Origin of the sequence: Rummeliibacillus sp. G93, from assembly GCF_023515935.1 — a bacterium.
Taxonomy (GTDB): domain Bacteria; phylum Bacillota; class Bacilli; order Bacillales_A; family Planococcaceae; genus Rummeliibacillus; species Rummeliibacillus stabekisii.
In genome coordinates this window covers 3,112,506-3,170,176 of the sequence record NZ_CP097314.1, presented here as the reverse complement: position 1 = coordinate 3,170,176, position 57,671 = coordinate 3,112,506, and the positions used below count along the sequence as shown (strand labels likewise).

Genomic DNA, 57,671 nt, shown 5'->3' with positions numbered 1-57,671 from the left:
GATAGATTTATTTTTGAAACAACGGAAAGGTGAAAGTGAATAGAAAGGATGGTAATGAAGAAGGAAATCTGTACGTTTATAAAACATTTACAGGGCATATATAGATTATCTTTATCTAATCATCTATATTACACGCAGCTTCCCACTTCGGCGGAGGAAGTGGGGGTCACTTCAAGAGATAGCGAATAATAGAAGAGTTGAATAAATACCCGCAATCCTATAAGGGAATAATATCAATCTTATCTGAATTCCAATGAACATCTCTCATGTGTTTTTCTAATACGTCGATATCTCCAGCTCTGAATAATTCGATCATCTTTTTGTGTTCATTATTTGTCTGTCTAAGCTTTTCCTTTGTGAATTCAACATTCTCTAGATTGTACATGTTTTTTAAGAATTTCTTTTCTAATTGGTGAAGCAGGCCGACAATACTTTTGTTTGGACAAATGGAAAGGTATACGTTGTGAAATTCTTCTTGCATTTTATGATACATGTTGAAGTTTTCCGTATTAATTGCCAGATCAATGCTTTGCACATAAAACTCCATTTCTTTTAGATGTTTCTCATTAAGTAATGGTGCTGTAAGAGATGCGGCTAGTCCATCGAGCGTTCCGATAATCAAGAAGGTTTCTTTTGCTTCTTCCTTTGTTAGTCCCTTTATCACAAAACCTTTTCTTGGAACATATTCTAACAATCCATCTGAGGATAGTTGAATTAAAGCCTCTCTAACAGGTGTTCTGCTCACATTTAAACTTTCGCTAATTGCACTCTCATTGACTTTGCTGCCGCTAAGAAGTTCGTTATTGTTAATTTGTTCTACAATATAATTATAAACATGGTCTTTCAATAACAAGTATTGACTCATTTAAAATACCTCCGTTATTTATTTGGTTAACATTAATTTAAAATATATACAAAGTATCTGACTGTCGTTCTATTCATTATAAAACGAACTCTATCTAACTGGAAGAGCTGGTATTTTCTAAAATGTTCTTTGTAGTCAGTAGTCGTCACAATTTAAAAGGTGTACCTCTTTCCATGAGGTACACCTTACTAAACTAAAGAGATATAGTTATACTATTTTTCTATTCTTTCCTTTTTTCTTTCCTCTAATTGTTCTATATACTCTTGGTATTCCTTTTCTACTTCTGAAGTAGATGGAAGAAATGCTTCATTATTAAAGTCAACCCGTTTCCCATAGCGGAGCATTTCATAGATAATCATTCCATTATTGGGCTTAGAGTTAGTGGTGATCATTGGAATGATATCGAACATTACATAATAAATAGCGTAAAAAACAAATCGATCTAAAAAAGTCTTATACTCCTCTCCCCATCCATGTGCTACAGAAAAATTAATCAAAAAAGCTACAGTTAGATTGGCTATAATAGGGCCTGCATAGATGCAGACATATGCAAAGTTGCTCTTCCGTTTGATCCCATCATAGGAAAACCAGCTATACAAATGATAATATTTACGAATATCAATCATGCCAATTTTAAAGATCCGGGGACCAGTACCAATGGTTACTCTTGGATTTATAACCCCAAATAACCAGCTGACAATAAGATATCCGGATTCTCTAATTAACAAGACTACAGGCAAGATAATAAAGGCTGAGATGACAAGAGACAAAAGATCTTTTAGTCCAAACATAAGTAACCATTGCCAAAGGAACGTTTTTATAAACGTCCATATTATGGTTATTTAATAGTCTTAAAACTAAACATAAGCATCCTTTTAGCCAGAATCTTTAGGACATAGTATACTTAAAAAATATTGTAACAAGGAGCTGGTATGATGACACAATCATTAAAAGGCAAAATAGCATTTATTACGGGTGGTGCTCGCGGCATCGGCAAAGCAACAGCTATCGCTTTAGCTAAGGAAGGCGTAAATGTAGGTTTGCTTGCCAGAACAGAAGAGACTTTAAAAGAAGCAGTAAAAGAAATTGAAAGCACAGGTGTAAAAGCAGCTTATGCAGTTGCTGATGTAGCCAATAAACAGCAGGTTGAAGAGGCTGTTGAAGCTTTGACAAATCAATTAGGACAAGCAGACATTTTGATTAACAGTGCAGGTGTTGCAACATTCGCGAGTGTTCTAGAAATGGATCCAGAAGAATGGAAACGCATCATTGATACTAATTTAATGGGCACATATTATGTAACTCGTGCTGTATTGCCACAATTAATTGAGAAAAATGGCGGAGACATTATCAATATTTCTTCTACAAGCGGCTTGGGCGGCGCAGCAACATCAAGTGCATATAGTGCATCCAAATTTGCTGTGATTGGTTTCACAGAATCGCTTGCACAAGAAGTACGCCGTAATAATATTCGTGTATCTGCATTAACCCCAAGTACAGTAGCGACAGATTTGGCGCTTGATCTAAGCTTGATTAAAGACAATGACGAATCTAAATTTATTCAGGCTGAAGATCTTGCTGAATTCATTGTAAGTCAATTGAAATTAAATTCACGCATGTACATTAAAACAGCTAGCTTTATTGCAACAAATCCATTTTAATGAAAAAGGAGTTGGTGATTTTTTTTATCATCAACTCCTTTATTATTTATATTAACCTACTGAATAGGTAGACGAACAATAAACTTGCTTCCTTTATCTAGTTCACTTTTCACTTGAATTGTGCCGTCATGAGACTCCACAATCCACTTGGAAATGGAGAGGCCGAGGCCATAACCACCAAGTTCACGAGAGCGAGCCCGGTCTGCGCGATAGAAGCGCTCAAAAATCCGGTTATAATTAGCTGGATCAATCCCTATGCCTGTATCTTTCACTGTCATACACAGCTCTTTATCACTTATGGAGAGGGAAAGACTTGTCTCTCCACCACTTCGATTATACTTAATCGCATTATCCAATAAAATATAAAGAAGTTGGGTTAATCTTTGGGAATCTCCTGTAAGGATTAATTGATTAGGCGTGTCATAATGAAGGTTGACTTCCTTAGCTTCTGCAAGTGGACAAACAGAGTTTATGACTTCTTCGACAATAGGTTGAAGATCAAATGTTTCTTTTTTAAGTTCAATAGCATCACTGCCCGAACGTGCCAGTGTTAGTAAATCACTCACCAATCCAGTCATTCTTTTTACTTCTTTCTTCATTCCTAAAATAATCTTTTTTTCGTAGGACTCTTCTTCTAAATCTATAACTAATTCTAAAGCGTTGACAGATGATAGCATCACACTTAAGGGCGTACGCAACTCATGCGAAGCATCTGCAGTGAACTCTTGTTGTCTTGAAAAGGCATACGTTATTGGAATCATAGCTTTTTTCGACATATAGTGGCTAATAATAAGGGCAATCACTGAAAAGAGTAGAACTAATCCTAATAATATGATTAAGAGCCATTTGAATATCTGGTGTACAACTGAGATATCTTTGCCAATATATAAGGTGCCGATCGTTTCACCATGGTAGTTAATAGAGTGTTTAGCAATGAGTAAGCGGATGTTGTTTGTTGTTTTGATTGGTTGAAAGGCATCTTTATTATCGGTAAACTGACCCCTTTTTGGAAACTCTGCCTGAACTGTTTCTTGGTACATATTTTCTTGATTCTCTTGTTTTTTAGTAAGAGTTTTAAGTAAGTTATCACGCATACTAGGTATGACTTCATTACCTAGTACTAACTCTCCTGAATTATCCATAATGTAATAAAAAAATTGATCTGCATCATTCATAAGAGAATCTTGATATTTAAAGCGCAACTGCCCTTTATTGTTGTGTGATTGAAGATAGGATTCGATATTTCTAGCTTCATGATTCAAGTTTCCTTGAAGATTACGTTCTTGATTCTTAAAAATGGTTGTATACAACAAAAAGTAAACAACAGCTGTAAAGAGAAGGAGGAAGAGCATAAGCAAACCACTGTATAATGCAGTTAAACGAAATTGAGTCTGTTCAAATATATTTCTTTTACGGAATAAGCGGGAGAATGGTAGTTTAGCAATTTTCAAGTGTATAGCCAACTCCTCTTATGCTCTTAAGCAAATCATATTGATCAACCATTTCTAATTTTTTGCGTAGCAATTTTACAGTTGCGTCTATCGTTTTCAACGAAACCTCTGCATCAAAACCCCATACACGTTCTAATATGATATCTCGTGTTAGCACCTGCCCTTTATTTTGAACTAGTAAATCAAGTAGTTGAAATTCTCTCGGGCTTAGCTGTATATTTTTTTTACCTTTAACGATCGTCTGGTTTGTTCGATTCAACAGAAGGTCCTGTATCCATATTTTATCTTCTATAAGTGGGGCAAAGTTGCGCCGAGAAAGTGCCCTTAAACGTGCTAAAAGTTCATCAATTTCAAACGGCTTTATAAGGTAATCATCAGCCCCGGCATCCAAACCATTAATTCGATCTTTGACTGTATCCTTAGCTGTAAGCATTAAAATTGCACCGGTATATCCATCACTTCTTAGCTTTTGGCAAATTGAAATTCCATCCCCATTGGGCATCATCCAATCTAAAATAATGAGATCATAATAGGAGGTGGTGGCATATACGTAAGCATCTTCGCCTTCCTTGACCCAATCTACTTTATAGCCACCTTTCTTTTTCAACATAAAGCTAGTTAATTCGCCAAGCTGCAAATCATCTTCAGCTAAAAGAATATTCAAATCTGGCACACCCCATTTCTATAGTGTAATGTCTTTTTCTTATAGTACTTCTTTCTTTTACGCTAGAAAAGAATTCTTTAAAAAAACTCGTACCACCACAACTAAGTTGTAGTGGTACGAGCACTGAACTATCTTCTGAATGTGATAATTAGCGTTTTGAATCAAGCTTTTGTATTTCTTCCTGGGCTTGATCAATTAGTTTTTGTGCTTTTTGTTTCGTCTTTTCATCTAACTTATCCAAGCTCTTTTCTAATTCTTTATTTTCTCTTTTTTTCGGGTGATCAGGAAAATTGACACCTAAAGCTTTAAGCTGCTTTTGAGCCTCTTCGTGAGAAAGGGAGCCATCTTTTTCTTTATCTAGAATAGCAAGAGCTTTCTTTTTAGTAGCAGCATCTAAATTATCCAGAGGAGCTTCAAACTTACCTTTACCAGGATGTTCAGGGAAGTTTACGCCTAAAGCTTTAAGCTGTTTTTGAGCCTCTTCATGAGAAAGGGAGCCATCTTTTTCTTTATCTAGAATAGCTTGAGCTTTCTTCTTAGTAGCAGCATCTAAATTATCCAAAAGAGATTCGAACTTACCTTTACCAGGATGTTCAGGGAAGTTTACGCCTAAAGCTTTAAGCTGCTTTTGAGCCTCTTCGTGAGAAAGGGAGCCATCTTTTTCTTTATCTAGAATAGCAAGAGCTTTCTTTTTAGTAGCGGCATCTAAATTATCCAAAAGAGATTCAAACTTAACTTTACCAGGATGTTCAGGGAAGTTTATGCCTAAAGCTTTAAGCTGTTTTTGAGCTTCTTCGTGAGAAAGAGAACCGTTTTTTTCTTTATCTAGAATAGCTTGAGCCTTCTTTTTAGTGGCGTCATCTAAATTAGCTAACATAGAGTTTTTAAAAGTAGGTTCTGGTAATGACACGCCGAGTTTCGCCAATTTGCTTTTTAGTTCTGCTTTAATCTTTTGTATTTGTTCTTGAGTCGTATTACTACTATCAGAGGAATTTGACATCGTCTTTGCATATACGTTAGAGCCAATTCCACTTAATACTCCAACTGACAGGGCACCTGACATTACATATCCAACTAGTTTCTTTTTGTTCATAAGTGTTCCTCCAAATATCATTTATTTTTTGTTGCCTCTATACCTTATCCTTCAATAGTGAAAAGACGGTGAAAAATGGGACCATTTTAAAATATTTTTTGTTTTTTTATTTGGTTTGTTTTTCTTCTTTTGATCAACTGTTTTTAACACCTAAGCAAAATGTTGATAGCAAAAACCAAAAAAAGGGTATAGCATAAAAAAATACTGAGGTGATCAAATGCTATCTTCATCGTTGCTGGAAAAAGTGAAAAGAAATCCAATCAAGACAGCAGGTATTCTTCTGGGGACTTTTGTAATCGCTCGAACCGCTGAAAAAATTATCTTAAAAAAAATAGAAAAAGCTCCGCAGAAAGATGACGGATTTGCTTTCGGCACTATTCGACATTCCAAGGATTCAATTACTTTTTTACTTAAGGAAGCACAAGGGCTTTATACAATCTATAGAGATGGAAAGTTGCTTTATAAAGGTGATAAAAGTGAATTCACTGACAAAGGTTTGGTTCCAGGTACGTTATATCAGTATTATGTGGAATTTACTGAGGAAGAAAAGGGGATTTCTAAAAAGTACGGTGTTCAAACGGCTACAGCTGTTGATCAAAAATCAGAGAATAATATTTTGAAGGATTTAGTTATCACAACTGTTATTTCAGAAGAAGAAATTCAGTTTAAATGGGAAGCTATTGATGGAATTGAGGAATACTTTATATATCGAGATCAACAATTGATTGGTAAAACAAAAACATGCAATTTTAAAGAAAAAATACCAAGCACAAGTAAAGAATTTAATTACCAAATCAAGGCGGAAAGGCCGCTTCTCTTGTCAGAACAAGGAAGCAGCAAGACCAATTCTGCAATAGCTGGTGTATTAGGAATAGCAAAAAATGATACCTCGAAAGAACAAACAGCACAAGAAGAATTTACGCTGAGAAAAAAGATAGGACCAGCAGAACATCTTCTTATAAGACCCGAAGCAAACAGGCAAGAGAAAAAGGATAAAAATTGGTTGGTGCGCTACACCACATTTTTAAAGGAAGAGTGGATCGGAAACCCAAATATAGCCTCCTCTGAACGTTTTTTTAAAGGAGACAATCGTCATTACGATCCGGAAGCAAATAGCTATCGTACTCGGACAGAAATTACCTATGATGCAGAAGCTGAAGAAGCAACAGTGCTGAAGAAAACAGCCGGCATTACCAAGGCATATGATGAGGATAAGCATTTTTTAAAGGAAGAGCGGGCCTCTGATGAAGGAATAGAAATGCAAGAAGTCATCAAGAACGAGGATTTCGTACGGTTTGAGCTGTATCATGAAGTAGGTAATCCGCTTGTAGCTTCTCCTGCCATTAATTATAGATTGTTTGGGACATTTTATAGCAATGGGACAGTAGATTTTATAGGTAGCCATGACCAAGCACCATGCCATGAAGTGTATATGAAAGAACATGATGAAAAAGAATGGCACACAGTACATCAAACGGATAATAAGGGCCTTGAAATGATGGCTCCGCAAACGGCAAATCATTTATGGCGTTATACCACTTTTACAGAAGTTTGAGGTATAAGATCTACCAGTATAAAAAGAAAAAAAGAGCGAAAAGGCTTTCTTTTCGCTCTTTTTTTTATATGAATCTTTTTCGGATATTTGGCGATGGAAGCATACAGCTTTCCTTTTTGCCAAACCATTTATAGCGGTTTTTCGCAATGATGTCATATACAGCATTTCGCAATGGTAGTGGTACGGCAACAAAGAAATAAAATATCTTCCAAAAGCCTGAGAGGCCCTTGCATATTCTGAGTGCTGCTGTTGATTTATAGTAAACTTTGTCATCCTCTATGAGTACGATGCTGTCAATGGAAGAAGGTATCTGATATTTCTCCCGCATTTTCTCTCCCGTGTCCCCCTGTAATGAAGAAAAATAAAAACGTCCTTTAGGGTCATGTTTGATAATGAACTGTACACTTGAATCGCAAAAATTACATTCGCCATCAAAAAGTACAACTGGATGCATAATGGATCCCTCCTGTTTTTAATACTTTAACCGTTTATAGGAAAAGAAAAACCTTTATTATATGTAAATTATACGTTGTGTGAGAATATATTCGCACATTAAATTAATCGCTCTATATAACATTATTGTAATTAATTGGACCGATAATTACTTAAAAAAACAATATTTTATCACAAAATTTAAAAGAAAGGTATTGCGCTTTTACAGTAAGTCTGCTATTGTTTACTGGTGATTTATTTAGAATTCTAAGTAATTTTTTTGAAAAGCCAAGCATGAAAAAAGAATAATTGAGTGTCCATAAACCGCTATTTACTTTTCTATTAGGTGAAGTAGCGGTAAATATTTAGTCTCCTAATATTTAGATAACTAAAATTTAGAACATACAAATTTTAGTTATTTCAATAAAATTATCGGTTTCTACATACACTTATCAATTGTTACTTTGAATTGCTTATTGTTGGTAATAAATACGAAAGCAGAAAGGAAGTAACGAATTATGGAAAAGAAAAAAATACATTACGCGTGGTGGACCTTGCTAGCGCTTTGTATCATTGTTGGTATCGGTAAAGGAAGTTTGAGTAACTCTGCAAGCTTATTTTTAACGCCGATTACTAAAGATCTTGGTGTAGGCTTAGGTAGCTTAAGCTTGTATTTCAGTGTCTCTGCTATTGTGACGTTGATCTTCCTACCAATAGGCGGAAAAATTTTGGCGAAATATGATATTCGCTCAGTTTTAATTGTAGGTATTATTTTACAAGCGGGATCTTATGTTCTATTTAGTTTTATGAGTTCTGTATGGGGATGGTATATTATGGCCATTCCATTAGCTGTTGGGGGCGTTTTTATCACAGTTATTGCGGGACCAGTGCTGATCAATCAATGGTTTAAAAAGAACAGTGGCTTGGCTCTTGGTATTTTAGGTGCTGCTGGTGGTTTATTAGGTGCTATTTCTCAACCAATCGTTGGTAAATTGATTTCTAGCCATGGATGGAGATCATCTTATGTTATTGTTGGTATTGCAGCAATGGTGATTATTATACCAGTTGTTTTGCTTTTGATTAAAAAATCTCCACAAGCGAAGGGTCTTCTTCCATATGGGATGGATGAAGCAGCTGCAACTGATAATGGGTCAGCAATCAATACTGAAGAGAAAGGTGTTACATTTGCAATAGCAAAAAAATCTTCTGCTTTTTATGCATTGCTTATTTTCTTCTTCCTTGTAACATCTATTGCAAGTTTTTCTATGCATATTCCAACATACTTGATGAATAAAGGATTCAGTGTTTCGTTTGCAGGTAACATTATGGGGACCTTAATGATCGGTGTATTAATTGGATCATTAATCATAGGCTTCTTGACTGACCGTATAGGTTCAAAAAATACAGCACTTCTTGCAATGGCTGTTGGTTTAATATCTATTTGCTTGCTTGTATTTACAGAGTCAAATGCTGGGATCATTACTTTAGCTGTAGGGTTATTTGGCGTGATTTCATCATCAATCGGTACATTAGGGCCTGCGCTGACAGCAAGTCTATTTGGTAATAAAGAGTATAGCCAAATTTATTCAACAGCCTCTTTAGGACTAGCAATCTCTTCTATTGTCGCTCTTCCTGTATATGGCTATGTGTATGATTTTACAGGAAGCTACACAGTTGTTTTATACGCTTTACTAGCGATGTTAGTTATCAATATCATTGCAATCTTGTTTGCATTTAAAGGTAAAAAGAAATTAGAGCAAGATGGCTTTTGGAAATAAGTCAATAGAGCACAGACCAGCGTAAATGGTCTGTGCTTTTTGTTGATTAAAATTGGACTTTATCTCCCTGTACCCACACCTCTTGGATATGTTCTGGGCGTGTATGATACATAATTTTTTGGAAAATATCATATAGTTGCTCATCTGGTGAAAAGATGGGCATTCTTGCAGATGACATAGTAGTATCAATAATTTGAATATCCCACGAGTAATTTTTTTCGATTTTCCCAATAGGTAAACTTAAGCTTTCGCCTCCGCCGGCTGTTGCCAGATAAAAGGCTTCATCGATGGTTAAGCGAGAATGAGGTACGCCCCGCTCACTGGCTGGTATAGAAGGGTTTACACCATCTTCTAGCATCCGTGATGAAATAATTGATTGAATGGTATTGGCATATATGCTTGGCGTAGCGCCAGCAGAGATATCTGTTCCTAAGCCAATATCCACTCCTTTTTCTTGCAGATGTGCTACAGGCAATACGCTATTGGCAAAATAGGCATTGGATAAGGGACAGTGGCTAATGGCCGTTCCTGTTTTTGCGAATAGTGAGGCGTCTTCATCGTCTAAGAAATTACAATGTGCCATCACTGATTTATCTTTTAGTAATCCAAAATCATTGAGTGCAAAGGCATCATGTTTTGAAAAACGTTCTTGTACATAATTGTGTGCCCAATCACTTTCACTGCAATGCGATTGGATATAGGTATCATATTTTTCGGCTAATTTTCCCAATCCTGTCAGTACTTCATCTGTACAGCTTGGGATAAATCGAGGGGTCACCACAGGGTACACGCCTTGCTTGGTTTCCTTTGAAAGATGATTGACTTCAAGAATAAATTCTTCTGTATCAGCTAATGCCGTTTTGGCATCTTGATCTCGGTAAAAATCGGGATTTTGTGTTGGATCGTCCATCACCACTTTACCTACTAATCCGCGTTGTCCCTTTTTTGCACATATTGTCGCGAGTAATAAGCTTGCTTCTTTATGGATAGTAGCGAAGTAAAGAGCTGTTGTTGTTCCGTTCTTAAGCAATGTTGTAACTAAATCATCATAAACAAGCTCTGCAAATTCTAGATCAGCAAACTTTGCTTCGAGTGGGAAAGTATACGTATGGAGCCAATCATATAGAGGTAAATCAAGGGCTGTTCCTGATTGTGCCCATTGCGGTGCGTGAACATGCAGGTCGACAAAACCAGGTAAGATATATTGCCCTGCCGCTAATGTGTGGAAATTGTCATTATCTTGATAGGCATCTACCAACCTAGAATACTCATCGTGTGTAGAATTGAAAATATCCTCAATCAAGCCGTTTTCATTAATGCAGAAGAGATGGTCTTTTAAGATGGCTACTTTTTTATTTGTTTCACTTGTAAAAGCAGTTCCTTTGAAAATATACGTATATTTATCCATATATACCTCCATAAAGTTCGTCTTTTTGTTTATATTTTGATTATAAATGATTAGTTGGCTAAATACTATTACAAAAAAGCGAAAGTTTGTTTTGATAGGTTAAATCCTTATATGGTGTAGGTTTGAGTTATTTTAAGACATTGCTGACTAAAAACTTATTAAAAAATATACTTGCAATTCATAGGGTGAGTGCTATACTTAGCCCATAAAATTATATAAGTTGTTTTTCATATAATCGTGAGAATATGGCTCACAAGTTTCTACCTGTTTACCGTAAATAAACTGGCTATGGAAAGCTTTGAAAAGATAAATCGTCTATAGGAACGTTTATCTTCTCTTTCGAATTCTCATTTTTTTGAACTCGGATTACATGGCTTTCTACGAAGGTAGAGGTATGTAATCCGAGTTTTTTATTTTGATGAATTATATGGGTTGATTTATTACAGGAGGATTGATGATGGGAAGTATAACGAGAGAATTAGAAACAGGGAGAACAAAAAGAGTTATTGTGGACCGGAAAAGGGGAGGCGCTGCTGCTCAAATGCTTCTTCTCGGCTTGCAACAAGTAATGGCAATGGACCTTTTTATTCCGCCGATGATCCTAGCAGGCATGCTTTCTTTTTCAGTAAATGATAGTGCGCTATTAATTCAAATGACATTTATTGCATGTGGACTGGCGACATTAATTCAAGCAGGGCTTGCAATGAAGCTTCCTGTCATGCAAGGGCCCTCATTCGTTCCGATCAGCGCGCTTGCTGCCATTGGGACAACCTCGGGAATCGGTACAATGATTGGAAGTTTAATACCTGGTGCTTTGCTGATAGGCTTGCTAGGTTATCCGCTGCAGCTGTTCAGTAAGGCAGTAAGAAGGTTTATTCCTCCTTTAGTAGCTGGCACGGTTATTGTTATTGTCGGTATTTCGTTAATGCCTAGTGCCATTCATTCGATTTATACTGCGCAGGGCAGTTTAAGCTCAAATATGATTGTAGCGATTGTAACAGCTGCTGTTCTAATTTTCTGTATGTATATTGGCGAAAAGTCAAAAACAAAACTTCGCTTTATCAAAGTAATTTCCGTTATTTTAGCGCTTGCCAGCGGCTCTCTTGTTGCATCCTTTTATGGGTTGATTGACTTTTCTTCTGTAGAGAAAGCGTCGTGGTTTCAGTTGCCAACTCTCTTTGCATTCGGAATGCCCACGTTTAATATCAACGCCATCCTTATTATGTTGGCCATCTATTTGATCGTCATGATTGAAACAACCGGTACTTGGTTTACAGTTAGCAATATTACGGGTGACAAGCTAGATGACAAGCGATTAAACGGTGGGGCATTGGGCGAAGGATTGGGATGTTTTTTGGGCTCCTTCCTCGGAGGTACTCCTGTCACTGGTTATTCTTCGAATGCCGGCATTATTGCGATTACAGGCATTAAAAGCCGAAAACCGATCCTAGTAGGTGGTGCCATCTTAATCGTTCTTGGGATGATGCCAAAATTAATGAACTGTATTGCATGCATTCCATCTGTTGTAGTCAATAGTATTTTTGCCATTCTTTGTGTAGTAATTATGATGAATGGATTTAAAGTGATAAAAGAAGTGCCGTTTACAGAAAGAAATATGTTAGTAATAGGTGTTTCTATTATGGCTGCTTTGTTTGCAGTATTAATGCCAGCAGATATATTGGCTCAGCTACCAGACCTAGCGACATATTTTGTTGCATCAGGCACTGCTGTTGGTGCAGTTACTGCATTGTTATTAAATTTAATCTTGCCGGAAAGTATAGAAGATCATAAGGAATCAAACGAGGTACAGACAAATTTAAATTAGTGGGGGAATTGAAGATGCGTCAAGATTATCTATGGAATGAATGGCATCCTGTATGTATTGCAAATGAAGTGGAAGATGCGCCAAAGCAGGTTTTTGTACTAGGTGAACGCGTCGTTGTCTTCCGTAACGAAGAAGGAGTGCATGCATTTAAAGATTTATGCATTCACCGCGGGGCAGCGCTGTCTCTTGGAAAAGTAAAAGATGGGAATATTGTTTGTCCTTATCACGCATGGGAATATAACAGCCATGGCGATTGTACAAAAATTCCTGCGTTACCATGCGGGAAGGCAATTCCTAGCAAGGCTAAGGCTACAGTGTACCATTGCCAAGAACAGTATGGTTTGATATGGGTATGCTTAGGTGAAGAGCCTGCTCCGATGATTCCTTACCTTGATTATAGTCGTGAGGAATATAAGACAGTCATCTGCGGGCCATATGATGTAAATGCAAACGCGCCTCGAATTATTGAAAACTTCTTAGATGTGTCTCACCTTATGTTCGTTCATGGCGGCATGCTTGGAGACGAAGACCATGCTGAAGTTGATAATTATACCGTTTCTTTTGAAGACAATCGATTTATTACGAGTAAAATACCAGTATATCAACCTAATCCTGATGGACGTTCAAAGGGCGGTTATACTGACTATGTTTATGAGATTTTAAATCCAACTACTGCACGGTTTACAAAAACATCAAAAGAATCAGAGGATGAATTAACGATTCTCGTTTGTGTAAATCAAGAAGATCATGAAAAAACTAAAGCCTTTATGCTTTTAACAAGAAACTATGATTTAGATCAACCAGATGCATCTTTTGTAGAATTTCAAGATTTAATCTTTGCTCAGGATTTGGATATCGTAGAAAGCCAAAAGCCTGAACTCCTACCATTAGATTTACAAGCGGAAATGCATCTTAAATCAGATGCCTTAACTATTGCTTATCGCAGATGGCTACAAGAGCTTGGTGTAGAGAACGGGACGATTGCCCTCATCGATGAAAAACGAAACAATAGAAAAAAGGTTTTACATTAAGGGAAGAAGTCAGTTATACGCCGTGGAGGCGATAGCTGACTTCTTTTATCTACATATATAAAGCTGCTAAGCAAATACCCATTGCCCTTTTATAAATATAGCTGAATTGTTCAATAGGTAGCGGGTTTGTACCATAGCCAAGTTCCACAGTAAAACCAGGCCTTCGCCATTCTTGTATATACCAATCTTTATAGCCCGCATCGCTATTTACATTTCTGACAGCCTTGTACCCGCTGACTTTACAGAGTTCTTTCACGATGGTTTTTGATTCTTTGGGTTCACAATGATGATAACCCCAATAGATTTCCTCACCTTGTGTGTGGAATGCCAATACACGATCAAAGTCTCGCTGTTTAGTCAACACAGCGATAGCAATAGATTCGGGTTCTGTTAGCGGAAGTTCACCACCATAGTCTCGGGGACCTGGCAGTTGAGGGGCTCTGGATTTTTCAATTTCCCAATTGGCGGGGAATTGATCGTTTAAATCAACACCGTTTATATTAGCTTTCCATCCAGTAAAATCAGTTGATTCATTATTTAAAGCAAGCAGATATTTTCCCCATTCTTGATCATCCGGAGGGCCGTTTAATACCAGATTGACTCCGTCAGGATTGACCATCGGCACAATGGAAAGAGTTGTTTGCATATAAAGAGTGAGGGGGTTTGTCTCTCTCAAATCTGTTTTATTCATTAAGGCTAAAAGATAATCGTCTAAAAAAGACAAAAGAAATACAGTGGTAATCCACTCATTGCCATGGAAAGATGCATTGAAGTGAACCTTTTTAGGGCCTTTCCCAATTTGAATTTCTTTTAATGGATCATTTAATACAGAATAGCCAATTGTTTGTTGCTTTAGAAAAGGATAAATTTGAAACAGTGCTTGAAGATCCTTCCTCATTTTGGCTGAATCGTAGTGGTCTTTATCGCGTATAGTTCGCCAAGTCACTTTTTGGGGGAGTGCAATTTTTTGGCCCACAGTTAATGAGGTATTTTCATGTAAGTCTAGATTTACACAAAGAATAGCTTCACAGGGAATTGTGAATTTCCTAGCAACTTGTTTTAAGGTTTCCTCCTGCTTGGCTATATAGTGATTTAAAGTGAATCCAGGTATTTGTAATCTTTCATTATCGCCTAAATCATTTGTTTCAAGGCGAGGGTTGGAATCAATTATAAGAGCAAGAGGTACATCAAATAGTTGGCTATAATACCAAAGTGAATGGCCAAATCGTGGATATATATACATATGGGTCCTCCCTTTTTGCATGGTCTTAGAGTATATGCAGAGAGGGAGGGAAGTACAATCAGTTACTGCTTTTTCATCACAAATGTTAGATGGCGACCTGCTTTTTTATCCTCACGATATGAAAAGCCTTCATTATTAATATACGTACATGTTTCATCTATGGTAATGTGAGCGCTTGGTACACCCGCAAGCTCGCATTGCCTTTTAACGGTTTGCTGGTTAGAGATATGATACTTATTTGTTTTCTCATTAAAATACATATACTCATCTGCATAGCTCAGATTTTTGAATTGATCATATACATCTTGATCCACTTCAAATTTATCTTGGCTAATAGCTGTGCCAATATGAATATACAGATTTTTAGGGTCACACGTTTCATTCTTTTTCAAATAGTCAATCATTTTCAGAGTAATTTCTTTAATCGTCCCTTGCCAGCCAGAGTGGATAACGCCAACCAGGCCTGTAGAATGATCATAAAGTATCACGGGGACACAATCAGCAGTAAAGGTGCACAGCACTATATTTGATTCAAATGTATATAGTGCATCAGTGTTCTCAATAGCTGTTTCTTTTGCTTTTGCTCCACGACCCACATCGTCTCGAGTGACTTTATAAAAGTTTGGGCTATGTGTTTGGTTGGCACAAACAAATTGATTAAGATCGCAACCGATAGATGCGGCCAACAAGCTTCGATTTTGTAAAATCAAAGAAGGATCAGTGCAACTATGGAGTGCCATATTGCCGTCTTCGGGCATACTTTCATCTTTTAATGAAATGCCTGCAATTAAGTTTTCGTTGTTCATGTATATTTTTGTATTCATTTTATCACCCGCTTCTACTATATTTTAAATACAGCGGAATGTATAGGCAGAGAAGAAAAGAAAAAGCAAAGTGGTGTTTGCCACTCTGCCTCATAGTCTACTATTTTTGCTGTTGGTGAGCGGGAAGAAGTGTAGGCTCGATACCTGTTTTTCTAGTACCTTTTTTCATTGTCTCTCTTTTTTGCCTACACATTTGTTTTTGCCTTTTTCTTAAGACGATTTTCAAAGAGGAATGTTTTGGCAAGATATTTTGCAAAATTTCTCTCCTGTCCTAATAGTTTATTGGCGCTTTCCTTCTCGACCTTCTATAGAGACATTTTGTCTTACAACTACAAACTGTTCACCATCCCACTCTAATGTACTTTGAACATAGCCTAAACGGTCAGCGTGATACCTGCCTGCAATGCTTTGGAATGCCAAGAGACTATAGACACCATCACGGTCAAAATCGATTGGGTATAGGCCGCTTATTGGATCCACCCAACCTTCAATCGGTTCTTTTAATTGGCCATTTGGCTTGTATATTTCTGAAAGATAAGATTTTCCTTTATAAGTAAGATCGATTTTATACTGTTTGGGCGGTGCTGAGCTTGTAACGCGCACTTTAAAGCCGTCTTCATATGTTACTTTATAACTTGATTTGTTATTAAAGCGTTCGTCGTCGAATATTTCTTTAAATACTCCATTTTGATAAGAAAAGATTTTCGTGAAAATAATACCACCGCTCCCACCAGAATCCACGGTTACAAGGATATCCTGAGCTTTGTCCCCAGTAAAGTCACCGAGAAAGATGGTTGGGCTATAACCTTTCATATCATTAAGTGATATGTTAACAGGAATGCCTTGCGAGTGATTCATAATCTGTAGCTCTAGGTTCTGCCAAAGCGGGCTATCAGGTTGCTTTTCACCTGTGAGGTAGACGGTATCTATTAATCCATCTCCCGTAACATCTCCATAAGCTTTCGTAATGATGAGTTGTTGAGAAGGGGTTGTCTGCCGCTGGAATCCATTAGACGTCCACGTTAGTGTATCTAAGTAAGGAGGAAGGTTGTTTATTTTCCATTCAATGACTAAATCCTTTTTAGTGCTTTCCTTCTTTTTTACTGCATATAATCCTGCAATATGGTGCTGTTCTATTTTGAGGTGGACGAGCGGCTGCCACTGGAAATTTATTTGCTTTAGCATAAGAAGAAACGTGTTGCCCCTATAGCTATAGGCGCTAATCAGCTCTTCAATTGAGTCACCGTCTACATCGGCATGCAAAATAACAGGACCTGTTTCTAATTCTAAAATAGCAGCTGTCGGCGGCAAAAAGTAACGTATAAAATGCAAGTCATTATTCATATCAATCCCACCTTTTTAATTCACTTTATGCAGCATGGCCCATTCATATGAAGAGGAAGTGATAGAATAAAAACCTCCTCTATAGATTGTTCTATAAAGGAGGTATCTCTTAATTTGTTTTAAATTCACCAATCATGTTTTGTAACTCTTCACACATATTGAGAAGTTGATTTGCGTTTTCCTCCATTACTTCCATTGAAGTAAGCGTCTCTTCTGTTGAAGCTGCTACCTCTTCAGATGCTGCTGCATTGTCTTTTGCATGATCATTTAATGTAATAGCAGTAGCCGATACTTCTTGAATAGAGGCAGAAATTTGCTCTGTAGTAGCCGAGACATTTTCAATTTTTGGTGTAATTTCTTGCATGCTTGAAATAATAGCTTCAAATTGCATTGCTGTCTGTTTGGAAATGCTTAATCCTTCTTGAACGTTTTCTAGAGTCGAAGCCATATTTTTTACAGCTTCTGATGAATCTTGCTGTACCGCGTGGATAAGATTTGCGATCTGTGATGCAGACTGTTGTGAGCTTTCTGCAAGCTTGCGTACCTCTTCTGCCACTACAGCAAAGCCCTTGCCATGTTCACCTGCGCGTGCGGCTTCAATCGATGCGTTTAATGCAAGCAAGTTAGTTTGACCAGCAATATCGCCTATGATATCTAAGATTGCACCAATCTCCTTAGTACGATCATATAGTGACTTTATTTTTATATCCGTAGCAGATACAGAATGATGGATTGAATCCATTTGATTCACTGTATGCTGGATGGATTCTTCGCCTGTTTCTGCTTGTTCTGTCGCTTGTGAAGATAAAACAGCGACTTCATTAATGCTTTCTGTAATATGGCTGATGCCATGAGAGATTTCTTCAACAGCAGTAGCGTTTTGCTCAATGCCAGTTGTCTGATTTTCTGTATTGATAGTTACTTGCTGCATGGCAGAGGCAATCTGTTCTGAAGCAGCGATATTTTGGCTAGCACTTGCCGATAATTCTTCTGATGATGTGCGGACAAGCGTTGTGCTCGATCCTACTTTTTGAATAAGAGTGGCAAGATTATTCTTCATATCATTGAATGAGCTAGAAAGCTGTCCAATCTCATCCGTAGAAGTGATGATAATCTCCTCTGATAAATCGCCTTTCCCCATTTTAGAGGCACTTTCTTTTAAACGATTGATTGGCTTTATAATAGACCGAACAATATACCAAATGGCAAATGCACCTAATAATAAGAATATAATTTCTACTATAATATCTAAGTAAAGTGTAGATGCTGCCGCTTTATCTGCTTCTGATTTGAATGTGGTGCTGACAACTTTCCAACCTGTTTCATTATTTGTGAGGTATATGATATTGTGTTCTTCTGTCTCTGTCTGACCTTTTGCTTTATTTAATACTTCCTTCATATAAGTTTCTTTAGGAGCTGATCCACTATCTGCCTTCGGATCTGCAATATACTTTCCACCATCACTTAATAAAGAAATAAAACCTAGCTTTCCAATTTTCACTTGATTTGAAATGTCTCTTAAAGCATCAATTTTAATATCAATGCCTATGACGCCCGATCCGTCTGCTAATGTTTTTGTAATAGTTACCACGTACTCGCCAGTTGAAGTTGAAGTGTAGGGCTCCGTAATTGCCACATCTCCTGACTTATCCTTTGCTTCTTGGTACCAAGGACGCTCTCGTGGGTCATAGTCTTTCGGATATGTAGCATAAGGCATACGGATCATTTCGCCTTTTTCTGTACCTACATAAGCCATCGCTGTCTCAGGATGTTCGTTAATATATTGATTTAATATCTTTCGAAGCTCTGAATCCTTTGAAGAATCGATTAAACCTTTAGAAATGTGTTTAGATAAATAAGTTGCATCATGGATTTTAGGTTGAATAGTATTCGTTATATTTGTATTCAACAATTTAATAGTAGAATTAGCGCTATTCAGTTGTTCCTGCTTAATTTGTGATTTTGTGCTACTGTAAGAAATCGTAGCCATCAGCAACGAAGGAATAATCAAGAAAATTGAAAAAGCTCCAATTAACTTAGAACGCAGACTCCAGTTAAATAATTTTTTCACTCGCGTTTACCTCTCTTATACTAAAACTTTGATATGCTGCAAGAAAGTTTAGTGACTACTTTACTCGTTGGAAGTCCGCTGAGCATTCATTAACCAAATTACTTTAAGGGTGCTGATTCCTATCAAGACTTTTGGGTTCACTCATGTTTTTAGAAAAGGTTAAAAGCCTATGCCATGTGGATTTTAGATCCTTTATTTACCTTATTCTGTTATGTACATAGTGCATATGAGTGTCTTTTACCTTAATTGCGAGCTAATTTTATCACATAAAGAATCGTATAGTGATAGTTTTCCAAAATATTTATCGGATAATAGTAAATATTTTTAATAATGGGTAGAAAAAAACCTCTACGATCAGCATATGGCATGACGTAGAGGGCTTTTTTATTTGTCTGATAAAGAAAATTAATATGTTTTATCTCCGTTGAAAATTGAATTTTTTACAATTACATAATCAACATTGCGAATTGCGTCTAGTTTTGTACCGCCTGCATATGAAATAGATGACTGTAAATCTTGTTCCATTTCAATTAGGGTGTCTTTTAAATGCCCTTTATGTTCAACATGCAATTTTTTGCCTTCTACATTTTTACGTTCCCCTTTTTGAAATTCAGATGCAGAGCCAAAGTATTCTTTATATAGTTTGCCGTTTATTTCGATTGTTTCGCCAGGTGATTCTTCATGACCAGCGAATAGAGAGCCAATCATCACCATAGAAGCGCCAAAACGTACAGATTTAGCAATATCACCGTGTGTGCGAATGCCTCCATCAGCAATAATTGGTTTAGTAGCAGCTTTAGAACACCAGCGAAGTGCAGCTAATTGCCAACCGCCTGTGCCAAAGCCAGTTTTAATCTTAGTAATACATACCTTACCTGGTCCAATGCCTACTTTTGTTGCATCTGCACCAGCATTTTCTAATTCTCTAACTGCTTCTGGTGTTCCAACATTACCTGCAATGACAAATGATTGAGGGAGATGTTTTTTAATATGCTGGATCATGTTAATGACTGCATTGGAATGTCCATGAGCAATATCAATAGTAATGAATTCAGGTGTTAGCCCGTCTTTTTCTAATGTCTCAATAAAGTCATATTCTTCCGATTTAACACCAACGCTGATAGATGCGATTAAACCGCGTGCGTGCATATCTTTGATAAAGTCTGCGCGTTGTTCCGGATTAAAACGATGCATGATATAGAAATAGCCATTTTCAGCTAACTGGATTGCTACCTTTTCATCAATAATCGTTTGCATATTTGCAGGGACCACTGGAAGTTTAAAAGTATGTCCGCCAAGTGTCACACTTGTATCACATTCTGATCGACTATTCACAATACATTTTGCAGGAATCAACTGAATATCTTCGTAATCAAATACATTATCCATAAAGGAACACCCCTAAAGTCGAATATTATTTTTTATTTATTTATAAAACGTTCGCCATTTGATAATTTACATTATTTTTAGTTATTTGTAAAGGTCTTTTAGATTTTAGTTATCTTTTTGAAATATAGTTTCTTGTTAGAGAGTAAGGGGTAATTAATAGCATCCTTGTAAGGGATTTTTGAAAGCTATACAGCTATATTGCCTAAAGAAGATTCAATCAACTGACTGAAACACAATAGATACTAAAAAAACAGCCATATTATGGTTATAGAAAAGGAGAAGATTATATGGATCAGCTAGTCGTGAAACCAACCTTTACATTGAAGCAAATTTACGGAGAGGACGCCGTTTATAGCCCAAGACCATCATATAAAGAAAACCCATGGATGTCCCAAGATATGGAACAATTAGACTTTTTAACAGCTAGAGAATTAGTTATCTCAAATTTGCCAACGCTGGTTCATAAAGCCACGCAAACAGACAAAATCAAAGAACTGTTCGAAATAGTAGGGGTAGAAATTCCTGAACAACCCTATCAATATGGAAACCAAGAAGAATATGAAGCTATTTTGCACAAGTGGAGTCAAGAGAAAAAGAAAATAGTTTTCCATTATTTATATGATGAAGATGAAATCAATCGAGAGTGTTATTGGATGGATGCAGAAATGTTTAATTATTTGAACTGTAAGGCCAATATTGATGCTATCATTCCAAAAAAGTATGTCCCTAAACGAGACGTTGTTTGTATAAATCAATTAGAGGAAGAGCTTAAATCATGGAAGCTACCGCTTATTTTAAAACAAGGTGAAGACTTGCCTTCATCAGGGGGCTATGGCGTGATGATTTGTCACACTGACGATCAGCTAGCCGAGGCCATCCACAAGTTTAAAAGTGAAGATGCGAAAATGGTTATTGTTGAAGAGTGTCTTGATATTGAAGAAAATTATTGCTGCCAATACCTTTATTCTAAGGAACTAGGGATAAAATTTATTGGTGCATCAAAGCAAATTACAGATGACAACGGAAAGTACAGTGGTAATGTGCTAGTAGAAAATGTACCGGAAGAAATCATTCAGGCAGGTCGAGAAATTATGGACTGTGGCGTAGAAAAAGGGTTTATCGGTGTAGCGGGGTTTGACCTTGTAATAACAAAGAATGGGCAAGTAAAAGCTATCGACTTGAACTTTAGACAGAATGGTTCTACATCCATGTTATTGCTGCACGAACAACTTGGAAAGCCGGTAAACAAGTTTTTAGCTTACCGATCAAATGATCAACGTGATGCATTCTATACAGCGATAAAAGAGTATGTAGAAAAAGGCGTACTATTCCCATTAGCCTACTATGATGGAGATTATTTCGAGCAAAAAATACCATCAAGATTTACCGGAGTCTGGTATGCAGATTCAATCGAAGAAATTGAACGGTATGAAAAAGAACTTATGGAAAAAAATGTTTTATAAAACGGACCAGAGGATTAAATCCTCTGGCTTTTTTTTGATTTGATTAAGCCCAAACGTATTATTTATGGTAGAATTTTTTAGTAGTAGCACTGTAAAATTAACAAAGAAGATCCTACTTTTAGTAGAAAGAGAACTTTTATTATAGATGAACAATAATAACCAATTGATAATTAGATATAGAAAATTAAATGAATATGGGGAGAAAACCAATGAAGAGCTGGGAATTTATATTACGCGATTATATGATTGGACGTCCAGTCATTGCTATTCAGTACGATGAGGACGATCCAACAGTTGGAGAAATTGTTGACTTAAATAGAGAGCTTCCTTATGGGCAAATTGAAGTAACAGAAGACGGAAAATTAGCATCACTTTTAATTGAAATGGAAGACATCCTGGAACACAATGATGTGTCACTTGATGAGTATGAAGAATTAACCCAAGAGGATTTAATGGGAATTGCGGAAGATTTTATAGATGAATTCTATCAAAAGGATCTTACTTTCCGCAGTATTTCTGAATGGAATGGTGAATCATACTTGTTAACGTTTGAAGCAAAAGATGTTGCACTAAATCTATTCTTGCCTAATTCAGGTGTGACGTTAGAAATAAATAAACAAGGTTTTATCCTGTCGGCTACTTTTAATCAGTCATATTATCAGTTAGCCTATCCAGATATTCAGATTTCTGCTGAAGATGCTAAGGAAATTCTTTTTGAACAACCGCTTGTCGAACTTGCGATTACAGACTTGAATGGGGAATTACAGCTTCTCTACAAACCAAAAAGCGGGACTTTTAGAGTACATGTAGACGGTAGTCTCCAATACGAAGAAGATTTTATGGAATATGGGGAGCAAAATGCGAATTCCTTTGAGCCCGTTACAGTAACCGAGAGCGTAAAGACATTGCTTGGTGTAACTGATGATATGCAATTGATTGAGGACGGGGCGAATCGTTTTTGGTATACAGGCAATTCGAAAAACATCGATGAAGAAGAACCTGTTATTAAAATTGAAAACATAGATTCTATGTTTATGGAATACGAATCGCTGGTAGAGTGGGAAGAGCAGAAAGAAGAACTGCCAGAAGCTACATTAGCTAATAAAGCAAAAATGTTCCTAGAGGCGATTGTGGGGGATGTCCATGAAAAGTACCTGTTAGAAGTACAGCAAGGGGAAATGGAGTATTCGTCATATGGCATAATAACAGAAGAAGACTTGTCAGAAGAGGAACGACAATTCTTTGAAGAGTTGGAGTTAGAAGAAGAGGATGAGTTTGACGCAGACTTTGACTTTGAGCCATATACAACATTTTCATTTATAAGACAGCATAAGGGTGTCCTATTAAGTGATTACACCATTCATATCAATGTAGGGAAATATACGGGGATTATTCGTGAATGTTCGCTGCTGTTGCCAAACGAAGGGAAGTTAAATACCCTGGACATTGTACCAGTCCTGCCTTTAGAGGAAGCCGACGCTAAATTTAAAGAACAGCTGGAAATGCATCTTGCACGAACTGAGGTCAATGATGAAGAAGATGAAGACCTAATAATATACGATTTGACTTATGAAGCAGAATTTCCAGTTGGAAAAGAAATCATGGCTATTAATGCTATGAGCGGGGAAGTCTATTATGCAGAAGAAGAATATGAGGAAGATTGATGGATAGAATCTTTTAAATTGTTGAAATATTATTGACATACATTCCATCCCTATTGTAGACTGTTTAAAACATAACTAAATATAGCCTCACTTATACGGTGAGGTAGAGGCGCAGTATTTATTAGTTCTTAGTGGAGTTAGAGAAAGCGATGAGTCTAAGAAGAAGGAAATATTGCCGAAGTGTGTAACAAGTTTCTCATTGTTGCATGCTGGGTCTGCAGTGAATAACTGCAGGACTGTCTCAATAAATTTCTATGGTTTATTGAGTTGTGCTATCTCAAATTGGGATATAAGTAGAGGATTTAGGACTAGAATTACGTAGCCCTGAGTTCAACTCGGGTCTATAATTCTAGTCTTTTTTATTTAGAAAAAAGGGAGAGATCAATATGAAAAAAATAGGAACACTGTTATCAAGTATTTTACTAATTGCTGTGTTAATTTTAACAGGGTGTAGTTCTAAAGAATCAGGTGATGCAAAGTCTTCAGGCAGCAAAGGAAGCGACACATTTACAGTCGGCATGGAAGCAGGTTATCCGCCATTTAACTGGACGCAAGGTGACGATTCTAATGGTGCGGTTGCCATTCAAGGGAACGCTGAGTATGCAGGTGGGTATGATGTTCAAATTGCCAAAAAAATTGCAGATGGCTTAGGGAAAAAACTTGTTATTTCTAAAATGGAATGGGACGGTTTAGTGCCAGCTTTAGCTTCAGGTAAGATAGATGCAATTATTGCAGGAATGTCTCCTACTGAAGAACGCAAAAAGACAATCGACTTCTCTGACAATTACTACACATCTCATCTAGTGATGGTCGTTAAAAAAGGAAGTAAATATGAAAACGCCACTTCAATTGAAGATTTTAAAGGGGCAAGAGTAACAGCTCAATTAAATACATTCCACTACACAGTTATTGATCAAATTCCAGGCGTAAAAAAACAAACAGCAACGGATAATTTCTCCGCTATGCGTGTGGCTTTACAAGCAGGCAAGATGGATGCATATGTTTCAGAGAAACCAGAAGCAGTATCGGCAACTTCTGCCAATGATCAATTTAAAATGGTTGAATTTAGCGAAGGTAAAGGATTTAAAACAGCGGCAGAAGATACACAAACAGCAGTGGGTATTCCGAAAGATAGCAAATTAACAAAGAAAATCAATGAAATACTAAAAGGCATCTCAGAAGAAGAGCGTACAAAAATGATGGATGATGCCATTAAACAACAACCAGCAGCCAAATAATGCAAAAGTTAACTTAGTGAAAGTCCTCTTCAGCTTTCACTAGCTTTGCATCAATTGCGCTTTAACATGTAACATTCACGCCGAAAGGATATGGCATTGATTAAAGCTTGTTATCCGAGAGACATAAGCATCTGTTAAGGCGCTGTTTGGAGGAGGAAAATAGATGAGTTTAGAATGGTTTATAGAAATTATCGTCAATAACTGGCCAATGTTTTTAAGAGGCGCATGGATGACGTTGCTCATTGCGACAGTTGGTACAATTTTTGGCGCCTTAATTGGCTTAATTATCGGTATTATTCATACAATCCCGAAAAGCAAAAGTAGAGTAAAGAGAATATTTTTAAAATGCATAAGCTTCATTTTAACGGTATATGTGGAATTCTTCCGGGGCACCCCGATGATTGTGCAGGCAATGGTCGTATACTTTGGCTCTGACCTGTTATTTCACATTGATATGGACCGTACATTTGCGGCAATGTTCATTGTTTCTGTCAATACAGGGGCTTACATGGCAGAAATCGTACGAGGCGGCATTATTAGCATCGACAATGGACAATTTGAAGCAGCACGCGCGATTGGTATGAATCATTGGAAAACGATGGTGCATGTCGTTTTGCCACAGGTAATGCGCAATATTTTGCCAGCTACAAGCAATCAATACATTATGAATATTAAAGATACATCAGTGTTAAATGTCATCGGTGTTACGGAATTATTCTTCCAAACGAAGACAATAGCAGGCAATAACTTCCGCTACTTTGAGTCATTCTTTGTTGCCTGTATTATTTATCTGATTATGACGATTATAGTGACACAAATATTGAGATATTTCGAAAGAAAACTTGCCGGCAATGCAACATACCAACTGATAGATAATCAAGAAATGCTGACAGGACAGAAGGCATCTTAATAACAAAGGAGAGGGATTCTATGGAAAACATTATCGATATCATGCATCTCAATAAATCCTTTGGATCACATGAGGTATTAAGAGATATTAACTTTTCTGTTAAGGAGGGTGAAGTAGTTTGTGTGATTGGCTCTTCGGGCTCAGGGAAATCAACACTGCTGCGCTGTATTAACTTGCTTGAATCACCCACTGGCGGAAAGATTTTATATAAAGGACAGGATATACTGGACCAAGGGCATAATTTAAATACATACCGTACTCACCTCGGCATGGTATTCCAGCAATTTAATCTGTTTAATAACTGTGATGTATTAAGCAATTGTGTGGTAGGACCAATAAAAGTGTTAAAGCGGCCAAAGGAAGAAGCGAAGGAAGTGGCAATGAAATATTTAAAGGTTGTCGGGATGGATCGTTACAAAAATGCTCGTCCCCATCAGCTTTCAGGCGGCCAAAAACAACGTGTAGCCATTGCCAGAGCCCTCTCTATGCAGCCTGATGCGCTACTGTTTGACGAACCGACATCTGCCTTAGACCCTGAGATGGTAGGGGAAGTCTTGAAAGTGATGAAAGAGCTGGCGAATCTAGGTTTAACAATGATTATAGTGACACATGAAATGGAATTTGCAAGGGAAGTTTCCGATCGTATTGTCTTCATGGATCAAGGTGTTATCGTAGAAGATGGCAAGCCAGAAGAGGTATTTAATCAACCTAAGAATGAGCGTACAAGGGCATTTTTGCAAAGAGCATAACAAAATACAGGGAACTATTAAATGGTTTCTAGAAATCCAAAATGATTTTCGAAACACCTATTTATTTTCATAAAAGCTCATTGATCAAATGAGCTAACAGTTAGACGATATCCACGCCCTTAGTAGCGTGGATATCGTCTTTTGTTGTTTATATGACTTATAAGTTTCTCCGTATTTTTTCATTCTAGTGCAATCATGGTAATATAAAGAGAATATATTATCTGATTGGAGGGGAATCTCCATAGGCATTAGTCAAAAAAATTGGTTGAAGTCGGAAACGATATGGATGCTATTGATCGCTATTTTAACAGCTGTCAGTAGCGAAATTAAACTCTCTCCCTTTCAAGGCGAACCGTTTCGCTTTGGGGTAGGCAGTATAACTTTTTTAGTGCTTCTGTTAGCTCGGAAACCAAAGTCCGTTTTAAAAACAGGTATTATAACGGGGATAACCGTAGTTCTTTTTCGTCTCATTATTTCAGTTATATTTTACAGTGGCACGTGGGACAATAGTTTTCAAGAACATCTTCCTGCGTTTTTTTATTACTTCTTGTATGTTCTCCTATTTCAATTCATAAAGCTGGAGAAATTTATTGATTCACCATTTAAATTAGGTTTAATCGCTACAGGGATTGAAATTGTGGCGAACACTGCGGAGCATATGCTGAGATACCTTATGTCAGTTACCAATATAGGTATTTCTGATCTGCTCTTAATTGTGATGGTTGCTTTTTTAAGAAGCTTTTTTGTTGTGGGTATTTTTAGTTCAATCATTGCGATGGAAGAGAAAAAACGAGTAGGTGAACAACTATCACTCGACTCTGGCTTATACGTAGAAACGCTCTATTTGCAAAAAATGATGAATCATATCGAACAAATTATGGCTGATAGTTATGACTTTTATCGAACATTGAAAGCTGATAATCAATCAAAGCTTAGTGTACGTGCGCTCCATATTTCCCAGGAAATCCATGAGGTGAAAAAGGATGCACAAAGAATCTTTTCAGGTCTTTCAGACATATCTCTAGTGAAAACAAATGAGGAGTACTATTTATCGAATATTGTAGAATTTGTAGAAAAGGCAAATTTTAAATATGGCGGCATGTTAAATAAAAGAGTGGAACTCAAAACTACTCAGACGGTCGATTTTATCCTATCCCAGCAAAATCCTATTCTAGCCATTCTTAATAACTTAGTTGCAAATGCTGTGGAAGCAATCGAGGACTCTGGCATGATAAGCGTGTCTATATGGGCAGAAGGGAATATGATTCATTTTAAAGTGCAAGATAATGGGACTGGCATTAAAGAAGAAGATATGGATATTATCTTTGAACCGGGTTTTACAACAAAATACAATCAACAAGGCGTTGCGGCTACTGGTATTGGCCTTTCACATGTAAAAGAAATAATCAACATGCTTGAAGGAGAAATTAGGCTCGAAGATCAAGCAGACGGCACAGCCTTTCATATAAGGATTCCAAAGAAAAACATAGAAAAGAGGGTTGAGCAAAGATGAGATACTTTATAGTCGATGACGATGCGGCGAGCCGCCGTATGCTAAAGCAAATTATTTTGGAAGGAGATATGGGGGTCATTGTCGGTGAGGCAGATAGTGGTATTAGTGCTATAGAGTCGATTTTATCCAGTGATCCAGATTTTGTGCTGATTGATTTACTGATGCCTAATTTAGATGGTATTGAAACAATTGAACAATTGCGCAAACAAGGTTTTAAAGGATACTTTATTATGATATCTCAGGTAGAGAATAAAGAAATGGTGGGCCATGCATACGAAAAGGACATTGAATTTTTTATTCATAAACCAATCAACAAAATTGAAGTGCAAAGTATCCTTAAAAAAACGTCAGAGCGTTTTTTATTAAAGAAATCCCTATTGACCATCCGTAAATCACTCTTAAATTTCGAAGCAGAAACACGAGAAGAGTCACATCGAACGATTAAGGATGTGGTTTTCTCCATATTAAATGATATGGGAATCGTTGGTGAAGCAGGTAGCGATGATATTGTAACCATCATTGAATTCTTAGTATCGAGAGAAGATAAACCAAGGCAAATTCCTCCATTAAAAGACTTATATGAAGAATTGGCATGCCGAAAAAAATTAAGCAGCTCTGAAATTATTAAGGAAAGTAAAGCAATTGAGCAAAGAATTCGGCGTACGCTAGTGATTGCTATGAATAATTTAGCAACTTTAGGGGTAGTAGACTATACGAATCCGGAATTTGAGTATTATGCACCTCGTTATTTCGAATTTGCCGAAATACGAGGTTTAATGAACGGCATACAACAGAAGGCTCTAACGCCAAAGAAGATGAAAGTAAATGTGAAAAAATTTCTTCAAGTGCTGTATGTAGATGCAGAAGAAAAATTCAAACACCCGCCACGTTATGATGCATGATGTTATAATTCTCTTTAAAAATTTTAAGTTGAATAAATATTTTTGAATTTTTATTTCATAAAAAATGTCGGATGGTGTCGGATTTTATATGTCTTAGGTACAATAAAAATAATTCACAAAAAAGTTGTAATTTTTAAAAGGGGTGACTTGAATGAAACGAATAAAAATCGGATTGGCTTGGCAAATTTTAATCGGGCTAATTCTTGGTATTATAGTAGGTGCTGTTTTTTACGGAAATGAAAACGTACCCAAATATCTTCAACCAGTCGGCACTATCTTTATGAACATGATTAAGATGATTGTCGTACCGATTATCATCTCTACATTGATCTTAGGGGTAGCTGGACAAGGTGACTTGAAAAAGCTAGGTAAATTAGGGATCAAAACAATTGTTTACTTCGAAGTAATTACTACATTCGCCATCATAATTGGTATTTTTGTAGCCGATTTCTTCCATCCTGGTACTGGCGTTAACATGGATCATTTAACAAAAGGGGATATTTCCTCTTATGTAGAGACAAGTGAAAGTGTTAAATCTGGTGGCGGATTTGCTGATACAATCGTCCATATCGTACCTACGAATGTAATACAAGCGATGTCTGAAGGGAATATGCTTGCTATTATTTTCTTCTCAGTATTATTTGGACTAGGTGTTGCTGCAATCGGAGAAAAAGGGAAACCAGTATTGTCCTTCTTCTCAGGAGTGGCAGATGCTATGTTCTGGGTAACAAATACAATCATGAAATTTGCGCCAATCGGTGTATTTGCTTTAATCTCTGTTACAGTATCAACATTCGGTATTAAATCGTTGGTTCCACTGGGCAAGTTGGCTATTCTTGTGTATGCAGCCATGATTCTTTTTGTTGTGGTCGTCTTGGGCATTGTGGCAAAAATCTTCGGTCTAAGTGTATTTAAATTGATTCGCATTTTAAAAGACGAACTTTTACTTGCTTACTCTACATCTAGTTCCGAGACAGTTTTACCGCGGATTATGATGAAAATGGAAAAAGCAGGTGTGCCAAAGGATATCGTATCCTTTGTTATACCAACAGGCTATTCATTTAACTTGGACGGCTCTACGTTATACCAAGCAATCGCTGCTTTGTTTATCGCACAAATGTATGGAATTGACTTAAGTCTCGGTCAACAAATTACATTGGTATTAACATTGATGGTAACATCAAAAGGTATTGCAGGTGTTCCAGGCGTATCCTTCGTTGTATTGCTTTCAACTCTTGGAGCTGTAGGTATTCCTTTAGAAGGTTTAGCATTTATCCTTGGTATTGACCGTATCCTTGATATGGCACGTACAGCTGTAAACGTAACAGGTAACTCTTTAGCATCACTTGTTATGGCTAAATCAGAAGGTCGTTTGGATAAAGAAAAATATGATAACTATTTTGAAAATGAAAAAAATAGTAATTTAGTGTAAAAACTTAGGCTACAGCCATTATAATGGCTGTAGCCTTTTTTATTTTGCTTAGAAAGAAACTATGGCAGAAAAGCAGAAGTAGGGTAAACCTTTAATCCTACAAGGCTACTTGATTTTAAAATTATATTCTGATACAATGAAAAAGTTGTTTTAGTTATCATTGTTAACTATATGGAGGGTATATGAAAAAATATCGCACACTTTTTCATGAGCTAATCTTAACTTACCGACCATTTGAAACACAGTTAAATGAGCAGCTTTCTAAGCATGGGCTGCATCGAACTCAATGGTCCGTTTTATATTATTTAGTCATGACCGAATTTGCTACGTCCGTAGAAATTGCACGTATTATGGGTGTTGAAAAGCCGAATATCGCAAGAACTATGAAGAGTTTAATCGAAATGGGTTATGTCGACACCATCCAAGGGCAAGACAAACGAGAAAAACGGTTAGTGGTGACAGATAAAGGTATGGAAATATTCAATGAAATCCGCTCCACAGTGGATGCTTTTGAACAACAACTGCTCTTAGATGTGGGAGAAGAAGAGCAACTTGCATTTATTCATACTTTGCAAAAAATCAAAAGAAATTTATCTACCAGATCGGAGGAAAATAAATGAGTCACGCTAAAGAAAAGCTTTGGACAAAAGATTTTATTGTCATGTCCTTAATTAACTTTTTTATTTTATTAATTTTCTACTTATTAATGGTAACTATTGCCTCATTTGCAGTGAAAGATTATCATGCAACTACTAGCCAAGCGGGCTTAGTAACAGGGATTTATATTATCGGTACATTGATTGGAAGACTTGGGACGGGGAGGGTTATCGACCATTTTGACCGTAAACATGTTCTGATTGTAGGTCTTGTTCTATTTATTGCTACATTATGTTTGTATTTTATCCACGCGGGCATCACAGTGCTCCTTTTATCTCGTTTTGTAAATGGATTTGCCGTAGGGATTGCTTCTACAGCAACTGGTACCATTGTTGCGCAAGTACTGCCGATTTCTCGTAAAGGGGAAGGCATTGGCTATTACAGTATGAGTACAACATTAGGAACAGCGATTGGGCCATTTATCGGAATTCTAATGAGTCAACATACTTCTTACAATATGATTTTTGCGGTTTGTGTACTATTAGGTGTTATTAGTTTAATAATAGGCCTTACAACAAAAGTTCCACCTATGGAATTGATTCCTGAAGCAAAAGCGGAATCAAAAGGTTTCTCTATTTCTCAATATATTGAGCCAAAAGCAATTCCGATTGCTATTATTACTGTTTGTATGTCATTAGGTTATGCAGGCATCTTATCATTCATCAACTTCTTTGCAAAAGTTCGTAACTTAGTAGAAGCTTCTAGCTTTTTCTTTGTTGTGTATGCAATTGCAATTTTAATTACACGCCCATTCAGTGGACGGTTAATGGATACGAAGGGTGCTAACTTTGTCATGTATCCTTGCTTTGTTCTTTTTGGCTTAGGTTTGCTATTACTAAGTACTGCGCATAGCAATTTTGTTCTTTTAGCTGCAGGTGCTATTATTGGGATAGGTTACGGTAATTTATCATCTTCAGCACAAGCTATCGCCGTAAAAGTAACACCTTCTCATCGTATGGGTCTTGCGACTTCTACGTTCTTTATCGCAATGGACGGCGGCTTAGGTATCGGGCCATATTTACTTGGTTTTATTATCCCGCTTATCGGCTACGGAAAACTATATATCTCTTTAGGGATATTTATTTTTATCACATTAGCTCTATACTTCTTGCTCCATGGCCGAAAAGATCATCTTTTAATGGAGAATAAACCGGTTTAATGCAAAAAAAACCAGTATAGATATAGATATTATTTTAACGTTAAATGTTTTAGTGCTAAAATAGTGTGTATTGAAGGAAAGGAGTTGTTACTTTTGGGTAAATTAGATGAAAAAGTTGCTATTATTACAGGAGGAGCTGGAGGTATTGGCAGCGGCATGGCGAAAGCGATGGCAAAAGAGGGAGCAATCGTAGTGATTGTTGACTTAAATGAAGAGACAGGCAAAGCAATGGAAAAAGAATTGCAAGCAATCTCGCCAAAGTCTATGTTCATGCAAGCGAACTTAATGGATCGTGAAAATCTTCCAAATATCATAAAAACAGTTGTTGAGAAATACGGAAAATTGAATGTATTAGTAAACAATGCACATGCTTCTAAGCAAGTTACTATTGAAGACATAACACAAGAAGATTTAGATTTGTCATTCAATACAGGGTTCTACCCAACATTTTATTTAATGCAAGCAGCGCTTCCTTATTTAAAAGAAACAAAAGGCAATGTAATTAACTTTGCTTCAGGCGCTGGTATTAATGGTCATGAAACACAAGGTTCATATGCTGCTGCAAAAGAAGCAATTCGTGGTATTTCTCGTGTTGCTGCAAATGAATGGGGCCGCTTTGGCATTAATGTAAACATTATCAGCCCAATTGCCAACTCACCTGGTGTACAAGCATGGGCAAAAGCCCAACCAGAATACTATGAAGCAGTAAGAAGTAAAATTCCATTGGGCCGTTTTGGCGATGTGGAAGAAGATATCGGCCGTGTAGCTGTATTCTTAGCTTCAGAGGATTCTCAATATATGACTGGCCAAACCTTTATGGTTGATGGCGGTTCTATTATGCTTCATTAATTTTCTCACTATAGCATTTATCAATGAATCAAGAAGGGGTATTCCTTCTTGATTTTTTCATTTCTTTATAAAGGTATACTAGAAGCGCTGGAACCATAATATAGAACAAAATGGATTGATTAATATAATACATTTTTTACTATTTTAAATATTTATAATTTATAAAAAATTATGTAGACGAATAGAAAGGAATACATTACAATATGATAAGTATTAAGTATTGCTAGATAGAAAGACTATATTCCTAAATATCTTCTAAATAAAATTTTCAAAATATTTGGAATATAGTAATCAAAGGAGGGCTTTAGATGGTCGCTAACAGTAAATTAAAAAAGTATGCTTCGGTATTTTTGGCTTCTTCATTAGTTGTAGGGCTATTGGCAGGTTGCGGTAGCAAAGACCAATCCACTACGTCAGGCAGCAAAGGTAACAGCAGTAAAGAAGTGAAAATTGGTCTAAATCTAGAGTTGTCGGGCAATGTGGCCTCTTACGGTTCAGGTATTGCAAAAGGAGCAAGACTTGCTATTAAAGAAATCAATGATAACGGGGGTATTGACGGCAAGAAGATTGTCCCTGTCGAAATTGACAATAAATCAGACGCAGCGGAAGCAACGGCTGCTGCTATCAAGCTCGCAACGCAAGAAAAGGTTGTAGCGCAAATTGGTTCAGCTACTTCAGGCAATACTGTAGCAGCTGTGCAAATAGCAAATAAAAATAAAATGCCGGTGATTGGGCCATCAGCTACTTCTCCGACAGTAACTGTTAACAGTGATAATTCAGTAAATGAATATGCATTCCGTACATGCTTTATTGATCCATTCCAAGGAAGGATTGCAGCAAACTTTGCCCTGAACACTCTAAAAACAAAGAACGTCGCTATCTTCTCAGATAGTGCCAGTGATTATGCAAAAGGCTTAGCGAAATCTTTCAAAGAAACAATAGAAGAAAATGGTGGAAAAGTAGTAGCGGAAGAATCATATGTTGCGAAAGATACGGATTTCAAATCAACGCTTACACGCCTAAAATCCAAGAAACCTGACTTTATCTATATTCCAGGTTATTACGAGGAGGTAGGCTTGATTGTCAAGCAAGCAAGAGAAGCAGGTATTACCGTACCTTTGATGGGCGGAGATGGATGGGATTCGCCAAAAATGGTCGAACTTGCTGGAGGAGATTCGCTTAATAATACATTCTTTACCAATCACTATTCATCAGAAGATCCAGATGAAAAAATTCAAAAATTTGTAGAAGCCTTTAAAGGTGCTAACAAAGACCAAGCACCGGATGCATTCAATGCGTTGGGCTACGATACGGTGTATTGGCTGAAGGATGCAATTGAAAGAGCTGGTTCTACAGATGGCGAAAAAGTGAAAGATGCTTTGGCGGAAACAAAAGATTTGTCTCTCGTAACAGGCACATTCTCTGTGGATGAGAATCACCACCCAGTGAAATCAGCTACAGTACTTGAATTCAAAGATGGCAAACAAGTGTTTAACTCTAAGGTCAATCCTTAAGCTGTTATTTAAAGGGAGGGCATAGACCTCCCTTTTCTAGTTTTTCTATTGTTTTTTAAAAGGAGTGAACTGTATATGGAATGGCTGCAACAATTAATCAACGGAATTTCACTCGGCAGTATTTACGCCTTGATTGCACTAGGTTATACAATGGTTTACGGCATTATCAAATTAATTAACTTTGCGCACGGTGATGTGTTTATGATTGGCGCATTTATAGGTTTTTTTGCAATATCAAGATGGGATTTGGGTTTCTTCCCGGCTCTCCTTCTAGCGATGGTGGTCTGCGCTTTATTGGGCGTGTTCATCGAGCGGGTAGCGTATAAGCGTTTGCGGAATGCTACGCGTATTGCTGCATTGATCACAGCGATTGGCGTGTCGCTATTAATTGAATATACAACCATTTTCTTTAGAGGGGCACAGCCGGAGGCATATCCTAATGTCGTTTCTTCTAAAACATTTCAATTTTTAGGTGCACAAATTAGTATGCAGTCAATCATGATTCTATCAGTATCTATCGTACTAATGCTAATCCTTCAATTTATCGTACATAAAACAAAGATTGGCAAGGCTATGCGTGCAGTATCTCATGATGTAGAGGCAGCGCGGTTGATGGGGATTAATGTAGATAATACGATTTCCGTAACGTTTGCGATAGGGTCAGCCTTAGCTGGTGCGGCAGGAGTCATATTCGGTGTGTATTATACAAAGATTGATCCATTAATGGGGATTATTCCAGGAGTTAAAGCATTCGTTGCAGCTGTATTAGGAGGAATAGGAATTATTCCAGGAGCAGTGGCTGGCGGAATGGTGCTTGGCGTAGTCGAAACAATTGTTAGTGCGCTCGGTTTCTCTTCTTGGCGGGATGCGGCAGCGTTTATTATTCTAATTCTCATATTAATCTTTAGGCCATCGGGTATTTTTGGCAAGAACACCCGAGAGAAAGTGTAGGTGAGCGTGCATATGAAAAAGTCTAAAATCTTTTGGATTTACATTGCAGTGGCGCTTGTGGTCTATGCCATTGTTGAGCTATTGATTGTCAATGGCCAACTTGATATGTATTATTCCAATCTATTTATTACCATTGCTATTAATATCATACTAGCTGTGAGTTTACATTTAGTCATTGGCATTACTGGCCAATTTTCGATTGGACATGCGGGATTCTTAGCTGTTGGGGCTTATATTTCAGCTATTTTTACTACCAACCTAGGCTTTCCATTCCCTGTTGCTTTAATCATTGGTGCCATTGTTGCAGCAGTAGCAGGACTTATTGTTGGGATACCGACATTGCGCTTAAAGGGAGACTATTTGGCGATTGCCACACTAGGATTTGCTGAGATTATACGAATTATTTTCTTGAATATTGATTATGTCGGCGGCGCTGCAGGGATGCAGGTTGATTATTTGACGACTTGGACATACGCATTTTTCGGCGTCCTAATTACTATTATTGTAATTGCAAACTTTACGAATTCAAGACATGGTAGAGCATGTATCGCCGTACGAGAAGATGAAATTGCAGCAGATGCAATGGGGATTAATACGACGTATTACAAGGTATTGGCATTTGCAATCGGTTCATTCTTTGCTGGACTTGCAGGTGGGCTATTTGCACACAACTTCTTCATCATACAACCATCACAATTTGGGTTTTTAAAATCTTTTGATATTTTAATTTATGTTGTTTTGGGTGGGCTGGGAAGTTTATCTGGTGCTGTCATTGCCGCTATTTTATTGACAGTTATTTCTCTATACTTACAAGACTTCCCTGAAACACGAATGATTATTTATAGCTTAGTCCTCATTATTGTTATGTTATATCGACCATCTGGCTTAATGGGAACTAAAGAAATAACGGACTTCTTTAAATTCAACAAAAAAGCAAAAGGAGGAAAAGTCAATGAGTGACCTTCTTTTGAAAGTAGAAAATGTAGGTATTCAGTTTGGTGGTTTAAAAGCAGTATCCGGATTAAATATGGAAATGCATGCAGGCGAATTAATTGGGTTAATCGGACCGAATGGCGCTGGGAAAACAACAAGTTTCAATATGCTGACAGGTGTTTATAAACCTACTGAAGGCACCATTATTTTTAATGGAAAGAAAACAAATAATATGTCGCCTCACCAAGTAACAAAAAGCGGTGTCAGCAGGACGTTTCAAAATATTCGACTCTTCAAGGATTTATCGGTATTAGACAATGTAAAAGTAGCCAATCACTCTTTGGCACACCATTCTGTCATCAGTTCCATTTTTCGTTTGCCAAGTTATTTTTCGGGTGAAACAAAAATGGAACAAGAATCTATAGAATTTTTAAAGATTTTTGGGCTCGATCCCTACATGAATGAATTGGCTAAAAACTTGCCGTATGGTATGCAAAGGCGGTTAGAAATCGCCCGTGCACTAGCAGCTAAACCTAAGCTTTTGCTTTTAGATGAACCAGCTGCAGGTATGAACCCACAGGAAACACAAGATTTAATGGGCTTAATTGCTCTTATACGGGAAAAGTTTGACCTAACCATTTTGCTGATCGAGCATGATATGGGATTGGTGATGGGGATTTGTGAGCGCATCTATGTACTGGATCATGGCCAACTAATAGCTGAGGGCAAACCGGAAGAAATCAGGAACAACAAGAAAGTCATTGAAGCGTATCTTGGCGAGGAGGTTACGGAGTAGATGCTAACAATTAATGAGATTAATGTATTCTATGGGAATATCCAAGCATTAAAAGGTGTCTCCTTAGAGGTTAATGAAGGAGAGATTGTGACATTAATCGGCGCAAATGGCGCCGGGAAAAGTACACTCTTAAAAACGGTCTCTGGCCTTTTAAAACCAAAGCAAGGAACCATTGAGTTCCAAGGTAAAACAATTGCTGGTAAAGCAGCTCAAACTATCGTGAAAGCGGGAATATCTCACGTACCTGAAGGTAGGCGAGTTTTTTCAAACATGTCAGTGGAAGAAAATTTGGATTTGGGTGCTTATTTACGTAAAGATCATAAAGCCGTAGCAGAAGATAAAGAACGGATCTTTAAAATCTTCCCAATCTTATTGGAGAGGCGAAAACAGCTATCCGGGACACTATCAGGTGGAGAGCAGCAAATGCTAGCGATGGGGCGAGCAATTATGGCACGTCCAAAACTACTTCTATTAGATGAACCATCCATGGGATTAGCGCCCTTAATGGTAAAAACAATTTTTCATACCATTGAAGAAATACGGAAAGAGGGAACGACCATTTTGTTAGTCGAACAAAATGCACATATGGCTTTATCAATAGCAGACCGTGCATATGTGATAGAAACGGGTCACGTAGTATTATCTGGACTAGCAAAAGACTTACAAGAGGCAGAACAAGTAAAAGCTGCTTACTTAGGTGGATTATAGTATCTGATTGACCTCATCATATGGGATAAATTTTTATAGGCTGCGCAATCTATCAATGTAGATTGTGCGGTTTTTTTAATTTTTATTGTTAAAAAGACTCATCTTTTTCCTGATACTAGTAGATAAATATGGGTGTATTGTTATAATAGGTATGGGAAAATTATTTTTTATATCCAAAAATTACAAAGGGGTTAGACGAAATGATGAAAAAGAAGTTAGCTATGTTCCTTGCCTCCATACTTTTTCTTTCAGCAAGCATAGCAAACTTACATGTAACGACAGCCCATGCAGCTGAAAATGACACTTCAATACTTAATGCACCTTCATTGTTAATGACAGAGGTAGTTCCTAAAAATGCTGAATCGGATGGAACAAATGCTTATCAATTTGTGGAGATTTACAATAATGCCGATAAAAATATTTCCTTAAAAGATTATAAGCTCCGCTACCGCTATCTTGAAAATTCGAAAAAGGAAGATGACGTTTTGACTCCTGAAACTGAGGACATCACAATCCCAACAGGAGGTTCGATTGTCTACTGGATCGTACAAGATAATACGAAAACTGTGTCAGACTTTAACCGTTATTACAATGTGAATCTTATTGAAAATGAAACAATCGTCAAGGTAACTGCTACGAAACCTTTGGAAGTTAATGGTGTTCAGGGTCTTGCACTTGCAACAAACACAGGGGAAGATTTGGCTATTGCCTACTATAATGAAGTACCCGGCGTAATAGATGCTGTAGCAGACAAGGGAATACTCTATACATATTCAGAAACACCAAATGACAACATGTTGAAAAAGTATAGTAGTAGAACCTATGATGCCACGCCTGGCTCTGTTACGTCAGAGCAAATACCATCTGAAAAGGTGGTTATTCCACAAGATGAACAAAAGCCAGAAATCCAAGACGTTTCTACACCTGAGGTGAACGTCGAACAAAATGATTTGTTATTCTCTTTTAACCTATATGATAATATTTCAATTAAAACAGCTCGCTTGTACTACAAGACCAATGATGAAGAGTCATTTAAAGCCATTGACCTTACTAAAAAGAGCGGCAGTAGCCTCTATAAATATACAATTCCCTCTACAGACCTGATTGGAAAGGAATATGTAGAGTATTACTTAAGCGTATCTGATGGAACAAATACCATAGAGAGCGAGAAGAAAAGAGTAGAGGTAATGCAGGAAAGAGTACCTCAAGGATTATCAATCAATATCCAAGATGACACCATCCTTTCGAAAAGTGTATTGTTAAAAGCCTTTAATACAGAAAAAAATTCAAACACTTCATTGTTGATTGACCAAGAGAATGTAACAGGAAAAACAACGGAAGCTCTGGAAAGCAAGGCGTACCTAGTCATGGATGTCAATAAGATTGATCGTTATTTTGAAAATGGTGTGACGATTGGTAACGATGTTCTGCAAATATTCCATGATAAAATCACCTCGTATAAAACGCTTATTGTTCCCGTGGATCCCAAGTACTTTACGAAAGGGAAGAAGCGAGCTTTTGCGATTCGGTCGGGAACAAAGGTATCGCCTTTTGATGAAAATTCAAAAGAAAACCGTGATGACTTTGTTGTCAAAAATATGCGGTTAATATTAAGTGACGGAACAGTTCTTTATGATCCTAAATATGCAGATCCGGAAAAAGAATGGAAAGTTGGCGATAGCAAAGGGTTAAAGCCCATTCTAAAAATAAGCTTTGCTGTACCGGACGAACAGTTTTCAGCAAGCTCCTTTAAATGGAATACAAAGAGTGCAAAAGAGGGAACACATACCATTATGGCAAAGAGCGGGAAGAAAACAGTGAAATCCACTGTCTTTGTTGATAATACGGCTCCAGTGATTGTTCCTTCTATCCAAAAAAATAAGCTATATAAAGGTAAATTCACCATTAACGCTGAATTAAAGGATGACTATGCAGGTGTGCAAAACGTAGTGGCAAAGCTAGATGACAATGAGATTGCTTTGCCGTTTAATACTTCTTCAGCAGCGTTAACACCAGGCAGCCATACTTTACGGATTGAAGCAACCGACCAAGCTGGAAATCGCTCAGTGAAAACCACAACGTTTAATGTAGTGGAAGAACAGCCATATCTGCCTCAGTTAATGATACCCTATGAAAAATCTATCGATGTTCCAGTAGCACCAAAGTTGAAGGTTACTGTTGGTGACCCAACAGGAGACGATTTACATGTTTCATTTAAAAAAGCGTATCAATATACTGCGAATCAAGCTTCACATATAAGAGCATATGAAAATAAGACAGATAATGAACCACCGAAGGATCTCGTATCAAATGGGGAACAGCCTATAGAAGATGTGGATTCGATAGCTACCTCAGACAAAAAATACGTAACGACAACAGGAACGGACAAATATCCGTACCACCGCTTTGAAGTATCTTTGGATAACAAAGTGGACCTTACAAAAGACGAGGTTGAAATAAACTGGGAGGGTAAATCTGTTATTGGTCGAAGAGTATCACTCTATGTGTGGAATTTTGACAAACAAAAATGGCAGGTGCAAGAATGGAAAATTGCCAACGATAATAAAAACTTTAAGCTGAATGCTGTCATTAAAGGAACTGCATTTGCCCGTGACCATAAAGTGCAAGTATTAGTTCAAGATGAAATAGCCCAGACTAATCAATTTAATTATTCCTTTGTTTGGATGACGGATACCCAATATTATGCGAAAAGCTATCCGCAAATTTATAAAGAAATGACAAAGTGGATTGTGAATCAGCAAGATGGAATGAAGATTAAATATGTATTCCACACAGGAGACATAATTGATAAGCAATCAACGAAAAATCAATGGGTCAATGCCGATGCAGCAATGAAAACATTGGATGATGCAAATGTTCCGTATGGCGTGTTAGCAGGCAACCATGATGTTAACCATATTGATTTTAACTACAATACATTCTATAAATATTTTGGTGAGAAACGGTTTATCAACAAAGATTATTACGGTGAGTCATATGAAAATAACCGTGGCCATTATGATTTAATCAGCGAACAAGGTAATGACTTCCTTATGCTTTATATGGGTTGGGGAATTGATGAAGAGAGTATAGAGTGGATGAATAAAATACTACAGAAATATCCAGATCGTAAAGCTATACTCAATTTCCATGAGTACCTTCAGCCGTCAGGAGATAGAAGTTTCCTGGGAAATACTCTCTTTGAAAAAGTAGTAGAAAAAAATCCGAATGTCATTCTTGTCTTGTCGGGCCATTTTTTTGGCAGTGAAACAAAAGTAGATGAAATTGATGACAATGGTGATGGCACCCCGGATCGTAAAGTTTATCAAATGCTAACTGATTATTCCAGTGGCCCTGAAGGCGGACAAGGGTTCATGCGCATTCTGCAAGTGAATCCTATTGAGAATAAAATTTATGTGAAAACCTATTCTCCGTATTTAAATAAATATAATTTTTATAATACAGATGAATATCCAGGTAAAGATGAATTTGTTATTGAAACAGATTTAACGCCAAAAGAGAAAGTTGTAGCAACTGATTCGTTTAATGTAAATGTCTATACGAATACTAAAATTGGCGTAACTCAAAATGTAAAAAACAATGAAGCTGCTAAAGTAGTATGGAAGGAACTCGAGAACAATACACAATACTACTGGTATGCAGATGTAACAGATGATTACCAAGGAAAAGTCCGCTCTCCAATCTGGACTTTCAAAACGGTTGAAACGGGCGATGGATTAAAAGATTACGCAGTATCTATTAAAGATGCGAATGGCACTGTTTTATCTCAACAAACGATTCGAGATGATGAAGCATTAAAATTACCTAAAAAAGCAGGCTATACTTTTGCAGGATGGTATACGGATAAATCATATAAACATGAATTTGATTTTGATACGATGTTGAAAACTAAGACAGTAGTGTATGCGAAGTTTATAAAGAATCCTCAAAAACCTGCTAAGCTTTCTGTATCTGGCAAAACCTATAATCAACTTAATGTAAGTTGGAAGGGAACGACAGATGCAGATGGCTATATCATTTATCGTGCTGAAGAGAAATCAGGCAAATATGAGAAAATAGCTACCCTAACAAACAGTAAAGTAACAACATATATAGATAAAAAAGTTTCTCTGGGGAATACGTATTTCTATAAAATGCGTGCTTACAAGAATGTGGAAAATACAAAATTGTATAGTTCTTACACAGACATAAAATCAGGAAGTCCTATATTGGCAAAGCCTACAAATCTGAAGGCCAAGGAAGTATCGAAGGACAAGCTTCTTTTCTCATGGAAGCCTGTAAGCGGAGCTCTTGGCTACGAAATTTATAAAGCACCACGCAAAGGATCAAACTATAAAAAACTGATGGCAATCAAAGGTTCTAAAGTGAGTGCTGCTAGTAAAAACATAAAGAACGGTAAAAATTTAGATTATAAAATTAGGGCATATCAAACGGTCAAAGGCCACAAAATATACAGTGAGTTCTCAACCGTTACTAGGCCATCGAAGTAACTGATCAAGAAGACATATACACGTGTTGTATTTGTCTTCTTTTTATATGTATATTTTTATATCTAGGCCATATATATGAAATGTTGGCTCTATCTTAATCGAGAATATTTTACAAATATAGTTTGAAAAACTTGAATATTAAGATAGTTTCAGTCATCATAATATATGAAAACGCTATCTATTTAATAGGATAGTAGTATTCGCTCAAACATAAGGGGGAGATCGGACATGATTTATGCAAAACCAAATGCTGAAGGTGCTGTCGTTCAATTTAAAGATCAATATGATAACTTTATCGGGGGCGAATGGGTAGAGCCTGTTAAAGGCCAATACTTCGACAATATATCACCAGTGGATGGACAAGTATTCACAAAAGTAGCTCGTTCCACTGCAGATGATATTGAACTAGCTTTAGATGCAGCGCATAGTGCAAAAAGCGAATGGGGCAAGACTTCTACTGCTGAACGTGCCCGTATTTTAAATAAAATTGCTGATAGAATTGAAGATAATATAGAGCTATTGGCTGTAGCAGAAACTTGGGATAACGGTAAAGCTGTCCGTGAAACATTGAATGCGGATATTCCGCTGGCTGCAGACCATTTCCGTTATTTCGCCAGTGCTATTCGTGCACAAGAAGGCCGTACGACTCAACTAGACAATGATACTGTAGCCTATCATTTCCAAGAACCACTTGGCGTCGTTGGTCAAATCATTCCTTGGAACTTCCCAATATTAATGGCTGTCTGGAAATTGGCTCCTGCGCTTGCTGCGGGTAACTGTGTTGTATTAAAACCAGCAGAACAAACGCCTGCATCTATTATGGTGCTAATGGAATTAATTCAAGATCTACTTCCTGCTGGTGTGGTGAATGTAGTTAACGGTTATGGCGTAGAAGTAGGCAAACCACTTGCTACAAACCCTCGCATTGCTAAAATTGCTTTCACGGGTTCTACTGCGGTAGGTCGCCAAGTAATGCAATATGCAACCGAAAACATTATTCCTGTTACCCTTGAACTTGGTGGTAAATCGCCAAATATCTTCTTTGAAGATGTTATGGAACATGATGATGATTTTTTAGATAAAGCAATTGAAGGTTTTGTAATGTTTGCTTTCAACTCTGGAGAGGTTTGTACATGCCCTTCCCGTGCATTAGTGCAAGAATCTATTTATGATCAATTCATTGAACGAGCTATGGCGAGAATTGAATCAATTAAGATTGGCAATCCGCTTGATACAGAAGTAATGATGGGGGCACAGGCATCAAACGAGCAACAGCAAAAAATTCTATCATACTTAAAATTAGGCAAAGAGGAAGGCGCAGAGTGCTTAATCGGTGGTGAGCACAATCAGATAGATGGTTTTGAGGATGGTTATTATATAAAACCAACTGTATTCAAAGGCCATAATAAAATGCGTATTTTCCAGGAGGAAATATTTGGCCCAGTCCTTGGCGTCACTTCGTTTAAAGACTTTGATGAAGCCATCGAAATTGCAAATGACACCGTATATGGTTTAGGTGCAGGTGTATGGTCCCGTTCAGGTGATATCACTTATCGTGCAGGACGCGCTATTGAAGCTGGTCGTGTATGGACAAATACGTATCACCAATATCCAGCGGGCGCAGCGTTTGGCGGTTATAAGCAATCAGGCATTGGTCGTGAAAACCACGCAATGATGTTAGAACATTATCAACAAACGAAGAATTTACTTGTCAGCTATAATCGTAAGCCACAAGGTTTCTTCTAGAATAGTCGTGGATCCTAGATGGCAGAATGTATACAAGCGACAGATAAAGCTCTTGAGTTTATCGATTATATGAAATCGTTGCATGGTCCGATTTTAATTTTTCAATCTAGTGGGTGCTGTGATGGCTCTGCACCTATGTGCTATAAAGAAGAGGATTTTCGAGTAGGTGAACAGGATCTACTTCTTGGTATAGTTGGCGATGTGCCATTTTATATACACAAAAGCCACTATGAGTATATGAAGCATACCCAACTGATCTTAGATGTGAAGCCTGGCAGAGGCGCTTCGTTTTCACTGGATAGTATTGATAAAGAACATTTCGTGATTGAATCAAGAGTTTATGAATAGGATTAACGAGAAAAGTGTACAATTTAATATCAGCACAAAACTCCAGGCTAAGATAGCTGGAGTTTTTTCTGTTTGGGAAATGCTAGGCATCTATTTAGGATATGAAAAAGTAATCATGTTAGTATGGAATAAGAGGGGTATAACTTTAACGGAGGTGTCATCTGTGAAGGAAACAAAATTATGGATTAATGGAGAGTGGGTTAGCACAGCTGAAAGCTATGAATTAACCGCTCCTTATAATGGAGAGCATATTTCAAATATAGCGAAAGCCACTGTGAATGATGTAGAACGAAGCATTGAAGGTGCACATCAAGCCTTTCTTCAATTTAAATCATCAACAGCATATGAAAGAGCTGAAATTTTATATCGAGTGGCAGAGTTAATGAAAGAGCGCAAGCAAGATCTAGCTGAAATAGCAGCGAGAGAAGCAGGAAAGCCTATCACAGCTGCCCTTACTGAAATTGATCGTACCATTACAACGTACCAATTTGCAGCCGAGGCAGCTAAAGGATTAAGTGGTGAAACGCTTCCGATGGATGCTGCGCCGGGTGGAAAAGATCGGATTGGTTGGACAAAACGCGTATCTTTAGGTGTTATATCAGCCATTACGCCATTTAATTTTCCTTTTAACTTAGTAGCACATAAATTAGGTCCTGCATTTGCTGTGGGTAACGCAGTTGTTTTAAAGCCTGCTGGACAAACACCTTTAAGCAGCCTTGTAATGGCTGGAATCTTTAAAGATGCAGGTTTACCTGATGGGATGCTTCAAATCGTTACTGGAAGTGGAAGCGAGTTAAGCGATACGCTTGTTACACATCCGCTCGTCAAAAAGGTTACGTTTACAGGCAGCAGTTCTGTTGGATTGAAGATTAAAGAAAAAGTAGGATTGCGAAAGGTAACGCTTGAATTGGGTTCTAATGCAGGATTGATTGTAGAACCAAGTGTGCCAATCGATAAAGTTATAGATCGCTGTGTAAGTGGCGCATTTGGTTACGCAGGACAAGTATGTATTTCACTACAGCGTATTTATGTCCATCAATCAATTTATGACCAATTTTTAAATGCCTTTGTTGCAGCTACGGAAAAATTGGTAGTAGGCAATCCTTTGGACGAAAAAACAGATGTAAGTGCTATGATTAATCCAAAAGAAGTTACACGCATTATGCAATGGATTGAAGAGGCGAAAGAGCAAGGTGCAACCGTTGCTACAGGCGGAACTTTCACAGAGCGTACCTTAACACCAACTGTCATGGCTAATGTTCAGCCTGATATGAAGGTAGCATGCCAGGAAACATTTGCTCCGATTGTTTCCATTGTTCCATATGACACATTCGATGAAGCGATTAATTTAGTAAACCAATCAGATTTAGGTTTAAATGCAGGGATCTTTACAAATAATTTAGAAGATGCCATGAGAGCAGCAGAGGAATTAGAAGCCGGTGCAGTCATCATTAATGATGTACCAACATTCCGTATAGATAACATGCCATATGGTGGAGTGAAGAATAGTGGATATGGACGCGAAGGCATTAAATATGCAGTGAACGAAATGACTGATTTGAAGTTTATTACGATTAAGACTAAACTGTAGTATGTTTGGAGAAGCCGATCTAGTACAGAGAAAAGACTTGTTGAACAAGGGCTTCCCTTTAAAATTATGTGTTAAAAGATACGTGAGGAGTGTATACGATGCTAGAAGCAGTGCCAATGGGCAGTTCAAGAACAATACAAACAAGATTGGTTTTACCGCCCGATACCAACCATATGAGCACGATTTTTGGTGGGAAGGTGTTGGCGTATATTGATGAGATCGCAGCGATTACGTCCATGAAGCATGCAAAAATGCAAACAGTAACAGCATCTTTCGACTCAGTGGACTTTTATTCGCCAGTTCGTTCAGGAGAAGTCCTAGAACTAGAGGCGATTGTTAGTTCTACTGGACGCACATCGATGGAGTTATATATCGTGGTGCATTCTACTAATATCGACACAGGTGTAAAAAAACTAACGACAGAATCTTTCGTTACTATGGTAGCAGTAGATACCAATGGTGCACCTCAGGAAGTAGCACCCGTTTACCCAGAAACAGAGCAAGAAAAGAAATTATTCGAATCAGGTTCGATACGCCGGAAGATTCGTAAAGAAAAGCGCGAAATGCCAAGCAAGTTCTTTACCTTATAATAATCGGTATACTATACAAATAGGCGGTTGCTGTAACTTATAACAGCAACCGCCTATTATCGTTTCTTTATCTATTCGGACTAGATAGAACATGCTACAATAAAGAAAAAATCACAAGAATAGGATGTACGCAGCATGGATACAAAAAGAGGAATGAAATATGCACTGCCACTAGCCATGGTAGTAGCGGTCTCATCGTTAATGCTTCTAAATGCTAACTATACAGAAGTGCCAATGAGCCACAGAATCTATATTACAATCGGTGCCACCATCGTCACTTATCTCCTGTCTTTTGTCCTTTTTGGTTTAAAAGATACTCCTAAATAATTCCCATATTAATGAGATTAATAGAAACCAACTTTAAATGGAATAGCTTGCAAAGTATAGAGAACTTTGCAGCTATTCTATTTTCGTTTTTACGGTCTATAGTCAAACCATCCCTTTAACTTAAACCAGATGGCCATCGAAAAGGCAATGCCAAACATAATGAATAAGATAATAAAGTAACCATAATGCCAATTGAGCTCAGGCATATTTTTAAAATTCATTCCATAGACACCCGCAATAAATGTCAGCGGTATGAATATGGAAGAAATAATAGTCAAAATCATCATAATGCCATTCATCCGGCTCGAGTTTATCGACATATGGCTATCTCGCATGTCTGCTGTCAGTTCCCGATTCGATTCCACCATTTCTGTCAGCTTAATCAAATGGTCGTGTATATCCATAAAGTAAGCCCGTTCCTGGTCATTCAAGCGGAAGCGATAGGAATTTAAAATTCGATAAAGTAAATCGCGCATTGGCAAAACGATGCGACGAATATGAAGCAAATCGCTCCTTAGATCAAATACATATTTCATTGATTTTGTCGTACTCTTAAAACCGATTTCATCATCTATTTCATTTAAATGATCTTCGATGTCATATACTAACGGAAAGTAACCATCAACAATTTTATCAAGTACTTGATAGGCAATATACAGGGATCCGCGCTCCCAGGAAGCTGGCATTTCTTCAATTCGTTCTCTCACGATGGCAAACTCGGGGGCAGGTGAGTGATGATAGGTGACAATAAAGTCTGGAGCTACAAATAAATTGACCTCTTCCCCTTCAAATGTTTCTTTATTTATTTTATGAGCAACAAGAAAATGGTACCCCTCGTAATAATCCAGTTTAGGCCGTTGTAGTCTCATTAAACAATCCTCGATGGCTAAGGGGTGAAAATGAAAAAAGCTGCTAAGTAATCTATTTTCTTCTGTGGTAGGCGATTCAAAATCGACCCAATACCATATAAACTTGCCGGTTTTAATCTCTTCGAGCGAAAAATCAGCTAAGAGTTGTTGATCATTAGTGATACCAAGCGTCCGAATCATCTCAAACCCTCATTTCAACAATATTCGTATATTTATCCTCTCACAAATATGTAAACAATGCCAGAAAGGAGAAATTCCTCATATAAGGGAGGTATAAAAAAGTGAAACTATATTTAATGTAATACGTAAATTAAGTTAAGTAAAAATAGATATTGAAAGTGAGTGAATAACAAGATGGAGAATAAAGGGTTAAAAGTTATTTTGCATGCGAGCGCCTTTTTTGCCCCATGTTTAGTCCCGATTCTTATTTTTGTGTTTATTAGAGATGAAGAAATAAAACGTTTATCAATCCAAGCGCTGCTGTTCCAATTCGTTATGTGGCTGCTCGTTACAGTTGGAGGCATCCTTACCTTAACGATATTCCTTGCGATTATTGGCATTCCTCTAATTGTTATTGTCGGTATCATGGGCGTTATTATCCCGATTATCGGTATCGTCAAAGCACTTCAGGGAAGCCATTGGGAATATCCTATTGTTAGAAAGTGGATTTAATCCAAAAACTTATGAACATACTGCATATAGCAGTATGTTTTTTGTGTATATTAGGAGAATGAATAACGATTTTCCAGGTTAAGCAAAATATTTGCATCATTTTTTGATGGCACATATAATAAAGTCAAAGTTAGTCAAAGTCAGTGAAGCGAGTGAGGTGGAATAAAAATGCGGAATATCTCAGACATTATTGAAGGGTATTTAAAAGAGATTATTGAATTAGGTGGTAAAGGTCATATTGAAATCAAACGAAGTGAAATTGCAGACAAATTTCAATGTGTACCTTCCCAAATCAATTATGTCATCAATACAAGGTTTACAGCCGAGCGAGGGTATATCGTTGAAAGTAAGCGAGGCGGGGGTGGCTATATACGGATTTTACGTGTTAGAGCAAGCTCAGGGACCGAGTTGATTGAAGAGATTATGCATCAAATTGGTGATTCTATCACACAGTCGTCTGCACAGGACTTTATTTTTCGGTTAATTGATGAAGATGTAATAACGCAAAGAGAAGCAAGGATGATGATAGCGGCACTAGACCGTTCAGTATTGTCCCTCCATTTACCTTTACGCGATGAACTACGAGCGCGCATTATGAGGGCGATGTTACTAGCGGTGAAATACGACCAGCAAATGCAAAGAGGTGTTAAAGATGATATGTGAAAATTGTAAACAGCGGCCTGCTACAATTACAGTCACACAGATGAAAAACGGCAATAAGATAACAAGGCACTTTTGTGATGTATGCAATAAGCAGCTAGATCACTTTCACGTGAATCTTGAACCTGGTGATAGTTCCAATGCCATGCAAAAACTATTTTCAAATTTATTCGGTACGCCAAGCTGGTCAGTACAGGATGTGCCTATCAAGAAGCCACAAAGTAAAGTGCAAAATGAAAGCTGTCCACAATGCGGCATGACATATAGACAATTTCTCGAAGAAGGGAAATTCAATTGTCCAACATGTTATGAGACGTTTAAAGATTTTTTGCCACAGGTATTAAAACGGCTTCATAATGGCGCTACAGAACATATAGGCAAGGTTCCTGGATCCATTAATGAGAGCTATCAGACAAAACGCCAAATTGAAGCGCTGCGACAAGATATGAAAACAGCAGTGGAAGAGGAACGTTTTGAAGACGCCGCGGAAATTCGTGATGAGGTTAAATTGCTTGAAAACAAATTGAATGGAGGAGGTGAGAAAAGAGATGAACATTGACCACTTTCTGCAAAGTAAACCTCCTATATGGATGAGAGGGGATAGTACATTCGGCGATATTGTCATGAGTACAAGAATTCGCTTGGCAAGAAATATCAATGGATTTCGGTTTCCTCGGGCATTCTCAGAAGATGAAGCATTGCAAATTGACAAAATGGTATCGAATGCATTGATTGATGGAGATCAGAAATTTGATATGCCATTCTCTTATTTCTCACTCCATGATATGCCCTCTCTTAAGCGTCAGGTTTTGGTAGAGAAGCATTTGATTAGCCCGCAATTAGCAAATAAAACAAAAACAGGCTCTATCTTAGTGTCGGATGATGAAACAATTAGCATCATGGTAAATGAAGAAGACCATATCCGCATACAAAGCTTACAACCAGGCCTGCAATTGGATAAAGCTTATCAGTTGGCTGATGAAGTGGACCGGCTTTTAGAAAGAAAGCTATCATATGCTTTCGATGATTCATTTGGCTACCTTACAAGCTGTCCAACAAACACAGGTACAGGACTTCGGGCATCAGTGATGATGCATTTACCTGCTCTCACTGCGACTAACCAAATGGGAACGCTGATGAATACAATGGCTCGTTTAGGGATGGTTGTAAGAGGAATATACGGAGAAGGTACCGAAGCTCTCGGGAATTATTATCAAATTTCTAACCAAATCACCCTTGGCAAGCCAGAAGAAGATATTATTTTGGATCTACAAAGTGTAGCCGAGCAAATTATTCAAAAAGAAATCGGTGCCCGTAGAGCTTTGCTAGAACACGCATCCATTGCTGTTTCAGATCGTTTAAATCGATCATTAGGTGTGTTGAAATATGCAAGGATTTTATCTAGTGAAGAAGCGGCTAATTGTTTATCAAATGTCCGGTTGGGTATAGATTTGGGATTAATTCCAACATATCCGGATAGAGTTTTGAATGAATGTATGTTGATTATGCAGCCTGGTTTCTTGCAGCAGCTTGCTGGTACAACGCTCCAGGCGAACGAAAGAGATGTATTTCGAGCAACAATTATTCGAGAAAAATTAAACAATACGACGGTTAAATAATATAACAGTAAAAAGGAGAGGATCTTCATGATGTACAATCGATTTACACAGCGCGCTCAAAAAGTTCTGCAATTAGCACAGGAAGAGGCAATTCGTATGAAACACGAAGCCATTGGCACAGAACATATTTTGCTTGGCCTCATACGTGAAGGAGGCGGCATAGCGGCAAAAGCGCTTGAAGCAATCAACGTGAGTACAGAAATGATTGAAGAAGGTATTGAAGAATTGGTTGGTGTCGGCACTAAAAATGTAGGCCCAATTGTACACTATACACCACGTGCTAAAAAGGTCATTGAATTATCAGTCGATGAATCTCGCAAACTGGGCCATTCATACATTGGTACAGAACATTTATTGCTTGCGTTAATTCGAGAAGGCGAAGGTGTAGCAGCTCGTGTGTTAAATAATGCGGGTGTCAGTCTAAACAAAGCCCGTCAGCAAGTACTACAACTGCTTGGAAGTAATGATCATCCACAAGCAAGCAATAATAGTGCGCCGACAGCTAATACACCTACGCTCGATGGCTTAGCAAGAGACCTTACTCAAATAGCACGAGAAGGCAGCTTGGATCCTGTGATTGGACGCAGCAAAGAAATTACACGCGTAATTGAAGTGCTGTCTCGCCGTACTAAAAACAACCCTGTATTAATCGGGGAGCCAGGTGTCGGTAAAACAGCTATTGCAGAAGGTCTTGCACAACAAATCGTGAACAATGAAGTGCCTGAAACATTGCGCGATAAACGTGTTATGACGCTTGATATGGGAACAGTCGTAGCAGGTACAAAATATCGTGGTGAATTTGAAGACCGTTTGAAAAAGGTAATGGATGAAATTCGCCAAGCAGGAAACGTGATCCTATTTATCGATGAGTTGCACACATTGATCGGTGCTGGTGGAGCAGAAGGAGCAATTGATGCTTCAAATATCTTGAAACCATCACTTGCTCGAGGAGAATTACAATGTATTGGTGCTACAACATTAGATGAATACCGCAAGTACATTGAAAAAGATGCAGCACTTGAACGTCGCTTCCAACCAATACAAGTCGATGAACCATCAGTAGAGGAAGCTATTCAAATTATTAATGGGCTGCGCGACCGTTATGAAGCTCATCACCGTGTCAAAATTACAGATGAAGCTATTGAAGCGGCTGCTAAAATGTCAGACCGTTACATTTCAGACCGTTTCTTGCCTGACAAAGCAATTGACTTAATCGATGAAGCAGGATCTAAAGTTAGGTTGCGTTCATTTACAACACCACCAGATTTAAAAGAATTAGAACAAGAGCTAGACTCACTTCATTCTGAAAAAATGGCTGCAGTCCAATCTCAAGAATTTGAAAAAGCTGCGTCCTTACGTGATTCTGAACAAAAGCTTAAAGATAAATTGAACAGCACGAAAAAAGAATGGAAAGAAGCGCAAGGTAAATCAGAATCTAAGGTAACGGTGAATGATATTGCGGAAGTTGTGTCCATGTGGACGGGTGTCCCGGTCTCTAAACTGGCGCAAGCTGAATCAGAGAAGCTGTTGAACTTAGAGGATGAGTTGCATAAACGAGTAGTAGGCCAAAGCGAAGCAGTTGAAGCTATTTCAAGAGCGATTCGCCGTGCTCGTGCAGGATTAAAAGATCCAAAACGTCCAATCGGTTCCTTTATTTTCTTAGGCCCAACAGGTGTTGGTAAAACAGAACTTGCCCGGGCTTTAGCTGAAGTAATGTTCGGTGATGAAGATGCCATGATCCGTGTGGATATGTCCGAATACATGGAAAAACATTCGACTTCTCGACTTGTTGGATCGCCTCCAGGATATGTCGGTTTTGAGGAAGGTGGTCAGCTGACAGAGAAAGTACGCCGCAAACCATATTCTGTTATTTTGCTTGATGAAATTGAGAAAGCTCACCCGGATGTTTTCAATATCTTATTACAAGTGTTGGACGATGGCCGTTTAACGGATTCCAAAGGCCGTGTAGTGGACTTCCGTAATACGGTGGTTATTATGACATCCAATGTAGGTGCAGAGGCATTAAAATACCGCAAATCACTTGGTTTTGGTGCTCAAAGTGCATCACAAAGCCAAGAAAATGCAAAAAGTGTCATGATGGAAGAATTGAAAAAAGCATTCCGTCCAGAGTTCTTAAACCGTATCGACGAAATGATTGTCTTCCACTCATTAGAAAAAGAAGATTTGCGCAAAATTGTAAACCTAATGGTAAAACAATTAACAAAACGCCTGCATGAACAAGATATTACGCTCGATCTTACAACGGAAGCAATCGACAAAATTGCAGAAGAAGGATACGATCCGCAATACGGTGCCCGCCCATTGCGCAGAGCTATCCAAAAAAATATAGAAGACCGCCTATCAGAAGAAATCTTAAAAGGCACTGTCTTAACTGGACAACGCGTTGAATTTGATGTGAAAGATGGAGAATTTGTCGTGAATGTCAAAGAATTAGCAACAAAATAGTGAACTTTATGTCAACGTATTGAAAAATAATACGCAACAGTGAGGCGTTCCAAATGCGAAATTTGGGACGCCTTGTTTTATAATAAGAGTAAGACTAAAAATGGCAGGAGATATAAAATGGCCAAAAAGAAGACAAAGTTTTTTTGTAATGCATGTGGATATGAATCTCCAAAATGGCTAGGTAGATGTCCTGGTTGCGGTGATTGGAATACAATGGTGGAAGAAGTAGAAGTAGTATCCAAGGGGCCAAGAGGGGCTTTTCAGCATTCCTCGTCTGTAACGCAAAAAGCTACGCCATTAATTGCAGTTGAAACAGAAGATGCACCAAGGATCGAAACGGAACTAAATGAATTGAATCGCGTCCTAGGAGGTGGGATTGTCCCAGGCTCACTTGTCCTAATTGGCGGGGATCCGGGGATTGGGAAATCCACGCTTTTGCTGCAAGTTTCAGCGATTCTTTCGAATAAAGGGCATCGTGTCCTCTATATTTCCGGAGAAGAATCTATTCGCCAAACGAAGCTAAGAGCTGAAAGACTAGGCGTAAAATCCGAAGAGCTTTACATTTATTCAGAAACGAATCTTGAATTTCTAAATCAAACGATTGAAGAAGTGAACCCCAAGTTTGTTATTGTGGACTCCATTCAAACAGTGTACCACCCGAATGTAACAAGCGCACCGGGAAGTGTCTCACAGGTTAGAGAATGTACTGCTGAATTTATGCGTATCGCGAAAACGAAGAACATTGCAATTTTCTTAGTTGGACATGTGACGAAGGAAGGCCAAATCGCAGGGCCAAGGATACTTGAACATATGGTGGATACGGTCCTTTACTTTGAAGGAGAACGCCACCACACTTATCGCATTCTACGGAGCCAAAAAAATAGATTTGGTTCTACTAATGAAATTGCTATTTTTGAAATGCTCCAAAATGGTTTGAAGGAAGTATTAAACCCTTCAGAATTGTTTCTGCAAGAACGTTCACAGGGTGCCCCGGGCTCCACTGTTGTGGCCTCTATGGAAGGGACTCGCCCTATCTTAGTCGAAGTACAAGCTCTCGTGACGCCTTCAAGTTTTAATTATCCAAAGCGAATGGCAACAGGTGTAGACCAAAACCGAATATCCTTATTGATGGCAGTATTAGAAAAAAGGATGGGCATGCTTTTACAGGCACAAGATGCTTATATAAAGGTAGCAGGCGGGGTAAAGCTAGATGAGCCTGCTATTGATTTAGCGGTTCTTGTAAGCATTGTTTCAAGCTTTAGAGATACAGCTGCTAAACCAATGGATTGTTATATCGGAGAAGTAGGATTAACAGGTGAAGTGCGAAGAGTGTCACGGATTGAACAAAGAATCCAGGAAGCAGCCAAACTAGGGTTCAAACGCGCGATTGTCCCAGCATCCAACTTGGGTGGCTTTGAGTATCCAGATACCATTGAAGTAGTCGGGGTAGATACAGTTAATCAAGCACTAAAATTAAGTTTTGATAAGGCATAAGATGTTTTTGTGTAATGCATGGTTATTTATATATTTATCGGGGGAATTATAAGGAGTCGGAATAGAAGGCACTATAAAGGTTAATTAGCTGAGAAGTGAGCTCCTGAATAACAGCATATTAAGATTTTCACATCATGTTAGAAAACCTTCGCAGCTATTCCGCTTCACCTCGTTGCACTTGCTAAATGAATGCTTTTTCATGTTCTGTGTCAAGATTAGTCCATCTTTGTCATAGGGTGTAAGAAAGAGGTTTCACAAGACGCATCAAAGGTAAACTATGTATAATTAAAATAAAAAAAGGAGGTGCCTGAATGTTAAAGGGAATAATCCAAATTGCGTTTCTTTTTATTGGAGGGACTGTGGGTTTATTTGTCTTACCGCTATTATACCAAATCATTCATCTATCAGATAACCCGTGGTTGAATAATCCGTATACATCAGTGGCTGTAGGAGCCATCTTGTTATTTGCTTTCTCATTTTGGGTTTCAGATTACTTTGTAAAATTTATTCGGTGGATGGAAGATAAATTATTAAAAGCACCGGTAGGAGATTTGTTGTTCGGGACATTAGGTTTAATTATTGGGTTGATACTTGCTTACCTAATTGGCTTTTCTATTGATAACATCAAAATTCCTTTAATCACTACGATTGTGCCTATCTTATCTGTCCTATTGTCCATTGTTCTCGGCTATCTCGGATTCCAGGTCGGTTTTAAAAAGAGAGATGAGCTGATTCATGTATTTACAGCAGGGAAAGCTCAATCAACGAATGCTTCAAAGAAAAAGGCAATGGGAGAAGATGTAGAACTCGACGATGCAAAGTATAAGCTTTTAGATACTAGTGTCATCATTGATGGCCGGATTGCTGATATCTCAGAAACAGGCTTTATCGAGGGAACATTCGTTGTACCTCAATTCGTATTAACTGAGCTTCAACATATAGCCGACTCATCTGACACGCTGAAAAGGACGAGAGGGCGTCGTGGGCTTGATATCTTGAAAAAATTGCAAGATGAAAGAGCTACACAAGTTTTAATCACTGAAGTGGACTTTGAGGATGTGCAAGAGGTTGATTTAAAATTAGTCCGTTTGGCGAAAAAAATGGGTGGCCAGATACTAACGAATGATTTTAATTTAAATAAAGTGTGCGATCTTCATAATGTGAAAGTGTTAAATATTAATGATTTAGCAAATGCAGTCAAACCAGTGGTCATTCCTGGGGAAGAAATGAATGTGCTGGTGATTAAAGACGGTAAAGAGCATAATCAAGGTGTTGCATATTTAGATGACGGGACAATGATTGTGGTTGAAGAAGGAAAATCATATATCGGTCAAGCAATTGTTGTTACCGTGACAAGCGTGCTGCAAACATCAGCAGGGCGTATGATTTTTGCTAAGCCAAAAAACAATGGCAAAAGTGCAGGCTAGGCACTTTTCGTAATAAAATGTAGAGAGGCAGGGTAATTTACCTTGTCCTTTTCTATTAAGAAAGAGTGAATGTAATGCAGTATGATGTAATATTACCAGCGGCTGGAAGCGGAAAAAGGATGGCTGCTGGACAAAACAAATTATTTTTGGAGCTGCGAAATAAGCCCATTTTGATCCATACGCTAGAGGTTTTCCAACAGGATGAAGCATGCAGAGGAATTTGGTTAGCAGTAAAGCCTGATGAAAGACTCTATATTCAAACACTTTTAGAAAAATACCATATTACAAAAGTGAAGGCCATGCCGAATGGCGGAGAAGAAAGACAACATAGTGTTGTAGCCTGCGTGAAGCAGATAGAGGATGGCCAGATCGTTTTGGTACATGATGCGGCAAGACCATTTATCACCACTCCTATTATCCATGAATTAGTAGAAGCAGCCGAGAAAAAAGGTGCTGCCATTGCAGGCGTAAGAGCAAAAGATACAATGAAAGTAGTAGAGAACGGAAAGATTAAAGGAACTGTTGATCGTTCAAGTTTATGGATGATTCAAACACCGCAAGCTTTCGATTTCACACTTTTAAAACAGGCGGAACAGCAAGCAGAAGTAGACAATTTTTTAGGAACAGATGAAGCGATGCTCGTTGAACGTTTAGGACAATCTGTATATATAGTTGAAAGTAGCTATGAAAACGTTAAAATAACTACTAAAGAGGACTTAATATTTGGCGAAGCTATTTTAAGTCAACGTATAGGAGGATAACATGTTTAGAATAGGACAAGGTTTTGACGTACATGCATTTGAAGAAGGACGCCCATTAATTATTGGCGGTATTACAATCCCTCATAGTAAAGGCTTAATCGGTCACTCTGATGCGGATGTATTATTGCATACCGTAACGGATGCGGCATTAGGAGCGATTGGGGAAGGCGATATCGGTCATCATTTCCCCGATACTGACCCAGCATTCAAGGATGCAGATTCTGCAAAATTGCTTTCATACATTTGGGAGATTGTAGAATCGAAGGGTTATACTTTAGGAAATGTTGATTGCACTATTATGGCGCAACGGCCAAAACTTGCGCCTTATATTGAGCAAATGAGAAATCGAATTGCGGAACTTTTGCATGCAGAGCCTTCTCAAGTAAATGTCAAAGCTACAACAACAGAAAAATTAGGCTTTACAGGGCGTGAAGAAGGAATTGCCAGTATGGCAACTATTTTGCTTATAAAAAAGTGACTTCCTTTAATTTTCATACTAGCAGTGGTAAAATGGGTAA

Annotated in this window: 49 protein-coding genes and 2 riboswitches; of the genes, 36 read left to right on the top strand and 13 right to left on the bottom strand. The window is 37.8% G+C overall.

What is annotated here, in order from left to right; translation table 11 throughout:
* Window positions 1-217 precede the first annotated feature (217 nt).
* Entirely contained in the window at window positions 218-865 is a 648-nt protein-coding gene (locus tag M2M59_RS16040; protein WP_147197505.1) for a GntR family transcriptional regulator, read from the bottom strand.
* 212 nt (window positions 866-1,077) lie between these two features.
* Complete coding sequence (locus M2M59_RS16035) at window positions 1,078-1,656, bottom strand: hypothetical protein (RefSeq protein WP_147197502.1); 579 nt, start codon at window positions 1,654-1,656, stop codon at window positions 1,078-1,080.
* Window positions 1,657-1,800: 144 nt separating this feature from the next.
* Between M2M59_RS16035 and M2M59_RS16030 the strand changes: the two genes are divergently transcribed.
* Window positions 1,801-2,526 carry a 3-ketoacyl-ACP reductase gene (locus tag M2M59_RS16030; RefSeq protein ID WP_249775081.1) on the top strand — a complete coding sequence of 242 codons (726 nt, stop codon included), beginning with the start codon at window positions 1,801-1,803 and terminating at the stop codon, window positions 2,524-2,526.
* Between the two features lie 56 nt (window positions 2,527-2,582).
* Here the strand turns inward: M2M59_RS16030 and M2M59_RS16025 are convergent, their stop codons facing one another.
* The 3 genes from M2M59_RS16025 to M2M59_RS16015 form a co-directional block, all read right to left on the bottom strand.
* Entirely contained in the window at window positions 2,583-3,977 is a 1,395-nt protein-coding gene (locus M2M59_RS16025) for a sensor histidine kinase (protein ID WP_249775080.1), read from the bottom strand.
* Window positions 3,964-4,641, bottom strand: a complete 678-nt coding sequence (locus M2M59_RS16020; RefSeq protein ID WP_249775079.1) for a response regulator transcription factor — start codon at window positions 4,639-4,641, stop codon at window positions 3,964-3,966. The genes M2M59_RS16025 and M2M59_RS16020 overlap by 14 nt, the downstream gene beginning before the upstream one ends.
* A 148-nt stretch (window positions 4,642-4,789) precedes the next feature.
* Window positions 4,790-5,734, bottom strand: a complete 945-nt coding sequence (locus tag M2M59_RS16015) for an EF-hand domain-containing protein (RefSeq protein WP_249775078.1) — start codon at window positions 5,732-5,734, stop codon at window positions 4,790-4,792.
* A 217-nt stretch (window positions 5,735-5,951) separates the two neighbouring features.
* On the opposite strand from M2M59_RS16015, the gene M2M59_RS16010 reads away from it, so the two are divergent.
* Window positions 5,952-7,289 (top strand): DUF3238 domain-containing protein, encoded by a 1,338-nt coding sequence (locus tag M2M59_RS16010; protein WP_249775077.1) that lies wholly within the window; start codon window positions 5,952-5,954, stop codon window positions 7,287-7,289.
* 64 nt (window positions 7,290-7,353) lie between these two features.
* Here M2M59_RS16010 and M2M59_RS16005 read toward each other — a convergent pair whose 3' ends face one another.
* Window positions 7,354-7,743 (bottom strand): thiol-disulfide oxidoreductase DCC family protein, encoded by a 390-nt coding sequence (locus tag M2M59_RS16005; protein ID WP_147197486.1) that lies wholly within the window; start codon window positions 7,741-7,743, stop codon window positions 7,354-7,356.
* A gap of 496 nt (window positions 7,744-8,239) precedes the next feature.
* Between M2M59_RS16005 and M2M59_RS16000 the strand changes: the two genes are divergently transcribed.
* On the top strand, window positions 8,240-9,499 hold the full coding sequence (locus M2M59_RS16000) for an MFS transporter (protein WP_249775076.1): 1,260 nt from the start codon (window positions 8,240-8,242) through the stop codon (window positions 9,497-9,499).
* 46 nt (window positions 9,500-9,545) lie between these two features.
* Here the strand turns inward: M2M59_RS16000 and guaD are convergent, their stop codons facing one another.
* The gene (gene guaD / locus M2M59_RS15995; RefSeq protein WP_249775075.1) at window positions 9,546-10,907 is read right to left on the bottom strand and encodes a guanine deaminase; all 1,362 of its coding nucleotides are present in this window, start codon (window positions 10,905-10,907) and stop codon (window positions 9,546-9,548) included.
* A 207-nt stretch (window positions 10,908-11,114) separates the two neighbouring features.
* A riboswitch (purine riboswitch) is annotated at window positions 11,115-11,216 on the top strand.
* A gap of 145 nt (window positions 11,217-11,361) precedes the next feature.
* Here guaD and M2M59_RS15990 point away from each other — a divergent pair.
* Complete coding sequence (locus tag M2M59_RS15990) at window positions 11,362-12,732, top strand: nucleobase:cation symporter-2 family protein (RefSeq protein WP_066791052.1); 1,371 nt, start codon at window positions 11,362-11,364, stop codon at window positions 12,730-12,732.
* A 14-nt stretch (window positions 12,733-12,746) separates the two neighbouring features.
* On the top strand, window positions 12,747-13,763 hold the full coding sequence (locus M2M59_RS15985; protein ID WP_147197478.1) for an aromatic ring-hydroxylating dioxygenase subunit alpha: 1,017 nt from the start codon (window positions 12,747-12,749) through the stop codon (window positions 13,761-13,763).
* A 49-nt stretch (window positions 13,764-13,812) separates the two neighbouring features.
* Here the strand turns inward: M2M59_RS15985 and M2M59_RS15980 are convergent, their stop codons facing one another.
* From M2M59_RS15980 to guaC, 5 genes are all read right to left on the bottom strand, one after another.
* Complete coding sequence (locus M2M59_RS15980; RefSeq protein WP_249775074.1) at window positions 13,813-15,006, bottom strand: M14 family metallopeptidase; 1,194 nt, start codon at window positions 15,004-15,006, stop codon at window positions 13,813-13,815.
* A gap of 62 nt (window positions 15,007-15,068) precedes the next feature.
* On the bottom strand, window positions 15,069-15,830 hold the full coding sequence (gene pgeF / locus M2M59_RS15975; RefSeq protein ID WP_249775073.1) for a peptidoglycan editing factor PgeF: 762 nt from the start codon (window positions 15,828-15,830) through the stop codon (window positions 15,069-15,071).
* Window positions 15,831-16,109: 279 nt separating this feature from the next.
* On the bottom strand, window positions 16,110-17,174 hold the full coding sequence (locus tag M2M59_RS15970) for a hypothetical protein (RefSeq protein ID WP_249775072.1): 1,065 nt from the start codon (window positions 17,172-17,174) through the stop codon (window positions 16,110-16,112).
* Between the two features lie 109 nt (window positions 17,175-17,283).
* The gene (locus M2M59_RS15965; protein WP_249775071.1) at window positions 17,284-19,245 is read right to left on the bottom strand and encodes a methyl-accepting chemotaxis protein; all 1,962 of its coding nucleotides are present in this window, start codon (window positions 19,243-19,245) and stop codon (window positions 17,284-17,286) included.
* 405 nt (window positions 19,246-19,650) lie between these two features.
* Complete coding sequence (gene guaC / locus M2M59_RS15960) at window positions 19,651-20,634, bottom strand: GMP reductase (RefSeq protein ID WP_066791038.1); 984 nt, start codon at window positions 20,632-20,634, stop codon at window positions 19,651-19,653.
* A 287-nt stretch (window positions 20,635-20,921) separates the two neighbouring features.
* Between guaC and M2M59_RS15955 the strand changes: the two genes are divergently transcribed.
* The 22 genes from M2M59_RS15955 (at window position 20,922) to M2M59_RS15850 (ending at window position 47,185) form a co-directional block, all read left to right on the top strand.
* Window positions 20,922-22,097: an L-aspartate--L-methionine ligase LdmS gene (locus M2M59_RS15955; RefSeq protein WP_249775070.1), complete on the top strand. Its 1,176-nt coding sequence runs from the start codon at window positions 20,922-20,924 to the stop codon at window positions 22,095-22,097.
* A 209-nt stretch (window positions 22,098-22,306) separates the two neighbouring features.
* On the top strand, window positions 22,307-23,761 hold the full coding sequence (locus tag M2M59_RS15950) for a hypothetical protein (RefSeq protein WP_249775069.1): 1,455 nt from the start codon (window positions 22,307-22,309) through the stop codon (window positions 23,759-23,761).
* Between the two features lie 96 nt (window positions 23,762-23,857).
* Window positions 23,858-24,044: riboswitch (Lysine riboswitch) on the top strand.
* A gap of 103 nt (window positions 24,045-24,147) precedes the next feature.
* Window positions 24,148-24,999, top strand: coding sequence for a transporter substrate-binding domain-containing protein (locus tag M2M59_RS15945; protein ID WP_249775068.1), 852 nt, complete (start codon window positions 24,148-24,150; stop codon window positions 24,997-24,999).
* A gap of 163 nt (window positions 25,000-25,162) precedes the next feature.
* Window positions 25,163-25,909: an amino acid ABC transporter permease gene (locus M2M59_RS15940; protein WP_249775067.1), complete on the top strand. Its 747-nt coding sequence runs from the start codon at window positions 25,163-25,165 to the stop codon at window positions 25,907-25,909.
* A 20-nt stretch (window positions 25,910-25,929) separates the two neighbouring features.
* The gene (locus tag M2M59_RS15935) at window positions 25,930-26,658 is read left to right on the top strand and encodes an amino acid ABC transporter ATP-binding protein (RefSeq protein WP_305882090.1); all 729 of its coding nucleotides are present in this window, start codon (window positions 25,930-25,932) and stop codon (window positions 26,656-26,658) included.
* Between the two features lie 286 nt (window positions 26,659-26,944).
* On the top strand, window positions 26,945-28,171 hold the full coding sequence (locus M2M59_RS15930; RefSeq protein WP_249775066.1) for an ATP-binding protein: 1,227 nt from the start codon (window positions 26,945-26,947) through the stop codon (window positions 28,169-28,171).
* Window positions 28,168-29,073 (top strand): response regulator, encoded by a 906-nt coding sequence (locus tag M2M59_RS15925; protein WP_249775065.1) that lies wholly within the window; start codon window positions 28,168-28,170, stop codon window positions 29,071-29,073. The genes M2M59_RS15930 and M2M59_RS15925 overlap by 4 nt, the downstream gene beginning before the upstream one ends.
* Before the next feature lie 151 nt (window positions 29,074-29,224).
* On the top strand, window positions 29,225-30,505 hold the full coding sequence (locus M2M59_RS15920; protein WP_066791026.1) for a cation:dicarboxylate symporter family transporter: 1,281 nt from the start codon (window positions 29,225-29,227) through the stop codon (window positions 30,503-30,505).
* Between the two features lie 182 nt (window positions 30,506-30,687).
* Window positions 30,688-31,125 carry a MarR family winged helix-turn-helix transcriptional regulator gene (locus M2M59_RS15915; protein WP_249775064.1) on the top strand — a complete coding sequence of 146 codons (438 nt, stop codon included), beginning with the start codon at window positions 30,688-30,690 and terminating at the stop codon, window positions 31,123-31,125.
* Window positions 31,122-32,321 (top strand): MFS transporter, encoded by a 1,200-nt coding sequence (locus M2M59_RS15910; RefSeq protein ID WP_249775063.1) that lies wholly within the window; start codon window positions 31,122-31,124, stop codon window positions 32,319-32,321. Before M2M59_RS15915 ends, M2M59_RS15910 begins: the two co-directional genes overlap by 4 nt.
* A 93-nt stretch (window positions 32,322-32,414) precedes the next feature.
* Window positions 32,415-33,170 carry an SDR family NAD(P)-dependent oxidoreductase gene (locus M2M59_RS15905; protein WP_147197457.1) on the top strand — a complete coding sequence of 252 codons (756 nt, stop codon included), beginning with the start codon at window positions 32,415-32,417 and terminating at the stop codon, window positions 33,168-33,170.
* A gap of 308 nt (window positions 33,171-33,478) precedes the next feature.
* On the top strand, window positions 33,479-34,684 hold the full coding sequence (locus M2M59_RS15900; protein WP_249775062.1) for an ABC transporter substrate-binding protein: 1,206 nt from the start codon (window positions 33,479-33,481) through the stop codon (window positions 34,682-34,684).
* Between the two features lie 75 nt (window positions 34,685-34,759).
* Complete coding sequence (locus M2M59_RS15895) at window positions 34,760-35,635, top strand: branched-chain amino acid ABC transporter permease (protein ID WP_249775061.1); 876 nt, start codon at window positions 34,760-34,762, stop codon at window positions 35,633-35,635.
* Window positions 35,636-35,647: 12 nt separating this feature from the next.
* Window positions 35,648-36,595, top strand: coding sequence for a branched-chain amino acid ABC transporter permease (locus M2M59_RS15890; protein ID WP_147197451.1), 948 nt, complete (start codon window positions 35,648-35,650; stop codon window positions 36,593-36,595).
* Window positions 36,588-37,364: an ABC transporter ATP-binding protein gene (locus M2M59_RS15885; RefSeq protein WP_066791006.1), complete on the top strand. Its 777-nt coding sequence runs from the start codon at window positions 36,588-36,590 to the stop codon at window positions 37,362-37,364. The genes M2M59_RS15890 and M2M59_RS15885 overlap by 8 nt, the downstream gene beginning before the upstream one ends.
* Window positions 37,365-38,072 carry an ABC transporter ATP-binding protein gene (locus M2M59_RS15880; protein WP_066791005.1) on the top strand — a complete coding sequence of 236 codons (708 nt, stop codon included), beginning with the start codon at window positions 37,365-37,367 and terminating at the stop codon, window positions 38,070-38,072.
* Between the two features lie 200 nt (window positions 38,073-38,272).
* Window positions 38,273-42,583 (top strand): metallophosphoesterase, encoded by a 4,311-nt coding sequence (locus M2M59_RS15875; RefSeq protein WP_249775060.1) that lies wholly within the window; start codon window positions 38,273-38,275, stop codon window positions 42,581-42,583.
* Window positions 42,584-42,811: 228 nt separating this feature from the next.
* Window positions 42,812-44,329 (top strand): acetaldehyde dehydrogenase ExaC, encoded by a 1,518-nt coding sequence (locus M2M59_RS15870; protein WP_249775059.1) that lies wholly within the window; start codon window positions 42,812-42,814, stop codon window positions 44,327-44,329.
* An 18-nt stretch (window positions 44,330-44,347) separates the two neighbouring features.
* Entirely contained in the window at window positions 44,348-44,677 is a 330-nt protein-coding gene (locus tag M2M59_RS15865; protein WP_249775058.1) for a DUF779 domain-containing protein, read from the top strand.
* Between the two features lie 163 nt (window positions 44,678-44,840).
* On the top strand, window positions 44,841-46,268 hold the full coding sequence (locus tag M2M59_RS15860) for an aldehyde dehydrogenase family protein (protein ID WP_249775057.1): 1,428 nt from the start codon (window positions 44,841-44,843) through the stop codon (window positions 46,266-46,268).
* A gap of 98 nt (window positions 46,269-46,366) precedes the next feature.
* A complete protein-coding gene (locus tag M2M59_RS15855; protein ID WP_249775056.1) occupies window positions 46,367-46,858 on the top strand; it encodes an acyl-CoA thioesterase in 492 nt (163 codons plus the stop codon).
* Window positions 46,859-46,993: 135 nt separating this feature from the next.
* Window positions 46,994-47,185, top strand: a complete 192-nt coding sequence (locus M2M59_RS15850) for a hypothetical protein (protein WP_066790995.1) — start codon at window positions 46,994-46,996, stop codon at window positions 47,183-47,185.
* A gap of 89 nt (window positions 47,186-47,274) precedes the next feature.
* On the opposite strand, the gene corA is transcribed toward M2M59_RS15850, so the two are convergent.
* Window positions 47,275-48,234 (bottom strand): magnesium/cobalt transporter CorA, encoded by a 960-nt coding sequence (corA, locus tag M2M59_RS15845; RefSeq protein WP_066790992.1) that lies wholly within the window; start codon window positions 48,232-48,234, stop codon window positions 47,275-47,277.
* Between the two features lie 174 nt (window positions 48,235-48,408).
* On the opposite strand from corA, the gene M2M59_RS15840 reads away from it, so the two are divergent.
* The 9 genes from M2M59_RS15840 (at window position 48,409) to ispF (ending at window position 57,631) form a co-directional block, all read left to right on the top strand.
* Entirely contained in the window at window positions 48,409-48,726 is a 318-nt protein-coding gene (locus tag M2M59_RS15840) for a magnetosome magnetite crystal formation protein family (RefSeq protein WP_249775055.1), read from the top strand.
* A 168-nt stretch (window positions 48,727-48,894) separates the two neighbouring features.
* The gene (locus M2M59_RS15835; RefSeq protein WP_066790988.1) at window positions 48,895-49,389 is read left to right on the top strand and encodes a CtsR family transcriptional regulator; all 495 of its coding nucleotides are present in this window, start codon (window positions 48,895-48,897) and stop codon (window positions 49,387-49,389) included.
* Window positions 49,379-49,945 carry a UvrB/UvrC motif-containing protein gene (locus tag M2M59_RS15830; protein WP_066790986.1) on the top strand — a complete coding sequence of 189 codons (567 nt, stop codon included), beginning with the start codon at window positions 49,379-49,381 and terminating at the stop codon, window positions 49,943-49,945. Before M2M59_RS15835 ends, M2M59_RS15830 begins: the two co-directional genes overlap by 11 nt.
* The gene (locus tag M2M59_RS15825; protein ID WP_147197438.1) at window positions 49,935-51,005 is read left to right on the top strand and encodes a protein-arginine kinase McsB; all 1,071 of its coding nucleotides are present in this window, start codon (window positions 49,935-49,937) and stop codon (window positions 51,003-51,005) included. Before M2M59_RS15830 ends, M2M59_RS15825 begins: the two co-directional genes overlap by 11 nt.
* Before the next feature lie 27 nt (window positions 51,006-51,032).
* On the top strand, window positions 51,033-53,471 hold the full coding sequence (locus tag M2M59_RS15820) for an ATP-dependent Clp protease ATP-binding subunit (RefSeq protein ID WP_147197436.1): 2,439 nt from the start codon (window positions 51,033-51,035) through the stop codon (window positions 53,469-53,471).
* Between the two features lie 117 nt (window positions 53,472-53,588).
* Window positions 53,589-54,965 carry a DNA repair protein RadA gene (gene radA, locus M2M59_RS15815; RefSeq protein WP_147197434.1) on the top strand — a complete coding sequence of 459 codons (1,377 nt, stop codon included), beginning with the start codon at window positions 53,589-53,591 and terminating at the stop codon, window positions 54,963-54,965.
* A gap of 311 nt (window positions 54,966-55,276) precedes the next feature.
* On the top strand, window positions 55,277-56,392 hold the full coding sequence (locus M2M59_RS15810; protein WP_147197432.1) for a PIN/TRAM domain-containing protein: 1,116 nt from the start codon (window positions 55,277-55,279) through the stop codon (window positions 56,390-56,392).
* Between the two features lie 74 nt (window positions 56,393-56,466).
* The gene (gene ispD / locus M2M59_RS15805; protein ID WP_147197430.1) at window positions 56,467-57,153 is read left to right on the top strand and encodes a 2-C-methyl-D-erythritol 4-phosphate cytidylyltransferase; all 687 of its coding nucleotides are present in this window, start codon (window positions 56,467-56,469) and stop codon (window positions 57,151-57,153) included.
* 1 nt (window position 57,154) lies between these two features.
* On the top strand, window positions 57,155-57,631 hold the full coding sequence (gene ispF, locus M2M59_RS15800) for a 2-C-methyl-D-erythritol 2,4-cyclodiphosphate synthase (protein ID WP_066790974.1): 477 nt from the start codon (window positions 57,155-57,157) through the stop codon (window positions 57,629-57,631).
* The last annotated feature ends 40 nt before the right edge of the window (window positions 57,632-57,671 follow it).

What these genes read in the sequence shown, in the direction of transcription:
- M2M59_RS16040 (WP_147197505.1), bottom strand. Translation starts at nt 865, where the DNA reads ATGAGTCAATACTTGTTATTGAAAGACCATGTTTATAATTATATTGTA.
- M2M59_RS16035 (WP_147197502.1), bottom strand. Translation starts at nt 1,656, where the DNA reads ATGTTTGGACTAAAAGATCTTTTGTCTCTTGTCATCTCAGCCTTTATT.
- M2M59_RS16030 (WP_249775081.1), top strand. Translation starts at nt 1,801, where the DNA reads ATGACACAATCATTAAAAGGCAAAATAGCATTTATTACGGGTGGTGCT.
- M2M59_RS16015 (WP_249775078.1), bottom strand. Translation starts at nt 5,734, where the DNA reads ATGAACAAAAAGAAACTAGTTGGATATGTAATGTCAGGTGCCCTGTCA.
- M2M59_RS16010 (WP_249775077.1), top strand. Translation starts at nt 5,952, where the DNA reads ATGCTATCTTCATCGTTGCTGGAAAAAGTGAAAAGAAATCCAATCAAG.
- M2M59_RS16005 (WP_147197486.1), bottom strand. Translation starts at nt 7,743, where the DNA reads ATGCATCCAGTTGTACTTTTTGATGGCGAATGTAATTTTTGCGATTCA.
- M2M59_RS16000 (WP_249775076.1), top strand. Translation starts at nt 8,240, where the DNA reads ATGGAAAAGAAAAAAATACATTACGCGTGGTGGACCTTGCTAGCGCTT.
- guaD (WP_249775075.1), bottom strand. Translation starts at nt 10,907, where the DNA reads ATGGATAAATATACGTATATTTTCAAAGGAACTGCTTTTACAAGTGAA.
- M2M59_RS15990 (WP_066791052.1), top strand. Translation starts at nt 11,362, where the DNA reads ATGATGGGAAGTATAACGAGAGAATTAGAAACAGGGAGAACAAAAAGA.
- M2M59_RS15985 (WP_147197478.1), top strand. Translation starts at nt 12,747, where the DNA reads ATGCGTCAAGATTATCTATGGAATGAATGGCATCCTGTATGTATTGCA.
- M2M59_RS15980 (WP_249775074.1), bottom strand. Translation starts at nt 15,006, where the DNA reads ATGTATATATATCCACGATTTGGCCATTCACTTTGGTATTATAGCCAA.
- pgeF (WP_249775073.1), bottom strand. Translation starts at nt 15,830, where the DNA reads ATGAATACAAAAATATACATGAACAACGAAAACTTAATTGCAGGCATT.
- M2M59_RS15970 (WP_249775072.1), bottom strand. Translation starts at nt 17,174, where the DNA reads ATGAATAATGACTTGCATTTTATACGTTACTTTTTGCCGCCGACAGCT.
- guaC (WP_066791038.1), bottom strand. Translation starts at nt 20,634, where the DNA reads ATGGATAATGTATTTGATTACGAAGATATTCAGTTGATTCCTGCAAAA.
- M2M59_RS15955 (WP_249775070.1), top strand. Translation starts at nt 20,922, where the DNA reads ATGGATCAGCTAGTCGTGAAACCAACCTTTACATTGAAGCAAATTTAC.
- M2M59_RS15950 (WP_249775069.1), top strand. Translation starts at nt 22,307, where the DNA reads ATGAAGAGCTGGGAATTTATATTACGCGATTATATGATTGGACGTCCA.
- M2M59_RS15945 (WP_249775068.1), top strand. Translation starts at nt 24,148, where the DNA reads ATGAAAAAAATAGGAACACTGTTATCAAGTATTTTACTAATTGCTGTG.
- M2M59_RS15940 (WP_249775067.1), top strand. Translation starts at nt 25,163, where the DNA reads ATGAGTTTAGAATGGTTTATAGAAATTATCGTCAATAACTGGCCAATG.
- M2M59_RS15935 (WP_305882090.1), top strand. Translation starts at nt 25,930, where the DNA reads ATGGAAAACATTATCGATATCATGCATCTCAATAAATCCTTTGGATCA.
- M2M59_RS15930 (WP_249775066.1), top strand. Translation starts at nt 26,945, where the DNA reads ATGCTATTGATCGCTATTTTAACAGCTGTCAGTAGCGAAATTAAACTC.
- M2M59_RS15925 (WP_249775065.1), top strand. Translation starts at nt 28,168, where the DNA reads ATGAGATACTTTATAGTCGATGACGATGCGGCGAGCCGCCGTATGCTA.
- M2M59_RS15920 (WP_066791026.1), top strand. Translation starts at nt 29,225, where the DNA reads ATGAAACGAATAAAAATCGGATTGGCTTGGCAAATTTTAATCGGGCTA.
- M2M59_RS15915 (WP_249775064.1), top strand. Translation starts at nt 30,688, where the DNA reads ATGAAAAAATATCGCACACTTTTTCATGAGCTAATCTTAACTTACCGA.
- M2M59_RS15910 (WP_249775063.1), top strand. Translation starts at nt 31,122, where the DNA reads ATGAGTCACGCTAAAGAAAAGCTTTGGACAAAAGATTTTATTGTCATG.
- M2M59_RS15900 (WP_249775062.1), top strand. Translation starts at nt 33,479, where the DNA reads ATGGTCGCTAACAGTAAATTAAAAAAGTATGCTTCGGTATTTTTGGCT.
- M2M59_RS15895 (WP_249775061.1), top strand. Translation starts at nt 34,760, where the DNA reads ATGGAATGGCTGCAACAATTAATCAACGGAATTTCACTCGGCAGTATT.
- M2M59_RS15890 (WP_147197451.1), top strand. Translation starts at nt 35,648, where the DNA reads ATGAAAAAGTCTAAAATCTTTTGGATTTACATTGCAGTGGCGCTTGTG.
- M2M59_RS15885 (WP_066791006.1), top strand. Translation starts at nt 36,588, where the DNA reads ATGAGTGACCTTCTTTTGAAAGTAGAAAATGTAGGTATTCAGTTTGGT.
- M2M59_RS15880 (WP_066791005.1), top strand. Translation starts at nt 37,365, where the DNA reads ATGCTAACAATTAATGAGATTAATGTATTCTATGGGAATATCCAAGCA.
- M2M59_RS15875 (WP_249775060.1), top strand. Translation starts at nt 38,273, where the DNA reads ATGATGAAAAAGAAGTTAGCTATGTTCCTTGCCTCCATACTTTTTCTT.
- M2M59_RS15870 (WP_249775059.1), top strand. Translation starts at nt 42,812, where the DNA reads ATGATTTATGCAAAACCAAATGCTGAAGGTGCTGTCGTTCAATTTAAA.
- M2M59_RS15865 (WP_249775058.1), top strand. Translation starts at nt 44,348, where the DNA reads ATGGCAGAATGTATACAAGCGACAGATAAAGCTCTTGAGTTTATCGAT.
- M2M59_RS15855 (WP_249775056.1), top strand. Translation starts at nt 46,367, where the DNA reads ATGCTAGAAGCAGTGCCAATGGGCAGTTCAAGAACAATACAAACAAGA.
- M2M59_RS15850 (WP_066790995.1), top strand. Translation starts at nt 46,994, where the DNA reads ATGGATACAAAAAGAGGAATGAAATATGCACTGCCACTAGCCATGGTA.
- corA (WP_066790992.1), bottom strand. Translation starts at nt 48,234, where the DNA reads ATGATTCGGACGCTTGGTATCACTAATGATCAACAACTCTTAGCTGAT.
- M2M59_RS15840 (WP_249775055.1), top strand. Translation starts at nt 48,409, where the DNA reads ATGGAGAATAAAGGGTTAAAAGTTATTTTGCATGCGAGCGCCTTTTTT.
- M2M59_RS15835 (WP_066790988.1), top strand. Translation starts at nt 48,895, where the DNA reads ATGCGGAATATCTCAGACATTATTGAAGGGTATTTAAAAGAGATTATT.
- M2M59_RS15830 (WP_066790986.1), top strand. Translation starts at nt 49,379, where the DNA reads ATGATATGTGAAAATTGTAAACAGCGGCCTGCTACAATTACAGTCACA.
- M2M59_RS15825 (WP_147197438.1), top strand. Translation starts at nt 49,935, where the DNA reads ATGAACATTGACCACTTTCTGCAAAGTAAACCTCCTATATGGATGAGA.
- M2M59_RS15820 (WP_147197436.1), top strand. Translation starts at nt 51,033, where the DNA reads ATGATGTACAATCGATTTACACAGCGCGCTCAAAAAGTTCTGCAATTA.
- radA (WP_147197434.1), top strand. Translation starts at nt 53,589, where the DNA reads ATGGCCAAAAAGAAGACAAAGTTTTTTTGTAATGCATGTGGATATGAA.
- M2M59_RS15810 (WP_147197432.1), top strand. Translation starts at nt 55,277, where the DNA reads ATGTTAAAGGGAATAATCCAAATTGCGTTTCTTTTTATTGGAGGGACT.
- ispD (WP_147197430.1), top strand. Translation starts at nt 56,467, where the DNA reads ATGCAGTATGATGTAATATTACCAGCGGCTGGAAGCGGAAAAAGGATG.
- ispF (WP_066790974.1), top strand. Translation starts at nt 57,155, where the DNA reads ATGTTTAGAATAGGACAAGGTTTTGACGTACATGCATTTGAAGAAGGA.